At 69.9% G+C, this 56,687-nt stretch carries 52 protein-coding genes, 1 tRNA gene and 3 pseudogenes (2 of these 56 running past the window's edge); 26 read left to right on the top strand and 30 right to left on the bottom strand.

Features of this window, described 5'->3' with window-relative positions:
• Both FKD65_RS27385 and dacB read right to left on the bottom strand, forming a co-directional pair.
• A protein-coding gene (locus FKD65_RS27385; RefSeq protein WP_141587110.1) for a zinc-dependent metalloprotease crosses the window boundary here: on the bottom strand, positions 1–789 show its 5' portion. Its footprint begins 321 nt before the window's first position; only the first 789 of its 1,110 coding nucleotides appear in the window; it begins with the start codon at positions 787–789; its stop codon lies off the left edge, out of view.
• A gap of 142 nt (positions 790–931) precedes the next feature.
• On the bottom strand, positions 932–2,203 hold the full coding sequence (gene dacB, locus FKD65_RS27380) for a D-alanyl-D-alanine carboxypeptidase/D-alanyl-D-alanine-endopeptidase (protein WP_240809627.1): 1,272 nt from the start codon (positions 2,201–2,203) through the stop codon (positions 932–934).
• A 263-nt stretch (positions 2,204–2,466) separates the two neighbouring features.
• On the opposite strand from dacB, the gene FKD65_RS27375 reads away from it, so the two are divergent.
• Positions 2,467–2,958: an inorganic diphosphatase gene (locus FKD65_RS27375; protein ID WP_141580190.1), complete on the top strand. Its 492-nt coding sequence runs from the start codon at positions 2,467–2,469 to the stop codon at positions 2,956–2,958.
• A gap of 146 nt (positions 2,959–3,104) precedes the next feature.
• On the opposite strand, the gene FKD65_RS27370 is transcribed toward FKD65_RS27375, so the two are convergent.
• Both FKD65_RS27370 and FKD65_RS27365 read right to left on the bottom strand, forming a co-directional pair.
• Positions 3,105–4,376 (bottom strand): NlpC/P60 family protein, encoded by a 1,272-nt coding sequence (locus tag FKD65_RS27370; RefSeq protein ID WP_141580189.1) that lies wholly within the window; start codon positions 4,374–4,376, stop codon positions 3,105–3,107.
• Positions 4,377–4,666: 290 nt separating this feature from the next.
• Positions 4,667–5,944 (bottom strand): RNA polymerase sigma factor, encoded by a 1,278-nt coding sequence (locus FKD65_RS27365; RefSeq protein ID WP_141580188.1) that lies wholly within the window; start codon positions 5,942–5,944, stop codon positions 4,667–4,669.
• Between the two features lie 544 nt (positions 5,945–6,488).
• Between FKD65_RS27365 and FKD65_RS45755 the strand changes: the two genes are divergently transcribed.
• Both FKD65_RS45755 and FKD65_RS27355 read left to right on the top strand, forming a co-directional pair.
• A complete protein-coding gene (locus tag FKD65_RS45755; protein ID WP_141580187.1) occupies positions 6,489–7,292 on the top strand; it encodes a MerR family transcriptional regulator in 804 nt (267 codons plus the stop codon).
• Entirely contained in the window at positions 7,289–9,754 is a 2,466-nt protein-coding gene (locus tag FKD65_RS27355; RefSeq protein WP_141580186.1) for a VIT domain-containing protein, read from the top strand. The genes FKD65_RS45755 and FKD65_RS27355 overlap by 4 nt, the downstream gene beginning before the upstream one ends.
• 1,374 nt (positions 9,755–11,128) lie before the next feature.
• Here the strand turns inward: FKD65_RS27355 and FKD65_RS27350 are convergent.
• Positions 11,129–12,580, bottom strand: coding sequence for an MFS transporter (locus FKD65_RS27350; protein WP_141580185.1), 1,452 nt, complete (start codon positions 12,578–12,580; stop codon positions 11,129–11,131).
• A 102-nt stretch (positions 12,581–12,682) separates the two neighbouring features.
• Between FKD65_RS27350 and FKD65_RS27345 the strand changes: the two genes are divergently transcribed.
• On the top strand, positions 12,683–13,057 hold the full coding sequence (locus tag FKD65_RS27345; RefSeq protein WP_141580184.1) for a MarR family winged helix-turn-helix transcriptional regulator: 375 nt from the start codon (positions 12,683–12,685) through the stop codon (positions 13,055–13,057).
• Between the two features lie 341 nt (positions 13,058–13,398).
• Here the strand turns inward: FKD65_RS27345 and FKD65_RS27340 are convergent, their stop codons facing one another.
• Both FKD65_RS27340 and FKD65_RS27335 read right to left on the bottom strand, forming a co-directional pair.
• A complete protein-coding gene (locus FKD65_RS27340; protein WP_141580183.1) occupies positions 13,399–13,932 on the bottom strand; it encodes a DinB family protein in 534 nt (177 codons plus the stop codon).
• 188 nt (positions 13,933–14,120) lie between these two features.
• Positions 14,121–14,525 (bottom strand): VOC family protein, encoded by a 405-nt coding sequence (locus FKD65_RS27335; RefSeq protein WP_141580182.1) that lies wholly within the window; start codon positions 14,523–14,525, stop codon positions 14,121–14,123.
• Positions 14,526–14,820: 295 nt separating this feature from the next.
• On the opposite strand from FKD65_RS27335, the gene FKD65_RS27330 reads away from it, so the two are divergent.
• Entirely contained in the window at positions 14,821–17,919 is a 3,099-nt protein-coding gene (locus FKD65_RS27330) for a BTAD domain-containing putative transcriptional regulator (protein WP_168221213.1), read from the top strand.
• Here FKD65_RS27330 and FKD65_RS27325 read toward each other — a convergent pair.
• The 8 genes from FKD65_RS27325 to FKD65_RS27295 all read right to left on the bottom strand — a co-directional run bounded on the left by FKD65_RS27325 (position 17,906) and on the right by FKD65_RS27295 (position 22,954).
• The gene (locus FKD65_RS27325; protein ID WP_168221212.1) at positions 17,906–18,427 is read right to left on the bottom strand and encodes a CocE/NonD family hydrolase C-terminal non-catalytic domain-containing protein; all 522 of its coding nucleotides are present in this window, start codon (positions 18,425–18,427) and stop codon (positions 17,906–17,908) included. The genes FKD65_RS27330 and FKD65_RS27325 overlap by 14 nt on opposite strands.
• Positions 18,424–19,146, bottom strand: coding sequence for an ABC transporter permease (locus FKD65_RS27320; protein WP_141580179.1), 723 nt, complete (start codon positions 19,144–19,146; stop codon positions 18,424–18,426). Before FKD65_RS27320 ends, FKD65_RS27325 begins: the two co-directional genes overlap by 4 nt.
• Positions 19,147–19,165: 19 nt before the next feature.
• A complete protein-coding gene (locus tag FKD65_RS27315) occupies positions 19,166–20,041 on the bottom strand; it encodes an ABC transporter ATP-binding protein (RefSeq protein WP_205718272.1) in 876 nt (291 codons plus the stop codon).
• Positions 20,042–20,298: 257 nt separating this feature from the next.
• Complete coding sequence (locus FKD65_RS45060) at positions 20,299–20,442, bottom strand: hypothetical protein (protein ID WP_205718271.1); 144 nt, start codon at positions 20,440–20,442, stop codon at positions 20,299–20,301.
• Positions 20,443–20,569: 127 nt separating this feature from the next.
• Positions 20,570–20,941 carry a bifunctional 2-polyprenyl-6-hydroxyphenol methylase/3-demethylubiquinol 3-O-methyltransferase UbiG gene (locus FKD65_RS45055; RefSeq protein ID WP_205718270.1) on the bottom strand — a complete coding sequence of 124 codons (372 nt, stop codon included), beginning with the start codon at positions 20,939–20,941 and terminating at the stop codon, positions 20,570–20,572.
• Between the two features lie 99 nt (positions 20,942–21,040).
• A complete protein-coding gene (locus FKD65_RS27305) occupies positions 21,041–21,427 on the bottom strand; it encodes a VOC family protein (protein WP_141580178.1) in 387 nt (128 codons plus the stop codon).
• A 254-nt stretch (positions 21,428–21,681) separates the two neighbouring features.
• Positions 21,682–22,494, bottom strand: a complete 813-nt coding sequence (locus FKD65_RS27300) for a hypothetical protein (protein ID WP_141580177.1) — start codon at positions 22,492–22,494, stop codon at positions 21,682–21,684.
• Positions 22,495–22,771: 277 nt separating this feature from the next.
• The gene (locus FKD65_RS27295; protein ID WP_141580176.1) at positions 22,772–22,954 is read right to left on the bottom strand and encodes a hypothetical protein; all 183 of its coding nucleotides are present in this window, start codon (positions 22,952–22,954) and stop codon (positions 22,772–22,774) included.
• A 472-nt stretch (positions 22,955–23,426) separates the two neighbouring features.
• Here FKD65_RS27295 and FKD65_RS27290 point away from each other — a divergent pair, with 472 nt between their 5' ends.
• Entirely contained in the window at positions 23,427–23,963 is a 537-nt protein-coding gene (locus FKD65_RS27290) for a hypothetical protein (protein WP_141580175.1), read from the top strand.
• A 60-nt stretch (positions 23,964–24,023) separates the two neighbouring features.
• Here the strand turns inward: FKD65_RS27290 and FKD65_RS27285 are convergent, their stop codons facing one another.
• Complete coding sequence (locus FKD65_RS27285) at positions 24,024–25,604, bottom strand: IS1182 family transposase (RefSeq protein ID WP_141579963.1); 1,581 nt, start codon at positions 25,602–25,604, stop codon at positions 24,024–24,026.
• Positions 25,605–25,786: 182 nt separating this feature from the next.
• On the opposite strand from FKD65_RS27285, the gene FKD65_RS27280 reads away from it, so the two are divergent.
• Positions 25,787–26,689: an IS5 family transposase gene (locus FKD65_RS27280; protein ID WP_141580174.1), complete on the top strand. Its 903-nt coding sequence runs from the start codon at positions 25,787–25,789 to the stop codon at positions 26,687–26,689.
• A gap of 72 nt (positions 26,690–26,761) precedes the next feature.
• On the opposite strand, the gene FKD65_RS27275 is transcribed toward FKD65_RS27280, so the two are convergent.
• From FKD65_RS27275 to FKD65_RS27260, 4 genes and pseudogenes are all read right to left on the bottom strand, one after another.
• A complete protein-coding gene (locus FKD65_RS27275) occupies positions 26,762–28,342 on the bottom strand; it encodes an IS1182 family transposase (protein WP_141576383.1) in 1,581 nt (526 codons plus the stop codon).
• A 130-nt stretch (positions 28,343–28,472) separates the two neighbouring features.
• The gene (locus FKD65_RS27270) at positions 28,473–29,162 is read right to left on the bottom strand and encodes a hypothetical protein (RefSeq protein WP_141580173.1); all 690 of its coding nucleotides are present in this window, start codon (positions 29,160–29,162) and stop codon (positions 28,473–28,475) included.
• Positions 29,159–29,485 carry a PadR family transcriptional regulator gene (locus tag FKD65_RS27265; protein WP_205718269.1) on the bottom strand — a complete coding sequence of 109 codons (327 nt, stop codon included), beginning with the start codon at positions 29,483–29,485 and terminating at the stop codon, positions 29,159–29,161. The genes FKD65_RS27270 and FKD65_RS27265 overlap by 4 nt, the downstream gene beginning before the upstream one ends.
• A gap of 586 nt (positions 29,486–30,071) precedes the next feature.
• A pseudogene (locus FKD65_RS27260) lies at positions 30,072–31,148 on the bottom strand (IS701 family transposase); the annotation flags it as partial.
• 882 nt (positions 31,149–32,030) lie between these two features.
• Here FKD65_RS27260 and FKD65_RS27255 point away from each other — a divergent pair.
• Positions 32,031–33,137, top strand: a complete 1,107-nt coding sequence (locus FKD65_RS27255) for a hypothetical protein (RefSeq protein ID WP_141580172.1) — start codon at positions 32,031–32,033, stop codon at positions 33,135–33,137.
• A 10-nt stretch (positions 33,138–33,147) separates the two neighbouring features.
• On the top strand, positions 33,148–34,176 hold the full coding sequence (locus FKD65_RS27250; RefSeq protein ID WP_141580171.1) for a hypothetical protein: 1,029 nt from the start codon (positions 33,148–33,150) through the stop codon (positions 34,174–34,176).
• Here the strand turns inward: FKD65_RS27250 and FKD65_RS27245 are convergent.
• A complete protein-coding gene (locus FKD65_RS27245) occupies positions 34,151–34,774 on the bottom strand; it encodes a PP2C family serine/threonine-protein phosphatase (RefSeq protein WP_141580170.1) in 624 nt (207 codons plus the stop codon). The two genes, FKD65_RS27250 and FKD65_RS27245, sit on opposite strands and share 26 nt — an antisense overlap.
• A gap of 94 nt (positions 34,775–34,868) precedes the next feature.
• Between FKD65_RS27245 and FKD65_RS27240 the strand changes: the two genes are divergently transcribed.
• Positions 34,869–36,470 (top strand): hypothetical protein, encoded by a 1,602-nt coding sequence (locus FKD65_RS27240; RefSeq protein ID WP_141580169.1) that lies wholly within the window; start codon positions 34,869–34,871, stop codon positions 36,468–36,470.
• Positions 36,471–36,795: 325 nt separating this feature from the next.
• Here the strand turns inward: FKD65_RS27240 and FKD65_RS27235 are convergent, their stop codons facing one another.
• The gene (locus FKD65_RS27235; protein ID WP_141580168.1) at positions 36,796–37,224 is read right to left on the bottom strand and encodes an NUDIX hydrolase; all 429 of its coding nucleotides are present in this window, start codon (positions 37,222–37,224) and stop codon (positions 36,796–36,798) included.
• Between the two features lie 79 nt (positions 37,225–37,303).
• On the opposite strand from FKD65_RS27235, the gene FKD65_RS27230 reads away from it, so the two are divergent.
• From FKD65_RS27230 to FKD65_RS27175, 15 genes and pseudogenes are all read left to right on the top strand, one after another.
• A complete protein-coding gene (locus FKD65_RS27230) occupies positions 37,304–38,089 on the top strand; it encodes a GntR family transcriptional regulator (protein WP_141580167.1) in 786 nt (261 codons plus the stop codon).
• 142 nt (positions 38,090–38,231) lie between these two features.
• Complete coding sequence (locus FKD65_RS27225; protein ID WP_141580166.1) at positions 38,232–38,447, top strand: helix-turn-helix domain-containing protein; 216 nt, start codon at positions 38,232–38,234, stop codon at positions 38,445–38,447.
• Positions 38,447–38,689, top strand: coding sequence for a hypothetical protein (locus tag FKD65_RS27220; protein WP_141580165.1), 243 nt, complete (start codon positions 38,447–38,449; stop codon positions 38,687–38,689). The genes FKD65_RS27225 and FKD65_RS27220 overlap by 1 nt, the downstream gene beginning before the upstream one ends.
• A gap of 68 nt (positions 38,690–38,757) precedes the next feature.
• Positions 38,758–39,390, top strand: coding sequence for a hypothetical protein (locus FKD65_RS27215; RefSeq protein ID WP_141580164.1), 633 nt, complete (start codon positions 38,758–38,760; stop codon positions 39,388–39,390).
• The gene (locus tag FKD65_RS27210; RefSeq protein WP_141580163.1) at positions 39,387–40,745 is read left to right on the top strand and encodes a hypothetical protein; all 1,359 of its coding nucleotides are present in this window, start codon (positions 39,387–39,389) and stop codon (positions 40,743–40,745) included. Before FKD65_RS27215 ends, FKD65_RS27210 begins: the two co-directional genes overlap by 4 nt.
• Complete coding sequence (locus tag FKD65_RS27205) at positions 40,742–41,065, top strand: hypothetical protein (protein ID WP_141580162.1); 324 nt, start codon at positions 40,742–40,744, stop codon at positions 41,063–41,065. The genes FKD65_RS27210 and FKD65_RS27205 overlap by 4 nt, the downstream gene beginning before the upstream one ends.
• Before the next feature lie 218 nt (positions 41,066–41,283).
• A complete protein-coding gene (locus FKD65_RS44445) occupies positions 41,284–41,421 on the top strand; it encodes a hypothetical protein (RefSeq protein WP_168221211.1) in 138 nt (45 codons plus the stop codon).
• 80 nt (positions 41,422–41,501) lie between these two features.
• Positions 41,502–41,885, top strand: a complete 384-nt coding sequence (locus FKD65_RS27200; protein WP_141580161.1) for a hypothetical protein — start codon at positions 41,502–41,504, stop codon at positions 41,883–41,885.
• Between the two features lie 7 nt (positions 41,886–41,892).
• Positions 41,893–42,054, top strand: coding sequence for a hypothetical protein (locus tag FKD65_RS44440; protein ID WP_168221210.1), 162 nt, complete (start codon positions 41,893–41,895; stop codon positions 42,052–42,054).
• A gap of 217 nt (positions 42,055–42,271) precedes the next feature.
• Positions 42,272–42,547, top strand: coding sequence for a hypothetical protein (locus tag FKD65_RS27195; RefSeq protein WP_141580160.1), 276 nt, complete (start codon positions 42,272–42,274; stop codon positions 42,545–42,547).
• Between the two features lie 890 nt (positions 42,548–43,437).
• A pseudogene (locus tag FKD65_RS45750) lies at positions 43,438–44,519 on the top strand (DNA translocase FtsK); the annotation flags it as partial.
• Positions 44,520–44,978: 459 nt separating this feature from the next.
• Positions 44,979–45,200, top strand: a pseudogene (locus FKD65_RS45745) (DNA translocase FtsK); the annotation flags it as partial.
• 72 nt (positions 45,201–45,272) lie between these two features.
• Positions 45,273–45,665 (top strand): hypothetical protein, encoded by a 393-nt coding sequence (locus FKD65_RS27185; protein ID WP_141580159.1) that lies wholly within the window; start codon positions 45,273–45,275, stop codon positions 45,663–45,665.
• Complete coding sequence (locus FKD65_RS27180; RefSeq protein ID WP_141580158.1) at positions 45,554–47,827, top strand: DUF3987 domain-containing protein; 2,274 nt, start codon at positions 45,554–45,556, stop codon at positions 47,825–47,827. The genes FKD65_RS27185 and FKD65_RS27180 overlap by 112 nt, the downstream gene beginning before the upstream one ends.
• A gap of 189 nt (positions 47,828–48,016) precedes the next feature.
• Positions 48,017–49,237: a tyrosine recombinase XerC gene (locus FKD65_RS27175; RefSeq protein WP_141580157.1), complete on the top strand. Its 1,221-nt coding sequence runs from the start codon at positions 48,017–48,019 to the stop codon at positions 49,235–49,237.
• A 69-nt stretch (positions 49,238–49,306) separates the two neighbouring features.
• Here FKD65_RS27175 and FKD65_RS27170 read toward each other — a convergent pair.
• The 3 genes from FKD65_RS27170 to FKD65_RS27160 form a co-directional block, all read right to left on the bottom strand.
• Positions 49,307–49,379: transfer RNA gene (locus FKD65_RS27170), tRNA-Thr, on the bottom strand.
• 64 nt (positions 49,380–49,443) lie between these two features.
• Positions 49,444–50,928 (bottom strand): alpha/beta hydrolase, encoded by a 1,485-nt coding sequence (locus FKD65_RS27165; protein WP_240809626.1) that lies wholly within the window; start codon positions 50,926–50,928, stop codon positions 49,444–49,446.
• Positions 50,929–50,996: 68 nt separating this feature from the next.
• Positions 50,997–51,713: a TetR/AcrR family transcriptional regulator gene (locus tag FKD65_RS27160; RefSeq protein ID WP_168221208.1), complete on the bottom strand. Its 717-nt coding sequence runs from the start codon at positions 51,711–51,713 to the stop codon at positions 50,997–50,999.
• A gap of 104 nt (positions 51,714–51,817) precedes the next feature.
• Here FKD65_RS27160 and FKD65_RS27155 point away from each other — a divergent pair, with 104 nt between their 5' ends.
• Positions 51,818–53,308 (top strand): MDR family MFS transporter, encoded by a 1,491-nt coding sequence (locus tag FKD65_RS27155; RefSeq protein WP_141580154.1) that lies wholly within the window; start codon positions 51,818–51,820, stop codon positions 53,306–53,308.
• A 42-nt stretch (positions 53,309–53,350) separates the two neighbouring features.
• Here the strand turns inward: FKD65_RS27155 and FKD65_RS27150 are convergent, their stop codons facing one another.
• From FKD65_RS27150 to FKD65_RS27130, 5 genes are all read right to left on the bottom strand, one after another.
• Positions 53,351–53,770 (bottom strand): hypothetical protein, encoded by a 420-nt coding sequence (locus tag FKD65_RS27150; protein ID WP_141580153.1) that lies wholly within the window; start codon positions 53,768–53,770, stop codon positions 53,351–53,353.
• Positions 53,771–53,834: 64 nt separating this feature from the next.
• On the bottom strand, positions 53,835–54,437 hold the full coding sequence (locus tag FKD65_RS27145) for a hypothetical protein (RefSeq protein WP_141580152.1): 603 nt from the start codon (positions 54,435–54,437) through the stop codon (positions 53,835–53,837).
• A gap of 12 nt (positions 54,438–54,449) precedes the next feature.
• A complete protein-coding gene (locus FKD65_RS27140) occupies positions 54,450–55,703 on the bottom strand; it encodes an ABC transporter permease (protein ID WP_141580151.1) in 1,254 nt (417 codons plus the stop codon).
• The gene (locus tag FKD65_RS27135; protein ID WP_141580150.1) at positions 55,700–56,485 is read right to left on the bottom strand and encodes an ABC transporter ATP-binding protein; all 786 of its coding nucleotides are present in this window, start codon (positions 56,483–56,485) and stop codon (positions 55,700–55,702) included. The genes FKD65_RS27140 and FKD65_RS27135 overlap by 4 nt, the downstream gene beginning before the upstream one ends.
• A protein-coding gene (locus FKD65_RS27130; protein WP_141580149.1) for an efflux RND transporter periplasmic adaptor subunit crosses the window boundary here: on the bottom strand, positions 56,482–56,687 show its 3' portion. The gene runs 964 nt beyond the window's last position; only the last 206 of its 1,170 coding nucleotides appear in the window; its start codon lies off the right edge, out of view; it ends in the stop codon at positions 56,482–56,484. Before FKD65_RS27130 ends, FKD65_RS27135 begins: the two co-directional genes overlap by 4 nt.

Genomic DNA, 56,687 nt, shown 5'->3' with positions numbered 1-56,687 from the left:
CACGTAGTCGCCGTGCCCTTCGACAAGCGTCATCACGGCGGTGAGGCGGTCGAGGATCTCCCGCTGCTCCGGGGTCTGGATCGCGTCGATGAGGTTCGAGTCACCGCCGCGCACGGCGTCGGCGACGGCCTCGGCCGCGTCCCGGATGCGGTCCAGCATCATACCGGGGTCGAGGTCGGACGCGAGGAGGAACTTGGTCATCTGGTCCTGCACGTACTCGCGCAGCCAGGGAACGCCGGTGAACTGGGCGCGGTGCGTCTCCTCGTGCAGGCAGACCCACAGGCGGAAGTCACGCGACTCCACGCCGAGCTCCTGCTCCACATGGACGATGTTGGGGGCCACCAGGGTCAGCCGCCCTGTCGGCGCACGCCCGGAGGGGTCCGGCGGGAGGAACAGCTCGTATTGCCCGAGAACCCGGCTGGCCATGTACGCGAGGATCGCGCCCACCTGCATACCGGTGACGCGGGACCCGACGGCCTGGACCACGACGTTCCCCGCGCCGCCCAGCGGGCCGGGGTTGCCCCGCTCGGACATCTGCTCCATGAGCGGTTCGAGCACCACCCGGAAACCGTCCACGTTGGCGCGGATCCAGCCGGGCCTGTCCACGACCGTCGCGGGGTCCGGGTCGAGCTCGGAGGCCATGCCGGTGAAGTCCCGCACATGCCCGTGGGCGATCTTCGAGAGGTCGCGCAGCTCCTTCACGACCTCGCGGGCCTCGGCGTGGGTGACCTGCGGTCCCGGCCTGACGAGCCGGGTGCCGGCCTGGACCGCGAGGTTCCAGTCGATCATTGAGGCGCTCATGTGACTCCACCGTACGTTGGCGACGTGGCGCCGGAGCGCCCTGCTGGTCGTTCAACGAACGACCGTTCTGGTTATCTCCCGTACGGCCGCCCCCACACCCGAGCCGCGGCCCGGCCGGGGAGAAGCGTGATCAGCCGCACCCGCAGCCGGCCACGGCGGCGGCGAGCTGGTCGAGCTTGCCGGGGTCGACCGGCCCCTTCCCGTCCCCGGCCATGAACGCGAACGCCAGCAGCCGCCCGTCCGCGTCGTGGGCGAGCCCGGCCAGCGTGCTGACCCCCGAGAGGGTGCCGGTCTTGGCGCGCACCATCCCGGCGCCCGCCTGGCTGGCCGCGACGGTGTAGCGGGGCGGGCTCAGCGTCCCGGAGAACCCCGCGATCGGAAGACCGGTGATGACCGGGCGCAGGTCCGGGTGGTCCCCGCCCGCGGCGAGTGAGACGATCCGGGCCAGCGCGATGGGCGAGATGCGGTTGAGGGGCGACAGCCCGCTCCCGTCGTTGACCGAGACGCCCTCGGCCACCCCCAGTCCGGCGAGGACCTGCCGGACGGCCTGCGCGGCCTCGGCGAAGGTCGCGGGGCGTCCCGTCTTGATGGCGACCTGGCGCGCCACCGCCTCGGCCACGTCGTTGTCGCTGTCGGTCAGCAGATGCTCGACGAGAGCGGACAGCGGCGGCGACTGGACGACGCCCAGTGGCTCGGCCTCCTTCTGCGCGACCGTCTGCCGCCCGGCCTTTGCGCTGACACCGTTCTGGGACAGCAGGCGTGCGAACTCTCTCGCCGCGGTGGCGGGCGGGTCCGCAACGCGCGTCTTCTTGGACGGGTCTGACGGGGAGACGCGTCCTTCGTCGACGGTGAGGGCGCTGACAGGAGCCACCTCACCGTCCGGCAGGTAATTGGGTTTCCAGCCCGCAGCCGTACGGGGCCCCTGGTAGGCGGAGGCGTCATAGTCGACCCGCACCTGGCTCGTGCCAGACGCCTTCAGTGCCGTGGCCGTCTGGCGGGCCAGGTCCGTGAGCGAGGCGTAAGGCGGGTGCCCGGCCCCAGGGCGCGGGGGAAGCGCCGTCAAGGTAGGATCCCCGCCTCCGACCAGAACGATCCGCCCGCCGGCGCCGCGCACGACCCGGGTCGCGATCCGGTGCGCGGGGCCGACCGAGGCCAGCGCCGCAACCGATGTCGCCAGCTTCGTCGTCGAGGCCGGGGTCGCGGGCTGGCCTGCCCGCAGCTCGTACAGCTGCCGCCGGGTCTCCGCGTCGATGACGACCGCGTTGATCTTGGCCTGCGGGCCGCCGATCAGCGTCGACAGCCGTCCCGCCAGGGCGGACGGGTCGGGCGGGCGCCCCGACCCCGGTTCGGCGGCGAGGACGGCGGCGGACCTCGGGACCTGTACCAGGTCACGGGCCGCCACGCTCGGCGGTTGCGGCGACAGATGGCGCGCGGGTGTGAGTTTCACCACTGCCAGGCCGGCGGCGACGGCGAAAACGTTAAGGAGGGACAGCGACAGGACTGCGAGGGCTCGGCCCCGTCCAGGCACGTGACCGCCCCTCTCCCACTCAGCACTCACCAACGTGCGACATCCTTATACAGGGGAACACTCACCTGTGGTGCCGGCCTCGCCCACAGGCTCCCGAAAGACTATTCACTGCGAGCGCGCAGGGAGCGGAGGACATCTTGGATTTCGACGTCACGATTGAGATCCCGAAGGGCCAGCGGAACAAGTACGAGGTGGACCACGAGAGCGGCCGCATCCGGCTCGACCGCATGCTCTTCACCTCCACGCAGTACCCGGCCGACTACGGGTTCGTCGAGGACACCCTCGGCGAGGACGGCGACCCCCTGGACGCCCTGGTCCTGCTCCAGGAGCCGACGTTCCCCGGCTGCCTCATCAAGTGCCGCGCCGTGGGCATGTTCCGCATGACCGACGAGGCCGGCGGCGACGACAAGGTCCTGTGCGTCCCCGCCACCGACCCCCGCATGGAGCACCTGCGCGACATCCACCACGTCGCCGAGTTCGACCGGCTGGAGATCCAGCACTTCTTCGAGGTCTACAAGGACCTGGAGCCCGGCAAGTCCGTCGAGGGCGCCAGCTGGGTGGGACGTGTGGAGGCCGAGCAGGAGATCGTGCGTTCCTTCAAGCGCGCCTCCGACCAGGGCGGCCACTGAGCCGCCACCGACCGGTGCGGCCGGCCGGGCCGCTCGAAGTCCCGGACGGCGCTGATCCGCTCCCCGCTGCCACACGACGCGCCTTGTGAGGAACCCTTCCGTCGACGGTACGGAAGGGTTCCGGCTTTCCAGGGGTGATGTCCGCCTCAGCCCGCCGGACGCGTCGCACCGATCAGGTCGCGCCGGTGGATGCTCGCAATGCGCACCCGTGCACCCGTGTAGGGCGCTTCGACCATGCGGCCACCGCTGAGGTACAGGCCCACGTGGTGGATGGTGGCGGGATCGCTCTGGCTGGTCGCGAAGAAGACGAGGTCACCGGGACGCAGCTCGCTGATGGGAACGTGCGGGCCGGACGTCCATTGCGTGCCCGTCCAATGGTCGAGCCTCACACCCGCCTGGCCCCAGGCGTACATGGTCAGCCCCGAGCAGTCGAAGCCGACGGTCCCGGCACCCTGCGCAATGCCGTACGTGGGGCCGCTCACGTCGCCTCCTCCCCAGGAGTAGGGCGTGCCGAGCCACTTGAGCGCCGCCTGTACCGCGATGGCCCCCTGCGCCTCGGACAGAAGCCCATGAGGCGACTTCCGCGTGGGGAACTCCGCACGTGCTTTGCGGGCCTTAGCCCTCTCCAGGGCACGTTCCCGCGCGCGCTTGACGCTCGCAGCCTTCGCTTGGGCCTTACCCAGTCTGTGTTCTAGGCGGCGCTTCTCGGCCTCGATGCGTTGGACCGCTGCCTGCTGCGTGGCCACCGCGTCCTGCGCGAGCCGTTTGGCTTCGTCAGCGCGCCTTGTCGCCGCCTCCTGCTCGTCCAGCGCCGTCTTCACCTGGCGGCGGAACAGGTCGGCGACCGTCTTGGACGCTTCGACCCGGTGGAACACGGCGGTACGCCGTTCGGCGAGCATCTGGACCATGCCGGCGCGGTCCATGAACCCCTGGGGCCCGCCCTCGCCCGCGACGGCCGAGGACATCGGGTCGTAGCCGGTGTTGTCCCGGTAGACCTGCGCGGCGAACGAGGCCAGTTCGGCTCTGGCCTCCTCCGTCCTACGGTTCGCCTCGGCAAGCCGCCCTTGGGCGTCCCTGTACGCCGTCTGCGCGGCCTTCAGTCTCACCAGTTCGCCGTTGTAGCGCTCCACGGCTGTCTCCGCGGCGACGGCGAGCCTGTCGAGCTCGCCGTCCGCCTGGGCGAGCATGGCCTTCGTCCGCCCGACCTCGGCCGCCCGCTCCCTGACATCGCGTTCGCTTCGCTCGACGTCCTTCGCGCTGGGGCCGGGGGGATCGGACGGCCGGGCGGACACGGCCGGCACCAGCAGGCCCATGCCGATCGCGACGCCGGAGGAGAGGGCGACCAACCGCAGCGCCGCGCTGCGGGCGGGAGACGGGGTCACGCGACGGCGACGGACCTCGGGTGCGCCAGGTGCCATGATCACCTTCTCCCCGGCCGCGATGCCGCTTAGCGCAAATGATCAGCTACGAAGCGTAGTTGTCTCCGCCAACGGCGAGTACGCACACCGGATCGAGGTGGCCGCAGGTCCGGCACCGAGCGCCAGGCCGGACGCCCCGGTCCCTCCGCCGAAAGGACCCGGAGGTCAGACACCGAGCGACGGGGCGCGGCGGGCCCCCGGACCCCTAGGCACGAGGACCCGAAGGTCAAGCACCGAGCGCCGGAGCGGGCCGGGACGCCCCGCTTCGCTTGGGCACGGGGACCCGAAGGTCAGGCACCGAGCGACGGGGCAGGGTGGGAGGCCCTGCTTCGCTTGGGCACGGGGGCCGGGGCTCCCAGGGGCGGCGGGCCTGAGGGAGCGGTGGACGGCGAGAGGTCGGGCGCCGAACCGGGCGGCGAACCGGCCGACGGCGGGGTCAGACGAGGTTGGCGGCGCGGCATGTCGGACCCACCGGGAGGCGCTTCCGGCCGCCGCCCGGACCCGGGCCTCTGGGAGACGCCGGGGATGGCCGTCGGACGCGGGCCCGCGTTCCCGTACACGTCCCCCCGCCCGGCACCGACGCCGTACATGGAAGCCACCCCACCCGCGGCCAGGATCGTCACGGCCACAAGGACGGCGGCTACACGGACGGCCTGCGCGAGAACCGGGACCGCGGACTCCTCCTCCTTGGAGGCTTTGCGGGTGCGTCCGAAACGCCTGCGGCGCCCTCGGCGCGACGCCCGCCTGGAACGTCCGAAGGTGGTCTGGACGGGAAACCCGTCGGACCCGAACTCCGTGACACGGGTGGCCACGAAGAGCCTGTAGCCGACGAGTTCTGGATCCAGGAAGCAGCTCATCACCCTGAGCCGCGTCTCCGGTGCCGGTGCCACCTCCGGCAGCAGCCCGTAGACCTTGGCGGCGGACACGTACCGGGGACGAAGGGTTCTACAGACGGGGCAGCCTTGCGCGTGCTCCGTCAACCGCACGCTGACGTCGTGGGTGAGGTCGCCCTGTCGTTCGCGCAGAAGCAGCGCACGCTCGACGCAGCCGTACGGCCCCTCGTGCGCGAGTATCTCAGCGGTCAACGCCGCCGTGAGTTCGTCCTGCGCGGTGTCCAGCGCGGTTTGGGCGTCCCTTAATGACATGCCGAACACGGCCGCAAGGTCGGGGATCGTCAACTGGTGCCTGACGTGCAGTTCCAGGATCTCTCGGGAAAGGGGCGGCAGGGCCAGCACCGCCTGCCACGCCATGATTCGCTGGTCGACGTCCTCTTGGTCGTGGCTGGCGACCGGTACGTCCGGCGCCTGATGCCTGGACGGCATACGCCGGGCGCACTCCAGCCGGGCGATGGCGTAGAGCCATGGCCCGAACCGATCGGCCTCGCGCAACTTGCCGATGTAGGCCTCGGCCACGATGAACGTGTCCCGTAAGGCGACCTGTGCCGCGTCCCGGTCCCGCAACTGGAACCAGCAATACGCGTAAAGCCCGCCTGCACGGGCCTCGTACGCCGAGGCCGTGGCACCGGGGTCGCGGTTCCGCAGCGCCTCGACCAGGAGATGGTCGCTCATGCCAGAAAAGGTAAATGCTCCGAGCGTCCCCTACCAGGAAATCTAAGAGATCGCAGGCCGATACCGGACATCATCATTACCTTTTAACTCGGACTTTTGCAAAGTGTCGCAATAGCGAGGGTTATAGAACTTCGTCCGAGATACTGCAAGGTTCCGGTGATTCACATGACCAGGGCGTCATTCCAGCAAGCGATCACTTGAACACCAAGAGTGACGAAGGCAATTCGACCGTTCCGCCCGAGATGAGGCTTTGCTTGATCGAATATATTCCCCTCCCCCAGGGTCGCGGCGGACGATTATCCGTGCGCCAGGGAGACGAGTTCAGATGTCACGAAACTGGAGGAGGCAATTCAGCGACCAATCCGTCACCGCCATCGTGCGCCGACCTCGATAGGGCGTTCCGCCCGGCTCGGCCACCGCCCCAAGGGCGCGAACCGAGCCCCGAAGCCGCATCCCCGGCGCGGTCGCCGCCGGCCCGGCTCACCACACGATCGCCCCCTGATCCAAGTTGACACTGTCATAGTGACAGTGTCATCATCGAGCCATGGACGACACCTGGACGATCGCCGAACTGGCGGACCGTGCCGCCGCGGCCCTCGCGGCGGACGGGTCCGCGCAGGCCAGCGGCCGGGTGCGCGACCTGCCGAACGAGCGGCTGATCCGCTGGTACACCACGATCGGCCTGGTCGACCCGCCCCTCGGCCGGCGCGGCCGCACCGCCCTGTACGGGCCCCGCCATCTCCTCCAGCTCGTCGCCGTGAAGCGCCGCCAGGCCGCCGGCCGGTCCATAGCCGAGATCCAGGTCGAGCTCGCCGCCGCGACCGACACGGCCCTCGCCCGCATCGCCGCCCTCCCCGCCCCGCCGGCCGATTCGCCGGCTTCCCGCACTTCCCGCGGCCGGGCGGCGGAACACTCCGACCCGAACGGCCAGACCGCCGGGGACGGTGGTCCCCCGACCCCCGACGGCCTACCTCACGGCGACCTCGCGGAAAGCCCCGAGCGCCAAAGCACCCCTCCGCCGGCGCCGAAGGAGACGGAGGAGGTCGCCGGAGGCGGCGGCAGGGAGAGCTTCTGGAGCAAGCGACCCGACGTGTCGTTCCGCCGGAACATCGTCACCGACGGCTATGGCGAACCGCGTCCCGCGGTCGTGCAAGGCGTCCGCCTCGCGCCGGGCCTCACCGTGCTCCTCGACGTCCCCGCTCTCAACGGCGACGACCTCGCCGCCATCGAGGCCGCCGCTCGTCCACTGCTCGACGAACTGCACCGCCGCGGGCTGCTCGTCCCCGCGGAGAACACCGCCGAAAGCCCCGACCTCCAGATCGCCGACCCACCCGGGAGGACCCAGTGACCGTGCGCATCCTGCCGCTACCCGAGACCGCGCCACCGGTACCCGACCACGGGCTCGGCGCGCTCAGCACCGACAAGGGCAACCTGCCGCTCGACTCCGTGGACGTGCACGCGTCCATCACCGGCCTCGCCGCCGGCATCGAGGTCGTCCAGGGCTTCCGCAACCCGTTCGACATGCCGCTGGAGGCCACCTACATCTTCCCCCTGCCCGACCGCGCCGCCGTCACCGCGCTGCGCTTGGAGGCCGCCGACCGGGTCATCGAAGGCGAGCTGAAGGAGCGCGGGCAGGCGCGGCTGGACTACGACACCGCGATCGCCGCGGGCCAACGCGCGGCCATCGCGGAGGAAGACCGCCCGGACGTGTTCACCATGCGGGTGGGCAACATCCTTCCGGGCGAGAGGGTCACGATCAGACTCTCCCTCGACCAGCCGCTGCCGCACGAGTCGGCGTCCAGCGCGACGTTCCGTTTCCCGCTCGTCGTCGCCCCCCGTTACATCCCCGGCGCTCCGCTCGACGGCGCACACGCCGGGTCCGGGGTGGCCGAAGACACCGACGCGGTACCGGACGCGTCCCGGATCAGCCCGCCCGTCCTGCTGCCCGGCTTCCCCAATCCGGTCCGCCTGGCCGTCACCGTCGACATCGATCCGGCGGGGCTTCCGCTCACCGAGGTCCGGTCGGCGCTGCATGTGGTGGCCGAGGAGGGCGACGGCGAGCGGACGACCGTGCGCCTGCGACCGGGTGAGCGGCTCGACCGCGACTTCGTCCTCCGCCTCGACTTCGCCCCGCACGAGAGCGCCGCGCTCTCTCTGATCCCGGACGACTCCGGCGAGGAGGGGACGTTCAGCCTCACCGTCCTCCCTTCCGGGGAGGCGAGGCCCCGGCCGCGCGACGTCGTGCTCGTCCTCGACCGCTCCGGCAGCATGCACGGCTGGAAGATGGTCGCCGCGCGCCGCGCCGCCGCCCGCATCGTCGACACCTTCCGCTCCGAGGACAGGTTCGCCGTCCTGTCTTTCGACACCGTCATCGAGCGACCGCGCGACCTCGGTTCCGGGCTGGCCGACGGCACCGACCGCAACCGGTTCCGCGCCGTCGAGCACCTCGCGGCGCTGGACGCGCGGGGCGGCACCGAGATGCTCACCCCGCTCGACGAGGCCTGCCGCCTGCTCGCCGACTCCGCCCGCGACCGGGTGCTCGTCCTCATCACCGACGGCCAGGTCGGCAACGAGGACCAACTCCTCGCCCACCTCGAACCCCGGCTGCGCGGCGTCCGCGCGCACACGGTCGGCATCGACCAGGCCGTCAACGCCGGCTTCCTGAACCGCCTCGCCGCGATCGGCCAGGGCCGCTGCGAACTGGTGGAGTCCGAAGACCGGCTCGACGAGGCGATGGAGCACATCCACCACCGGATCGCCGCCCCACTGGCGACCGGTCTCACCCTGCACGCCGACGGGCTGGAGATCGTCCCCGGCACGGTGGCGCCCGCCCGGCCGAGCGCCCTGTTCCCCGGCGTCCCCCTTCAGATCGCGGGCCGGTTCCGGGGCTCGTCCACCGGTTCCGTCTCCGTCAGGGGTACGGCATCCGACGGCACGGCCTGGGAGCAGCGCGCCACCGGCACCGTCGCCGAGGACCCGGCCGCACGAGCCATCTGGGCCCGAGCGCACCTGCGCGACCTGGAGGACCGCTACACGGTCGGCGGCCCCGACGACCTGGAACAGCGCATCATCGCGACCTCCCTCCGCTTCGGCGTCCTGTGCCGCTTCACCGCGTTCGTCGCCGTGGACAGCCGCGTCGCGACCGAGGGGCAGGTACCGCATCAGGTCGTCCAGCCGGTGGAGACCCCCCGTGGCTGGGGAGGCGCAGCGCCAATGGCCGCCCCCCGCATCGCCCCCGCCGCCTTCTCGATGGACATGGAGGTAGAGCCCATGGAGCGTGCCCTGCCACCTGACGCTCTCCCGGCCGACGCCCCACCCATGCCGACCGCCCCCACCGGCCCGCCCCCGATGGCGCCGGCGCCCACCGGACCGCCCCCCATGCAGCAAGGGGCCCCTCCCGGTTACGGCTCGCCGCCTCCCGCCTCGGGCCGCCCCGGCGGTCGCCCCCCGGGCCGATCCGCCGAACGGGCTCGCCGACAGGGAAGTTCCGCATCCTCGGCCCTGACCGGTTTCCAGCAGGAGCTGGCCAACGTGCTGGGCCGCCTGCGCCAGGTTCCCGAAACGCGGGAGGAGCGAATCAACCGCCTGCTGAGCGAACTCCTCCCCATCCTGGAGTCGATCGTCCAGCGGATGCAGGCCCTATCCCTGGACGCCACCCCCCTCGCCGACCTTCGCGACGACCTGCACCGCCTCTCCCCCACCGCAGACGAGGCGACCGTCAACGACCAGTGGACCAGCGCCCTGCAGGTCCTCGCCGACTTCACCGGCGAGTCCCCACCCCGCCGCCCCTTCTGGAAGCGCCACAGGTAACCCCCGGCGGGGGCGCTCAACGAAGACCGCCCCCGCCACCCCCAATAACCACCACGCGCAGGCCGAGGCTCGACCGGGTTGCGCGAAAGCCGCGAGCGCGCCGATCCACGACACCACACGGCCCGGGCACCACGCGCACGGTTCGAGGGCCGAGCAGAGTTATGCGAGAGCCACGAGTGCGCCAGTCCGCGGCCCCACACGCGCCAGCCCGTGGCACCACACGCACGGATCCAGTGCCCAGCGGGCTGGTCAAGGGACGCGTTTGGGCCGGTCCACACGCACGGTTCGAGCATCACGCGCGGCTCTCGGGCGGGCGGGTAATGCGGGGGACGCGAGTGCGCCGGTCCACGGCACTACACGCGCGGTTCGGGCAGCACACGCGCGGTTCGAGGACCGAGCAGGCTAGACGAGGTACACGGGTGCGCCAATCCCCGGCACCACACGCGCGGATCCCGGGCCGAGCAGGTTATGCGAGAGACGCGTGTGCGGCGGTCCAAGCCACCACAGGCGCGGTTCGGGCACCACGCGCGCGGTTCGAGGGCCGGGTGGGGTGCGCAGCGGCTTGTCGATGGAGGCGCCCGGGTGCGAGGGGCCCGACCACAGGATCGGGCGGCGGATCACAGACCTGGAGCCTCTCAACAATCCGCGTCTCGCCAAAATGCTCGGCATCCCGATGAGTGAAAGACGCGTATGGGACGGTCCGCGGGACCACGCGCGCTGGCTCGGGCACCACGCGCACGGTTCGAGGGCCGAGCAGGTCATAAGGGACGCGTTTGGGCTGGTTCACGGGACCACGCGCGGTTCGGGCAGGACGCGCGCGGTTCGAGGGCCGGGTGGGGTGCGCAGCGGCTTGTTGATGGAGGCGCCCGGGTGCGAGGGGCCCGACCACAGGGTCGGGCGGCGGATCACAGACCGAGCCCCTCAACAATCCGCGCCTCGCCAAAATGCTCGGCATCCCGATGAGTGAAAGACGCGTATGGGACGGTCCGCGGGACCACGCGCGCTGGGTTGGGCACCGGGCGCGCCGGTTCACGGGACCACGCGCTCGGTTGGGCACCGGGCGGGCGGGGCGAGGGGCGGGCCGGGGGTGTGGGAGACGCGGTTGGGGCGGTCCGCGGGACCATGCGCGCTCGGTTGGGCACCGGGCGTGCGGGGCGAGGGGCGGGTCGGGTGGGTGGGAGGCGCGGTTGGGGCGGTCTACGGACCGCGTGTGCGGTTTGGGGACCGCTTGTGCGGTTTGAGGGGCGAGTGGGGGTGTGGGGGACGCGTGTGTGGCGGGCCACGGGACCACGTGCAGGCCGGGGGTGTGTGAGGGGGGGGTGGGGGCCGGTCCGCGGGGGTGGGCGCGGACCGGCCTGCGTTGGTGGAGGGTGGTCAGACGTGCTTCGGGTGGTAGCGGCGGACGAGGGGGATCAGGTTGAGGGCCAGGCCGATGACGGCGACCCCGCTGACCAGGTTGACCCCGGGGTGGAACTCCGCGAAGCCGTCGCCGCCCGCGGCCGTCCCGCCGGCGACGAGGGCGGTGACCACGGCCAGGACCAGGGCGGCGCCGACCTGGCCCGAGGTCTGGACGAGGCCGGAGGCCAGCCCCTGCTCGGAGTCGTCGATCCCGTCCGTGGCCTGCGCCATGATCGAGCTGAAGCCGAACGCGAACCCGCCGCCCAGCAGCAGCATCGTCGGCAGGATCGTGAACGCGTAGTGCGGGGCGTTCCCGGCCGTGCCGAGGAACCAGGCGTAACCGAGGCTCAGGGAGGTCATCGAGCTGATGATCAGGCGGGGCGTCCCGTAACGGTCGATCAGGCGGCCGACGAACGGTGAGCCGAAGGCCACGAGGAGTCCGGCAGGGAGGAGCGCCATGGCCATCCGCAGGGGCGACCAGTGCAGGACGTCCTGCAGGTAGAGCGTCATCATGAACTGGAAGCTCAGGTAGGAGCCGAACAGCGCGACGATGCTCAGGTTGGCGCGGACGATCGAGCCGATGCGAAGGATGCCGAGCCGGATCAGCGGGTGCCGCACCTTGTTCTCGGTGACGAAGAACGCGATCAGCAGGGCCGCCGCGACTCCGATGGAGCCCAGGGTGACCGGGTCCAGCCAGCCGCGGTCGGGGGCCGAGACCACGGTGTAGACCGCGAGCAGCATGCCGCCGGTGAGGGTCACGGCGCCGAGAACGTCGTGCCCTCCGCCGGCCGCGGGCCGGTCCCGCGGGATCAGCGCGATGCCCGCGACGAGGGCGAGGAGAGCGAGCGGCACGGGTGTCAGGAACGTCCAGCGCCACCCGAAGCTGGTCAGCAACCCGCCGAGGATCAGCCCGGACGAGTAGCCGCTGGCCCCGAAGACGGAGAACACCGACAGCGCCCGGTTGCGAGCCGGACCCTCGTGGAAGGTGGTCGTCAGGATGGACAGGGCGGTCGGCGCGGTGAAGGCGGCGGCCAGGCCCTTCACGAAGCGGGTGGCGATCAGCAGCGCACCGTCGTCGACGAGGCCGCCCACCAGCGACGCCAAGGCGAACACCGCGAGGGCGGCGAGGAAGACCCGGCGGCGGCCGAGGAGGTCGGCGGTCCGTCCGCCGAGCAGGAGCAGCCCGCCGTAGCCGAGGACGTAACCGTTGACGATCCACTGCAGTGACGTGGTCGAAAGGCCGAGCTCCGCGCCGATCGACGGCAGCGCGACGCCCACCATCGAGACGTCGAGTCCGTCCAGGAACAACACGGCGCACAGGACGGCGAGGACCCCCCACAACCGGGGAGTCCAGGTCTGTTCGGCCGGCGCGCCCACGGCGCCCGGCGCGCGGACAGCGGAGTCGGGTGAGGTCTCGGTGATAGTCACGTCGGAGGACAGTACATGCACATGCATCAAATGTCCACGCACAAAATTCTGCGGAATTTAATTCCTGTGCATCTGATGCGCATGCATGGTAAGGTGCGCGGCATGAAGGCGGAGTCTGCTCTGGTCGGCCGCTGGCGCGAGCTGGCGACCTGCTACAACACGGTCGCGTGCGCCCTGGACCGCGCCCTGCAGGAGGTCCACGGCCTGAGCATGAGCGAGTACGAGACGCTCGACCGCCTCGTGGACCAGGACTGCGAAAAGCGTCGCATGCAGGACATCGCCGCGGCCATGTACCTCAGCCAGAGCGCCCTGTCACGGACGGTCGCCCGCCTGGAGAAGCACGGCTACGTCCAGCGCGGGCTCTGCGACACCGACCGCCGCGGCGTCTTCGTGGAGATCACCGACGCCGGCCGGCGCTGCCACGCCGACGCGCGCGACACCCACGTGAAGATCCTCGCCGAGCACCTGTCCGACTGACCGCGGCGGTTGTTCGCGACGACGCGCCCGGACCTCCCCGGCCGACTGGCTGACTTTGAAACGACGCTGTACAGGAGCATTCCGGTGCCGCCCCGCCCGCCGAGGGCGCGCTTCACATGAGTGCAGCCGCAGACCTGAGCGGAGCGGGATCTGCCGAACAGGCCGGGGGCGACGGGCCGGGCCCCGACGCGTCACGCCGGGCCGGGGGCCTTCGAGGCGGCGACGGCCGGTGGCGTAGAGGATCGTGGAGCGGCCGCCGATGGGCGCTTCGCGCCGGGGCCGCATCGTCCCCGGCTGACCGGTGTGAGAAGTGCCGGATGACAGGCGCACTTCGACGGCTTTTACTCGCCGGTCGTCCCGTCCAGGAGCTCACGGGCGACGTCGAGGTGACCGACGTGGCGCGCGTACTCCTGAAGCAGGTGGAAGAGGATCCTGCCGAGAGACGGAGCCTGATCGGACGACTGGAAACGTCCGCCGAGGCGGGCCTTGTCGTCCAGCGAGGCGCCCTCCACCAGGGTGCGCGTCCTGGCGACCTCCTTCTGGTAGGCGTCCAGGACGTCTGCGGTCGACCGGTCGGCGGGGACGCCCCATTCGGCCTCGTCGCCTCCAGGCGGGTAGGCGAGGACGTCCTCGGCGGCGAATCCCCACCGCATCCACCGGCGCTCGACCCAACCGAGGTGCTGGACCAGGCCGAGCGGTGACCAGCCCAAAGGCTCGACCGGCTCGTGTAGCCGCTCGTCCGACAGCCCGGCGAGCTTCCGTGCCAGCGCTTCGCGATACCACTCCAGGTACCCGAGGAGAAGTTCACGAGCGTCCGTCACCTCGGCCCCCGGGCCGTCGAGGAGCGCGGGAACCTGATCCGAGGGGTTCTGCATCCGCCGACGGTAACGCGGTCCCGGCTCCTTCGCGGGCGGCGCCGGCGGGGAGGCCGAACCTCACCGCCCCACGCGCCAATGATCGTCGATGCGGCGGCGCGCCACGCTCACCGGCCTCTACGCTGAGCACTGCCCACCCGAGTAACGGCCTCGGGCCCGTTGTCGCAGGACGCCCGTGACGGTCGGCATCAGGCGAAATCGGCCGCCGTCATGCCGGGCGGATGTCCAGGCGGCCACTGCACGAGCTCGATCCTGTAGCCGGTGGGGTCGGTCAGCCAGGACGTCTTGAACCCCGGCCCCGACTCGGCCGCCGGCTCGGTCGGGACGCCCTTGGCGGCGAGTTCGGCGAGCGTGACGTCGAGATCGTCCACCTGCACGACGAGATGGTTGACGGCGCTGACATCCTCGACCGGTCTCGCCGGATCGTGCACGAGCTCGAGGCTGACGAACGGATCGCCGGGCAGCTGGAGCATGGTGAGGCTCCCGAAGTCCGTCCCGGGAACGTGGCCGACCTTGACGTAGCCGAGTGCGGCGTAGAAGGCGAGCGAGCGTTCCAGGTCGGTGACCCGCAGCCCGAGGTGCAGCATGCGCATTCGCGGCAGGCTAGTGCGCCTCTGACCACCGCGTCCCGGGGGAGCGCCTTCCGAAGCCCACCTGGCCCTCAGACCGGTGGAGACCTCAGCACCGCCCGCTCGCGTCCGCCGGCGGCTCGCGTCCGTGGTCGGCCCGGACCGTCATCTGTCACGACGACCGTTGCGCTCCGTACCCCCAGGCCCGTGAAGACCTGGGGCCGGTCGCCTCGCGTTCGCTGCCGGTTCGTGGTCAGGCCGGATCGTGATGTGTCCCGGACGATCGGTGGGTGAAGGGCTTTAGGGCAATATGTCGGGGGTGGAGATCGGGCTGCTCGGGCCGTTGCTCGTCCGGGACGATGGCGGGGACGGCGTCGCGGTCGGCGGGGCGCGGGTGCGGGCGCTGCTCGCCATGCTGGCTCTCGACGCCGGGCGGACGGTCCCCGCCACGAGGCTCATGGACGGGTTGTGGGGCGAGCGGCCACCCGCCAACACGGGCAACGCCCTCGCCACCCTCGTCAAGCGTCTGCGAGGCGTCCTCCGCCCGGACTCGGTCCTGGTCAGCCCGCCCGGCTACCTGCTCGCCGTCGACCCCGGCCAGGTGGACGCCGTACGGTTCGCGCAGCTCGCGGCCGAGGGCAGGGCCGCCCTGCGCGGCGGTGACCCCCGCTCGGCGGTGCAGGTATTGGACGAGGCACTCGGGCTGTGGCGCGGCGCGGCCCTCGCCGACGTGCTCGACGCCCCGTTCGCGGCGCCCGTCGCGGCGGGGCTGGAGGAACGCCGTCTCACCGCCGTCGAGGACCGGGCCGAAGCGGCGCTGGCCCTCGGCCGGCATGCGGACGTGGCCGCCCATCTCGGCGCGGAGGCGAGGGAGCATCCGCTGCGGGAACGGCTCGCGGCCCTGACGATGCGGGCCCTCGCCGGAGACGGGCGGCAGAGCGAGGCGCTGGAGGTCTTCGAGCGGACCCGGAGCCTGCTCGCGGAGGAGCTGGGCGTCGATCCGTCCCCCGTCCTCGCGGAGGCGCACCTGACCGTGCTGCGCGGCGACGACCGCACCGCCGGGCGGGCTCCGGCGCGGGGTCTGCGCGCGCGGGTCACGAGCTTCGTCGGCCGGGACGCCGAGCTCTCCCAGGTCGCCGGGATGCTGCGGGACGCGAAGCTCGTCACGATCGTGGGACCGGGCGGGGCGGGCAAGACCAGGCTCGCGGTGGAGGCGGGTGCCCGCGCCGAGGCGTGGCCCGACGGCGTGACGCTGGTGGAGTTCGCCTCGCTCGCCGCCGAGGCCGACGTCGCCTCCACCGTGATGGCCGCGCTGGGCGTCCGCGAAGGAGTGCGGAAGGCGGGCGAGGCCGCAGATCCGGAGGGACGCCTCACCGAGGCGCTCGCCGGACGGCGCCTGCTGCTCGTCCTCGACAACTGCGAGCACGTGGTCGACGCGGTGGCCCGGGTGGCCGATCTCGTCCTCGGCGCGTGCCCGGACGTCCGGCTGCTCGCGACGAGCCGGGAACCGCTGGCGGTGCCCGGCGAGGTCCTCTTCCCGATCCCGCCGCTCCGGCTGCCTCCGGAGGGGGCGGCGTCGCTGGAGTTCCCCGCGGTCCGGCTGTTCGTGGACCGCGCCGAGGCCGTCCGCGCGGGACGGTCGCAGGACCTGGAGGCCATCGGCGCCATCTGCCGCGAGTTGGACGGCCTGCCGCTGGCGATCGAACTGGCCGCCGCGCGGGCGCGCGCGCTGTCTCCCGCGCAGATCCTCGCCCGGCTGGACGACCGCTTCCGGCTCCTGACCGGCGGCCACCGGACCGCGCTGCCCCGCCACCAGACGTTGCGCGCCGTGGTCGAGTGGAGCTGGGAGTCGCTCGCGGAGCGGGAGGCCGGGGCGGCCCGGGCCCTGTCGGTCTTCGCGGGCAGGTTCGGCCTGGAGGACGCCGAGGCCGTGTGCGGCGAGGACGTCCTCGACCCGCTCACCGCGCTGGTGGACAAGTCGCTGGTCGAGCCGGACGGCGACCGCTACCGCATGCTGGAGACGATCCGCGCGTACGCCGCGGGGCGTCTCAACGAGGCCGGAGAAGAGGCCGCCGTGCGGGCGGCGCACGCGCGCCGCTTCCTGGACACGGTCGAGGCCGCCGAACCGGCGCTGCGGACGGCCGCCCAGCAGGAGGCCCTCGACCGCATCGCCGAGTCGCACGACAACGCCCTCGCCGCGCTGCGCTGGGCGGTCGACGGCGGGGACGCCGCACTCGCGCTGCGGCTGTGCGCCGCGCTGACCTGGTACTGGTGGTTCCGCGGGCAGCGGTGGGAGGCGTCGCGGCAGGCCCGGCAGGTGCTGGCGCTCACCCCGGACGGCCCGCCGGACGGCCTGGTGCTCGAGCACGCGACCTGCCTGCTCGCCGCCCATCTCGCCGACTTCGCCCATCCGCTGGACTTCTCCTCGGCGACCGGGGCGGCGGACCTCGCCGGGCTCGCGGAGGCGTTCACGGCCGTCCGCGCCGAGGACGGTCCGGTCAACCCGCTCCTGCTGGTGTCGGGCGCGTCGCTGCTCGCGATGACGGGCAGGTCGGAGGAGGCGCTGGAACTCCTCGACCAATACGCGGCGGCGGACGATCCGTGGCTGGCGAGCGCGGCGGTCATGATGCGGGGCAGCCTGCTGGTCCGGGTGGAGGACCTGGAGAGCGCCGTCACGGGGTTCCGCGCGCTCGGCGACCGGTGGGGCCTCATCCAAGCGCTCATGCTCGTGATCCAGCACCGTGCCCTGCGCGGCGGGCTCGCCGAGGTCGCGCCCCTCATGGACGAGGCCGAGGCCCTGCTGGACGGGCTGCTCGCCGACGAGGAGGTCAGCGCCACCCTGATCCGGCACGCCTACCTGCGGCTGCGGGGCGGTGATCTGGACGGCGCGTCCCGCGCCACCGGGCGCGCCCTCCGGCACGCGCGCAGCGGCCGGCAGCGTGCGCTGGTCCAGGCGGCGGACGCCGCGATCGCCGGCCGCCGGGGCGACTTCGCGACGGCGCTGCCCGCCTTCCGCTCCGTCCTCGCCGAACTCGCCGCCCTCCGGACGGTGCCGTTCGACGTCGCGTTCATCCGGGCCAACTACGCGCGGGCGCTGTCGGCGTCCGGCGACTTCGCCGGCGCCTACGCCCAGTTCGACGAGGCGCTGCGCTCCCTCGGCCCCGTCGACGACCGGTCCCTGCAGATCATGGTGGTGATCGGCGCCGCCGCCACCGCCGGTTCCGCGGGCGACCACGAGAAGGCGGTGCTTCTCCTGGCCGGATGCGAGGCCGTCTTCCAGGCGGGCTACGCCAACGCCGACGCGGTGCGCGCGAACGAGCAGGCGCGCGTCGCGCTCGGCGGGCAGCGCTACGCCGAACTGCGCGAGCAGGGCGCCGCCCTGACCCGCGACGCCCTGCTCGCCCTCATCCGATCCTGATCCTGGACGGGTGGCTCCGGTCGTGGTGCACCCGGTCGGTCGCCGGTATCGGCGTCCCGCCGCACCCGGCGCAGCGATGCAGTTCCAGCCGGATCCGGTGACCCGCGCCAAGGCAGACCTCTGGCAGCGCGAGCCCGACCTCCGCCTGCACGACGTGCCCGCGCCGCAGCCGCGTGACGTGCGCGCAGGTCGCGGCGAGCAGCGTGGTCGACGCGTCCGGCGGGACGTCCGCGAGCCCGACGTTCAGCGGCGCGACGGCCGCGGTGGACGAGACGTACAGCGTGACGGCGGCGCCGCCGAGCCGGAGCGGCTCGCCCAGCGGAGGGCCGGTGAAGCGCAGGACGTCGTCGCGGATCTCGGCGGCGCGCCGGTCGCCGGGCGGGACGGGGCTGTAGGGGTCGTGATGGCAGACGGCCGGCGGCAGGTGCGGGGGCGGCGGGACGACCGCCAGGCCGGCACCGGTCCCGGCGCCGGCCCGATCGGTGCCGTGCAGGTAGTACTCGATCACCGGGTCTCCGCGCCCTTGCGGTAGGCGAGCAGGGCGAAGACCGCGGCGATCGCCGTCCAGCCCGCAAGGATCGCGGCGCCCTGGGCATGGGGCGCGTGACCGGTCGCCAGGTCGTCGGCGAACTGGGCGTACCGGTAGGTCGGGGTGGCGCGGGAGACCGGCTGGAGCCAGCCCGGGAGCTTGTCGACGGGCTGCCACAGGCCGCCGACCAGCGACATCGCGATGTAGGACACGACCGCGACGCCCTGGGCGATCTGCGGCCGCAGCAGGTAGCCGAGGCCGATCGCGAGCAGGGCGATCGGCGCGACCCCCGTCCACAGCGCGGCGACGCTCCCCGCCCACTCGGCGGGGGTGTGCCGGACGTGGTCGACGAGCGCCCCCACGAGCTGGATCGCCAGGATCGGAGGCAGCGCCACCACCAGGCCGACGAGCCCGCGCCCGACGACGACGCGCGCCGGGCTCAGCGGAGTCAGCCGGAGCTGGCGCAGCCACCCGAGGCTCTTGTCCTCGGCGATGCCGCTGCCGCTGTTGAGGACGGCGCCCATCGCGCCGAACGCGGCCATGGTGACGGTGAGGAGCAGCAGCGTCTCCTCGCGGTCCGGGCCCTTGGCGCTGTTGCCGAGCACGAAGTACATGAGCAGCGGCGTGATGAGGCTGACGGCGAGGAAGCTGACGTCGCGGTAGAGGCGGGTGCCTTCGAGTCGCAGGTAGGCGAGCATGGCCGTACTCCTTCGGGGGTTAGCGGGGACCAGTGAGGGCGACGAAGGCGTCTTCCAGGCCGACGCCCGTCACCTCGAGCCGGGGGACGGGCCCGAGCGCGGCGAGGGTGGCGTCGGAGTCGAGCGTGCGCAGGATCGCGCGGCCACCGCGGACCTCGACCGTCGTGACGCCCGGCAGCCGCTCCAGCGCGGCGGTGGACGTCCCCTCCCGCAGCTCGAAGCTGACGATCCTTCCGGAGACGGCCTCCTTCAGCTGCGCGCCGGTGCCGTCGGCGGTGATCCGTCCGGAGTCGACGATGACGATCCGTCCGGCGTTCTGGTCCGCCTCTTCCAGGTAGTGGGTGCAGAACACGACCGTCTTGCCGCGGGACGCGTCGGCGCGCATGGCCGTCCACAGCTCGCGGCGGGCCTCCACGTCCAGTGCGGCCGTCGGCTCGTCCAGGACGATGAGATCCGGATCCCCTGCCAGCGCGAGCGCGAACCGGACGCGCTGCGACTGGCCGCCCGAGAGCTTGTCGACGCGCTTGTCCGCCAGCGCGACGAGCCCCGCCGTCTCGAGGATCTCCGTGTACGGCATCGGGTCGGGGAAGGTGCCCCGCACGAACGAGACCAGCTCCCGCACCTTGATCCGCGGGACCAGCCCGCCCTCCTGGAGCATCGCGCCCACCAGCCCGTCGCGCAGGGCCCGCGCGGGGGCCCGGCCGAACAGCTCGACCGTCCCCGCCTCCGGCGGCACCAGCCCCAGCATGATCGAGATCGCGGTGGACTTGCCCGCCCCGTTCCGCCCGAGCAGCGCCACCGTCTCCCCTCGCTCGATCGTCAGATCGAGCCCGTCGACCGCCCGTACGTCGCCATAACTCTTGCGCACCCCCGCCATCCGCACCGCTGGGCTCATCGCCCTCTCCCTCCATCGGCTTCGCGATGCCTCCCACGCTCGCCGCTCCCGATGGCACCGCGATGGCAGCCCGATGGCACCCCGCTGCCATCGACGGCGGCGCCGCCCGGAAAACCGGGGCATGGTGAGTGATCAAAGGTCCTGGCAACGGCGGCGCCTGACGGACGTCCGCGCGGGACACGACGGCGACGCTAAGGAGACCCCGCCAGAGGCCGAAGGCCACTCGTCGCTGGTCGGGGTGGTGGCCCTGCGGTTTGTCAGGCGTCCGGCGCGAGGGGCTTCTGCCAGACCAGGAGGTAGCGCCAGTAGAGGAGGCGCCGCACTCGCACGCCCGGCAGCAACGCGGCGGCCTGCCGGGCGACTTCTCGGGTGGTCAGCGGCGGGTCCATGAGGACGGGCATGATCGCGTGGGTGGCGTCCTTCGCGAACCCGCCGCCCCCTCCCAGCGACCTTCTCGCCAGGAACGCCGCACCGAGCAGGCGATGCCCGGCGGCCGCCGTGACCTCGACGGGCAGTTCGCGGGGCAGGTCACGCCGGGGCAGAGCGATGGCGGCGAAGACCCCTCCGGGCCGCAGGGCGTCCCGCGAACACCGGAAGTGCCTCATGCAAGGGCAAGTGGTGCAGTGCGCAGATCGAGAAGATCGCGTCGTAGTCCTTGCCGGGCAGCGAGTCGGCGAGGACGTCGGCGAGGACGCAGTTCACGTTCTCGGGGACGCGACGCCTCGCCGCCTCGATCATCTCCGCAGACCGGTCGAGTGCGTCCACCTGCTCGCTCCGCCGGGCGAGCCGGGCCGCGAACGCTCCGGCGCCACAGCCGACGTCCAGCACCCGCCGGCAGGGCTGGGGCAGGTGGCGGAGAAGCAGCCGGTGGTAATAGGCGTTGTGATCCCAGTCGAGCACAGCCCGACGTTACGCCCCGAGGCAGCTGTCACGAGCCTGCCGAACGAGATCCACACCCGTCCCGGCTCGTCCTGCGGCCTGCTCGGCTCCAGAGCGTGGTCAGGACGAACCGGACGGGGCCCGGCTCAGATCCACGACGCAGAAGACGTTGCCGTCCGGGTCTGCGAGCACGACGAAGTCCGGGGCCGGCGGATACAGGTCCCAGTCGACCTTGACCGCTCCCAGCCCCACCAGACGCTCGACCTCGGCCTCCTGCTCTTGCGTGGTGTCCGTCAACAGGTCGAGGTGGATACGCGGATGCGCTTCGGCCGGCGACTCGCTGCGCATCAGGGCGAGCGCCCGGCCCGAACCGTCCGCGTGCTCCAGCGTGCGCCAGCCTGGGCTCTCCCACTCGGAAACGGGCACCAAGTTCAGCGCGGACGTCCAGAAGGACGTGGCGCGGGGAATGTCCGTCACACCGATCACGGGGAAGCCGAGTCTGAGCATGAACCCGAGTCTAGGCAGGGGCTCAGCAGTCCTGGGGCGCACCCGTCCAACCGACCGGGCGGGCCGGGTGGCGGGCGCCCCTAGGGAGCGGCACCACCCTCCAACCTGCCAAGGCCCCACCCCCGGCGCCATCGTGTCCGCGCTTCGCCTGGTCGGTCTCACCGGCCGCACTGACTGTCAATCACCTCCGCGGCGAGGGCGGGAGTGCGAGGGATCGTCTCCTCACACTCCCGCCCTCGACGAAGCGCCGCTGCTCACTGCTCGCGTCCCTTGTGGGTCTTCGTGGCCTTGCCGGACGGAGTCGTGCAGGGCTCATCCCCGGTCGCGCCGCAACGCGGGCACGCGGCCGACTTCGCGCTCGACTCAGCCTCCTGCGCCTTCTGCACCTTCTGCGCCTTGGTCGACTCCGCAGCAGGCTCCTTGTCCGACTTACCAGCGGGCTTCTTGGCCGGCTCAGCGGCAGCCTTAGAAGCCGACTTCGCAGCGGTTTTCTCAGCCGGCTCAGCGGCCGACTTCTTGGCCGACGCGGCGGGCTTCGAAGCCGGCTCATCGTCCCGCTCCTTGGCCGGCTCAGCAGCGGACTCCTTGACCGACTCCGCAGCGGGCTTCTCGGCAGACTCAGCGGCGGGCTTCTTGGCCGACTTACCGGCGGGTTCGGCGGCGGGCTTCGTGGCCTTCTCAGGGTCCTGCTTCTTAACCGACTTCGCAGCGGACTCCTTGGCCGGCTCAGCAACCGGCTTCTCGGCCGACTCCTTGGCAGGCTTCTTGGCCGACTCAGCGGCCGACTCCTCGGCCGACTCACCGTCCTGCTCAGCGGCCGACTCTGCGGCGGGCTCCTTGGCCGACTCGTCAGCCGGCTCGGCGCCCCGCTCCTTCGTCGACTCCGGGGCCGACTCGGCAGCCGGCTCCGACTCCGGCGTCTCGGGGGTCGTGGATTCCGCGGGCTTCTTGTCGTCGCGGTCCTGCTCGCGCTCTGCGCGGTCGCGCTCGGCCGGGGCGGGGTCGGAGTCGGAGTCGCGTCGCGTTATCTGTCGTACGTACGTCTTGACGCGGTCGATGATCTTCACAGGTGGGGGCTCCTTAGCGTCGGGCACCAGGCCGCGCAGGCAGTTCGGACATGGCCTCTCGGATCGCGTCGGTGTGCTCGGCTCGACCTGGTCGCGTTCCTCGAAGGCCATCAGTTCATGGGGTGATCCCAGTCGAGTACGGCCAGATGTTACGCCGTATGCGGAGTGCGGATCGTCCCCGTCGCCGCCGAGGACGCCCGGCCAAGCGATGTGCCAGGCAGTCAAGCAGAAGGCCACCGCGGTGACCGCGACGGATCCGGGAGTTGGGAGCCGTCGGCTACCCGTCGAATCCTCGGAAGGTGCCGACCTGATCCGCACTGTCTGCGAAGTCGTCGAAATCCAGGTTCGCGATGCTGAGGTTGGCCGAGACCTCCCTGTACCAGCGAGGCGGTACCCGGAAAGTCCGCCCGGGTTCGGTGTACAGGTCGACGGCGAGCAGCGGCCGTTCGTCATCGCTCATGGTGAGCTTGTCGTCGTCACTCGCCGCGGCGTCCAGTTCGACCGATGCTGACGCCGGAGTATTCCGGGTCACTGACGTAGGTCGCGTTCGCGTCCCCATCCTCTATCGCCGCCTTCAGCGCGGCCCACGCCGAGTCATCACCGAAGTCGGTCCGCAGAACCAGCGACGCCAGGTCGTCGGGTGGAGGGCAGGGCCGGTCGTGGCTCAATTGTGATCATTCGCAGCCGGCTCCCAGGACAACCGGCCTGACTCCTTGATCGTCACCATTACCTCATTGATCCCGCAGGAGGTTTCCTTGCGTCGACCGCTTACGGCTCTGTCCGCATCCGCCGCTCTCGCCCTGGCCGCATTCACACCCCTCGCGACAGCCGACGCGGCCACGCCTCTCAAGGTTGCCGTGACCGGCTTCAACGCCAGTCCAGAGCCCGTCGCGTATACCGGAACCGTCACCGGGCGCGGTCAGATCATGATCGTGCGAGCGGACGGAAGCCGTACACCCGCTCCGCACGCCTCGTACCGGCTCCAGTTCTCCACGGACAAGAGGACCTGGGGCAACAAGAGCGCGCTCACGTCCACAGACGAACAGGGCCGCTTCAACGTGACCGGCAAGGCCTATCACGACGGATATTGGCGTGTGGCCGTTCAGGGCGGCGGCGACTACACGGCAACGGCTGGGCCGTCCGACTTCGTGGACGTCCGGTATCTGACACGGATCCTCGACTACTTCGCGGCGCCCGATCCCGTCCGCAAGGGGGCCACGGTCACCCTCCAGGGGATGCTCTACCGCTACACCGACAAGTGGCACCACTTCACCCAGCAGAAGATGTACTTCTACTTCCGCCCCAAGGGCTCGACCAAGTGGAGCTACCTCGGCAGCACCCGCGGCGACCGCAACGAGCTCTTCCGCAAGGGCTTCAAGGCGACCAAGGATGGAACCTGGCGGGCCTACTACCCCGGCTCAACGGCCTACGCGAAGGTCTACCGGGACGAGTACGTGGACGTGCGCTAGAAGACTGCTGAAGATCTTGTGAGGGGCTGTCCGGCCGTGGGCCGGACAGCCCCTGTGTGGTCATGCTTCGGCCGTGGACAGGTGCCAGGTGCCGTTGGTTCGGGTGAGTCCGAGGTTGATGAGTCGGCGGAGGTTGAGGACGGCGGCTCGGGTGTGGAGCCAGGCGTCGGCTTTGATGGTGCCGCGGTGGCGGAGGCGGCGGTTGCCGTGGTGGACGAGCCAGGCGACGGCGCGTTCGACCGGTGGTCTCCAGCGGCGGTAGTCGGCTTGCCAGGCCGGGTCGTGGGCCGATTGGCGGCGGGCGGCGGCTTGGAGGTCGTGGTGGGGGCGGATGGTCAGGATCCGGCCTGCCTTGGCGTTGGTGCACCGCTCGCGCAGGGGGCATCCGGTGCACCGGTTCCCGAACACGGCTTTGCGCTGGTGGTGGCGTCCGCCGGGGTCCGATAAGGGGGCGGTGTGCCCGGCGGGGCAGGTCACGGTGCCGTTGGTGGTGTCGATGGCGAAGTCGTCGAGGGTGAAGCCGCCGGGGACGGCGGGCCGCAGCGGGGCGGGCTTGATGAACAGCCGGTGCCCGGCGGCGGTGAGGGCGTGGCGGGCCTGGCCGGTGGAGTAGGCGGTGTCGCCGAACACCTGCACCGGGGTGTCCTCGCCGGCGAGCAGGTCCAGGCCGACGACGGCCTCGTGGTGGGCGGCCCCGGCGCCGGGCCGCAGGGCCACCGCGGTGAACAGGCCGGTTTCGGGCTCGACGGCCAGGTGGGCTTTGAAGCCGTCCTGGCGGTGGCTGCGGGTCTTGTGGACGTGCCGGGCTTGGGGGTCGACGGTCGAGATCACCCGGTCCGGGGCGGTGCCGTCGGTGATGCGCCAGCGCCCGTCGCGGCCGTCGGACCCTTCGGCCGGTTCGACGTCCTGCCCGGCGACCAGGGCCAGCAGGCCCACCGCGTTCGCGGCCCGCTCGCCCAGTTCCTGCTCGGGCAGGTGCCCCAGCAACCTGAGCGCGTCGGTGACCAGGGCGTCCACCAGCTCGGCGCGGGCCTGCTCGTCGTTCCAGGCGATGCGCGGTTTGCCCGGGTCGGTGTAGTCGTGGGCGGTGCACGCCGCCGCGGCCACCTCGGCCGCCCCGGGGACATGGCGGATCACTGAGCGGACGGCGGCGATCAACTGGGTGACGGTGTCCTGGGTGGCGACCGCATCGTCCAGCACCGTGGAGTCCAGCGCACGGCGATGCCTGCCGGTGAGCACCCCGGTCGCCCGCACCACCTCCCGCACGGCCTCGAAGATCCGGTCGGGCCGGGCCGAGCGTGCCAGCCGACGGCGGAAGTAGGCCAGCAGCGACGCATCGAACGCGGTGTCGTGCAGGCCCAGCCCGCACGCGGCCTTCCAGCGCAGGTCACACCGCAACTCCTGCACCGTCTCAGAATCCGACAGCCCGTGCAGGGCCTGCAAAGTGATCGCCGCGGCCAGGATCTGCGGCGGCATCGACGGCCGCCCGTTCGCCGACGGATACATGTCCGCGAACATCACCGCCGGGAACAACGCGCCACGGTGCTCGGCCAGGAACGCGAACACGCTCCCCGCTGGGATCAGCTCCCGGCACGTCTCCCACACATCCGGACCGACCGTCTCCCCGGCCCACTCACCCATCACCACACCACAACACACTGGCCCCGCCGCATCCGCGGCGGGACCAAAACCCCAAGATCTTCAGCAGTCTTCTAGGGGCTGTCTCGAAGTCTGGTGTGTGACGGTGTGTCGTGATCCTTAAACAGCGAGGTCTCCGGTAGAGGGTTCATCGACCAAGAAGAACCAGAAACACCGGAGACCTCGTGGCCACCCTAGCGGTGACGCGGCGGTTCGACCTGACCGATGGGCAGTGGGCGGCGCTGGAGCCGCTGCTGCCGGCGCCCAAGGGGCCGGGTCGGCTGTCAAAGTGGACGAAACGGCAGCTCATCGACGGGATCCGGTGGCGGGTGCGGGTTGGTGCGCCCTGGCGGGATGTCCCGTGGTGTTACGGCTCCTGGCAGGCGGTGTACTCGCTGTTTCGCCGCTGGCAGCGGGCGGGGGTGTGGGCGCGGGTCGTGGCCGGGCTGCAAGGCCGGGCGGACGCGGTCGGACTGATCACCTGGGAGGTGGGCGTGGATTCCACGATCGCTCGGGCCCATCAGCACGCCGCTGGTGCCCGCACCCGGCCTGATGAGCAGGCCGAGCCCCCGGATGAGGCCGGCGGCGAGCCCGCCGATCACGCGCTGGGACGATCGCGTGGCGGGCTGACCACCAAGATCCACCTGTCGTGCGAGCAGGGACAGAAGGTGTTGTCGCTGCTGGTCACCGCCGGTCAGCGGGGAGACTCGCCGCAGTTCCGGGCCGTCCTGGAGCGGCTCGCGGTGCCGCGGGTGGGGCCGGGCCGGCCGCGGAAACGACCGGAGCGCGTCCGGGCCGACAAGGCCTACAGTTCCCACGCCAACCGCGCTTACCTGCGCAGACGCGGGATCGGCTGCACGATCCCGGTCAAGGCCGACCAGGCCCGCAACCGCGCAAAGCGGGGCAGCCGGGGTGGGCGCCCGCCGGTGTTCTGCGCGCTGGACTACCGGCAGCGGCACGCCATCGAATGCGCCATCAACCGCCTCAAACGTCATCGAGCCGTGGCCACCCGGTATGACAAGCTCGCCGTCCGCTACGAAGCCACCCTCCACATCGCCGTCATCAACGACTGGCTGATCTGCCTTTGAGACACGCCCTAGAAGACTGCTGAAGATCTTGTGAGGGGCTGTCCGGCCGTGGGCCGGACAGCCCCTGTGTGGTCATGCTTCGGCCGTGGACAGGTGCCAGGTGCCGTTGGTTCGGGTGAGTCCGAGGTTGATGAGTCGGCGGAGGTTGAGGACGGCGGCTCGGGTGTGGAGCCAGGCGTCGGCTTTGATGGTGCCGCGGTGGCGGAGGCGGCGGTTGCCGTGGTGGACGAGCCAGGCGACGGCGCGTTCGACCGGTGGTCTCCAGCGGCGGTAGTCGGCTTGCCAGGCCGGGTCGTGGGCCGATTGGCGGCGGGCGGCGGCTTGGAGGTCGTGGTGGGGGCGGATGGTCAGGATCCGGCCTGCCTTGGCGTTGGTGCACCGCTCGCGCAGGGGGCATCCGGTGCACCGGTTCCCGAACACGGCTTTGCGCTGGTGGTGGCGTCCGCCGGGGTCCGATAAGGGGGCGGTGTGCCCGGCGGGGCAGGTCACGGTGCCGTTGGTGGTGTCGATGGCGAAGTCGTCGAGGGTGAAGCCGCCGGGGACGGCGGGCCGCAGCGGGGCGGGCTTGATGAACAGCCGGTGCCCGGCGGCGGTGAGGGCGTGGCGGGCCTGGCCGGTGGAGTAGGCGGTGTCGCCGAACACCTGCACCGGGGTGTCCTCGCCGGCGAGCAGGTCCAGGCCGACGAGGGCCTCGTGGTGGGCGGCCCCGGCGCCGGGCCGCAGGGCCACCGCGGTGAACAGGCCGGTTTCGGGCTCGACGGCCAGGTGGGCTTTGAAGCCGTCCTGGCGGTGGCTGCGGGTCTTGTGGACGTGCCGGGCTTGGGGGTCGACGGTCGAGATCACCCGGTCCGGGGCGGTGCCGTCGGTGATGCGCCAGCGCCCGTCGCGGCCGTCGGACCCTTCGGCCGGTTCGACGTCCTGCCCGGCGACCAGGGCCAGCAGGCCCACCGCGTTCGCGGCCCGCTCGCCCAGTTCCTGCTCGGGCAGGTGCCCCAGCAACCTGAGCGCGTCGGTGACCAGGGCGTCCACCAGCTCGGCGCGGGCCTGCTCGTCGTTCCAGGCGATGCGCGGTTTGCCCGGGTCGGTGTAGTCGTGGGCGGTGCACGCCGCCGCGGCCACCTCGGCCGCCCCGGGGACATGGCGGATCACTGAGCGGACGGCGGCGATCAACTGGGTGACGGTGTCCTGGGTGGCGACCGCATCGTCCAGCACCGTGGAGTCCAGCGCACGGCGATGCCTGCCGGTGAGCACCCCGGTCGCCCGCACCACCTCCCGCACGGCCTCGAAGATCCGGTCGGGCCGGGCCGAGCGTGCCAGCCGACGGCGGAAGTAGGCCAGCAGCGACGCATCGAACGCGGTGTCGTGCAGGCCCAGCCCGCACGCGGCCTTCCAGCGCAGGTCACACCGCAACTCCTGCACCGTCTCAGAATCCGACAGCCCGTGCAGGGCCTGCAAAGTGATCGCCGCGGCCAGGATCTGCGGCGGCATCGACGGCCGCCCGTTCGCCGACGGATACATGTCCGCGAACATCACCGCCGGGAACAACGCGCCACGGTGCTCGGCCAGGAACGCGAACACGCTCCCCGCTGGGATCAGCTCCCGGCACGTCTCCCACACATCCGGACCGACCGTCTCCCCGGCCCACTCACCCATCACCACACCACAACACACTGGCCCCGCCGCATCCGCGGCGGGACCAAAACCCCAAGATCTTCAGCAGTCTTCTAGGGGGAAAGCGACCTAGTCGAGCGGGGAGGGGCGCCACGACAGGGCGTCGTCGCCGTCAGATGTCGCGTTCCGGCTCCGCCTGTTCATGGTTGTGAGAACGGCGGACCGGTGAAATATTGCGCCGTTTCCGCAACCAGAGGGCGGGACCGTAAATCGCGGCGACCGTGGCGACGTTTTGTAGTTGCTCCATGAGACCGTCGAAATGCTTCGTGCGCCAGAAGTAGGCAGTGGCGGCTAGGGTCAGCCAGGTAACGATCCACTCGGTGCGCGGCTGTGCCAGCGTCCAGTCGAGGACCCGGAGGAGATACCGGCGCAATGGCTGAGTCAGGTCGCGGGCGCGCATCCGCAGTGTGGCGTACACGAGACCGATGGCGTAGCGCAGTTGCCCGCGACTCGTAGGGGCCGAATCAGTCTCGCTGCGGGTCAGGTCTGCCCGGAACTCCTCTGCGCGCCATGTGCGCGTGCGACCACCGAGGCTGGCTGCCAGAACAGTTAGGTGCAGCGCCATCTTCCGCGCGAGCCTGCGACGGAGCGGCGCTTCTGATCGTCTGGACGAGTCGGATTTGATGATGTCGTAATAAGTTTCAATAGCTAGTGACACCAGCCCGAACGTCCCCAGGGCGATTAACCACCAGATAGCGATGGATGACTCTGTGAATAGCAGAATAATAAGCGCCGAAAGTATTGAGATTGCAACAATGGAGACGGACCATTCGGCTCCATTTTTTGAAACCCCGATCCTCATTGAGCCTCCGGTCGGATACGCCCCAGCCAGGCCCTGGTGGGTTTCGCGCGGCGGCTCGCGGCAGCGGCGTAACCGGCACGTCCGACGTTCGTCAAGCGATAGAAGCGACGGCGGGGGCGATCTTCAGGCTGACCCCTCTCCCATTCGCCCTCGATCCAGCCGGCTTGTTCGAGGCGTTCCAAGATCGGGTAGACGGTGCCGGATCCGATCCCGGCTTCTTCGCAGATGCGGTAGCCCCATGGCGGGTCTTCCGCTGAGGCGATGAGAACATCCAGGACGAGCCGGGTGGGGGTCGTCATGCGGATCTTGGGGGGGTCGTTCACTCTGTCAGAGAACCACGAGCACCCCCCTATGTCGAGAACGAGCTATGACAAGTCAGGTGTTCGTATCCCCGGGGATAGATGCCGCAGGCTGCTGATCTCGTGCGGGAGGCGGGACGACTTGCCGCCTCCGGCGCCGCGCCGGGGAGGGCCCCGCATGACCGGCGCAAGCTCGCTCGAAACGGCGAAGGCCGGCGAGGGGAGACGCCCGCATCGCGGGCGGTGAGAGCCCTCGCCGGCCTCATCGCATCTTGACGTCCTCCACAGGGAGGAGCTCCCAGTTTAATACTCCAGCCGCATTTAGTGATCGATGAGGCGTCGTTGTCGTTGGTAGTGGCACTGGCGGGCGCGTGCCTGGTGGCGGCGTCGCCAGCGTGACCAGTGGATTCGGTGTTGTGGTGGGTGCCGGGGCTGGTGGAGGTGGGTGTGCAGGCGGCGGATCTCGTTGACGGTGAGCGGGACCAGCTCGCCAGGTTCGTCCCGGTCCGCGTGGATGGGACGTGATTGTCCCTGCTGGTCGGTCCCCCTGTGTGGCGAGGCTGTCGGCCTCGCCATCGTCGGTGTCGCCGGGGTCTGGGGGCGGGTCGGCGGCCAGGAAGGCCAGGTGGGCGTGGGTCACCATGGCCAGGGTGATGTGCCGGTACCAGGCGGTGTGCTTGCGGACCTGGTAGTGGTCCAGGCCGACCTCGTTCTTGGTCGCTTGGAAGCATTCCTCGACGCTCCAGCGGGAGCCGGCCACCCGCACCAGCTCCGGCAGGCCCACCGGACGGCCTGCTGCGCACCGGTAGAACGCCAGGTTAGTGGGGTCGTTGATCGACCGGCGGGCCAGCATCCACTGGTGTTCGCCCAGGCCGATCCACGCCCAGTCGTACCAGCGGCGGCCCTTGGCCCCGTCCCCGCACGAGACCCGCTGCCACGCCGTCTGGTCCAGGTCGGCGAACGCGGTGTCGGCCCTGGTGCGGGCGCCGCCGAGTACGAGCGGGTGGTCGCAGGAGACCGCGAACACGTAGTTCACGCCGCGGCCGGTGCAGCGGCGGCGCAGTGCCGTGTTGTCGCCGTAGGCCTCGTCGCCGGTCACCCAGCCGAACACCAGCAGCGGGTCGTCGCAGGCGCGTTCGATCATCCGCCAGGCCTGCTCCGGCTTGGTCGCGAACACTGCACCCTCAGGGACGCCGGCGTCGGCGAGCCGGCCGGGATCGGCGAACCAGGATTCGGGCAGATACAGCTCCCGGTCGATGAGGACCCGCTGCTGGTCGGGGTCCACATACGAGCAGAGCACCCCGATCTGGCAGTTGGTGATCTTGCCTGCGGTGCCGGTGTACTGGCGCTGCACCCCGGATGAGCGGCGGCCCTTCTTCTCGAACCCGGTGTCGTCGACCACCAGTACCCCGCCGGCGTTGCCGAGCCGTTCGGCCATCTGCGCACGCAGCGAGTCCCGCACCTGGTCGGCGTCCCAGCGGGCGTGGTTGAGCAGCCGCTGCATCCCGTCCGGCCGGGTGTCGCCGGCGAACTCCGCCAGCGACCAGCCGTTCTTGCGTTCCAGTCCGCTCAGCAGCCCCAGCAGATACCACCGGGCCCGCACCCGGGGCTCTCGCCGTCCGAAGAGCGGCGCCACCACCTGCGCGAACAGCTCATCGAACTCATCAGCCCACCCGGCCGGGTCGATCTCTTCTACAGTGGGCGGCACCGCCACCGCCGATCGTCTGGTTCCAACACACCCACACGATCACAGCGGTGGCCGTCTCACGTCCCGGCCTCGATCAGACCGAGATCTCCAAGTGCGGCTGGAGTATTAGTCACTCAGTTGGTCGCTCACTCGTTAGCAAGGGCCCGTTCCGATGATCGGAACGGGCCCTTGACCTGGAGCCGCCTATCGGAATCGAACCGATGACCTATTCATTACGAGCGAGCTCCAACGAGCTGGGGCCGGAATGACGTCCGCCTGAGCCTGCCGTCCATGTACATCGGCGTCCGCCACCGAACGCCCCTGTCGTCAGGCAGCCAGTCAGTCAAGGCCCGCTGGCCTCCGCAAGCCGACATTGTCGGCCTCAACCCCAGCCTCCTCACGCAAGCAAGTTCATTCCCCAAAACCTTACTCCCCGCTGCATTACGGTCCCACGGACTGCCGACCTCCACCCGCGTCCACCCCGACTGTCACTCAACTGAACACCCCCTCACACGACCCTGCATGCTGGGTTACAGTCCCTCATCACGTCCGCAACCATGAGCGGTGGCCCTCCATCAAGCAGCGACGTCCTCCGATGAACCACCAGTACCCGGACCTCAAACGCCACGCGCCCCGGTCGGGACTATCGCTGTGTGGTCGAGCGGTCAGCTACACGGCCTCCCCACGCTGACCCACCCAGCCGCCTGGCCATCGTCGATCGCTGAGTCTGATAACAGTGAGGCAGTGGGGCCCTACCGCACCTGCCCTGCAGCGGTCAATGTTGCCATCTATGCTGTCCAAGATCGGAAGGCGCATGGCGCCTGGCGCAGGCAAACCGTAAGCTAGATGCAGCAGTGTCAGCCCGTTCCAGGGAGGTGGGCGATGGAACGGCGCGGTACGGGAGAGATGTCGGACTTCGACGAGGCGATCTGGCAGCGTGCCCAACTAGGCGATGTAGATTCCTTCGAGGGGATGTTTGGGTCCCGCTCTTCAATGCCGGACACACAGGTGACTGTTTCGACGGTAATCACCGACAACAGTGCGATAGATCCGGTTGAAGCACTTAGAATCAGCACACCTTATCGAGTGCGAGAATTTGGCCCCGCGCAGTTAATCAAAGTCGAAGCAGAGCCTGACAATTATGTTGTTGGGATATGGCCGAGCGAGCATCCTGGGATCTACTTCATTGTCGCAACCGTGCCTTTCACGAGCCGACAATGGAAGACTGTTGAGCGTTGGGTTGATCGCTCTCGACCGCAGATGTCACCCTTCTTTCTTAATGAAGACGACATCCTAGGAATTGGCCGATCTCTCGAGCATTTTGGTTTGGTGGAAGTCACCAAATTTACGGCACGCGATTCACTAGACTATTCTTCACATGCTCGAGGTTGGCCGGCCAGGGACGGCGAAAATAGGCCTTCCTTCTCCGAAACAATGAACTACCTCGAGAGAATCGGCGCCTCAGTAAGATCTCTCACTTTGCTCTTGGCGAAGGAAATGCGGATACATCTGAGACGCCGAGCAGGAGCCACCTTCTATGGTGGAGACTTTCAAATTTTCTTCCGGGCTATACTGAAGCCGCTCGCCGATGCTGCGATTTCGCGAAGAAGATTGCTTTCAGGCCGAGCGAGAACGGCTCCAGCCCCTCTCCGCCCTTTGAATATTAGTCTTGCGTCCGGAAGACACAAGGAAGTTGTGACGTCGGGCGACCTGGTTTCAGAACTGTCCAGAAATAGCGCTCTCGGCGTAGCAGTCCTGCATGGTAATCCTTATGCGCACGTAGTGGTCACGGACTACCGCGATGGATCGAATTTCGACGTCTTCGTGACTCAACTCGATAGAATCGAAATACATCCGGGGTGGCGAGCAACCCTGGCTGCCCTAACCCGTCTTACGGATCAACTTTCCGAAAGCTTCATGGGCGTCAAGATCAGCGAGGCCCCCGAAGTAGGACAGGTCAGCATAGACGATCTAGTCGGCACACTTTAACGGGCCCTGAATGGCGATACCTAAAGCTACCGAGAGAGAATATGCTGATGCTCTCAGGCGGTTCAATCTGTACGATCGCCACGTAGACGTCGTTTCGGCCTTCGAGTGGTTGTTTACGAGTCCTAACGTTCGTGATGTGCCGGACACTGTCTTGCACTTTGAGCGCTATCCTCGCATAAAAGTCTCAAGCCAAAGGACTCTAACTCCGGATTTCACGGTCCTATTTCGTGATGGAAGTGGCTTGGCTGGAGAGATAGCAGAGATCGCACTGCACGACAACAGCGTCAACAAGCTTTGCAAGCAGCTAGCGAGCTACGATGCTCTCGACCGAATCCCGACGCGGGGTGGGAAGCTCGCGGAGACTACACACCTTGACGTTATGCTTTTCGTGTCGTTGAGGATAGGCGTATCGGCAGTCGAGCGAGTTATCACTGAGCGGTACCTTGAAGAAAGTCACGAATACAAGCCTAGTTACCCTCCAATCATTGTCCAATACGCGCGCGATGATCAGGTATACAGCTTTCAGAGGCTTCATCATAAGGATAATGGCCACCTGAGAGAGGGCGATAGAACGCCGAAAATTCAGCCACGCTTGGAGAAAAGTCTCAACATCTCAGCCACTCACTTTATTGGTGTAAAAGCAGCTCGCTCTTTCATCAATGACACTGTGGATCCTCTCTATTTGGCCACCCATCTCTGGACTAAGGTGTGGCCAAGCAAGTACGGACATGCCGATAACAGGGTTATCGAAATAAATGTCCAAGAGACCGTTGATGATCTGAGGCGGCACCACGGCCCAGTGAAGTCGGCGGACGTTAAGGCCGCACTTGAGATCCTCAACCGTGCAGCTTTAGCCCAATGCGATTCGGAGTCACGTATCTGGCGAGTCGCTTGGGGCAGGATTATGCGCACAGGCGAGCCGGATGTACATAAGGTAATTGCTCGCCGAGCATTTACGGATCATAAACCGCGTATACCGCGACAGCTTAGAGGGAACTTTTCAGAGCAGCGGCCTACAGCTCAGGAATCTCTTTTTTAGGATTGCTGTCGTCAGCGCAGTAAATACTAGGCCAGCGCGCCGTAGGTCGCGTGTCCGTCCAAGCGAATGCTGCTTGGACGAGGCGAGCGGTTATCTCACTTGGATCGTTGGCAGACACCAATATGTTGTGGATGGCCTGAAGGTCGACAACGCCAGAGAGACCGTCAGAGCAGAGCAGGAGGCGGTCACCGGCTTTGAGTTCGCGGACCGTTAGGTCGGGCGATCGACCGTCGGCGCGTCCGTCAAGGAAACGGGCGATCCTCGGCGGGAGGCCTGGGACGGTCGCGGCGTCGGAGAGGAGCCGGCCATAGACATGGTCCTCGCTGAAGGGGACGAGCTGGCCGTCACGCAGTCGATAGATGCGGGAGTCGCCGACGTTGGCGAAGACGGCGAGGTTTCCAGACCACAGCATGGCTACCAGGGTTGTCCCCATCCCTGTCACTCTCGGATCGCCTGCAGCTCGGGCACGTAGGGCATCGCTGGCCTCGTAGATCGCTTCACCGAGTGTCGTGGCCAGTTCCTCGGGGACGACCTCGCGGTCGTACGGCTTGAGGGCGTCGATCAAGGTGAAGCTTGCTACGTCGCCCTTCTCTCTCACCTCTTCTGGGAGGCTTTCGAAGAGTTAGCTGCGAAGTGAGCTCCAATCGGCTTAGTCTTGACGTGGCTTAGAAGGCAAGCGATTGCGAGTTGGCATGACCACGCAGGACCCGCACGAGATGCTGCGAAAGATAGCAACTACAGCTCCAGCGGAACTCAAAATCTGGCAGAGCGGAAACTCCAGCCTCATTGCTGTCTTGCTTGAAGTTTCAAGGAGGCGCCTGGCCGACCAGATCGCAAGACTACAGAGAGGCGAGCCAGGCAAAGACGACAGCGATGTTGCGACTAAATGGGGATCTGCGACTGCATTTCTCACAGAATGGGCTTTTCTCTATGCCGATCAGACTTTGAAAGAGAAGGAGCCCGATCCGCGCGATGCGGCAGCGGCTGTCGACATGGCGATCGCTTGGAGAGTAGTTGATATCGCAGTAACCGCGAGCAGAGCGGAGCGCGCGAAAGTAACCTACACTAAACGTGGTTTCCGCATTGATCCGTTTAACAATCCTCGAGTCGAAGTGCTGGATCTTTTCCTAGAAGGAAAAAGATACCAAGCTCTTCAGGAACCTGAGGCCGGGCCAGACCTCAGCTCCGCTTTCCGATACCTAAATATGATGCGCACAAGTACATCAGGCATGAAAAGTACGGTACCCAGGTGGGCAACGAGCCTCTTTGCGCGGAGAGCTCAGAACCGTCTAGAAGCTCAGCTTTGGGAGATACCAAGATCGACCGACGTTGGAGGACTGACCGTAGACGAGATAATCCCCATGCTCGGAGCCTTGATAGGTATCTCCGAGTTGGGCATGGAGGTTTTTGCCCGATATCCCTCGGTTCCCATGGCCAACCCCGCTTTCAGGCGCAGTGACCTGGAACAGATGATCGCTCGCTACTGTCCGAACACAGAGAAGGTCAATCTTTTTATCGATTTACTCATCTACAAGGGACAGAAAGGGCGATCTCCCTTGTCTGCCCCACTCATCAAATGGGGTACCACAGTGATTGTGACGCCGCACCTGTTGCACGATTCCTTGCTGGAGCGAATGATCCTCCGCGCCGCTTCGGCTGACCCGTCGAAATCTGGACGCTTGGGAGTCTCCCTCGGAAATCTCTGCAGTCAATGGACAACAAGGCTGCGAGAGATACCAGGAGCGCGACTCGCCGAGGGCGTGAAAGTTTTCGATGCCGCCAATAACAAGCTAGGGGACCTTGACATCGTCGCGCTCGATCCCGAGCGAATGCATGGCTTGATAGTAGAGGCCAAGTGGCCCGTGGACGCCAGAACTCTGTCCGATGTACAGAAGCAAGAAATCGCAATAGATAAAGGGAGATCGCAAGTCGAACGTCTACGCGGACAGATAAGAAGTGACACTAAATTTAGATTTCCACCCGGCTGGCCGAACTTCGATAGCGTTCACTGGACATGGATTGTAGGAACTGCCCGTTTCCTGGACTCACGAAAAACGCAATCAACCATCCCGTCAACCAGCCTGGAGTTCGTCGAGACCCTTCTTCCCGTGCCCTCACTGCAGAGCCTGCTGGACCTCCTGAACGACTCTCCACTGCCCACAGAAGGAACCGATTTTCGAATGGGCTGGGAGAAGGTGAAAGTTGGCAGGCATGCATTTTTCGTACGTCGACTCGAGATGCTGGAAACAACTCCAGATAGGTTCTTTTCTCGTCTGTCACAAATAGGCAAATAGTTAAAACTGGGTGTAGCTTTTGAGCTCGGCAACCTCGCCGCCTGTGGCCCAGCGAGGCGGACGCCCCCTTCGGACTCTCGATGAGAGCTGGCTTAGGCCCTGCATCAGAAGTCCCAGGCCCCGATGCCTCAGGCCTCTCCTCGCGGCAGAGCCCCTTGGGATGTCCTCTAGTTGCGAGACGCCTCCGGGTCCCTCACCAGTGGCCGTCATCGCGGCGCCAGGTATCGGCAGAGCGGGCCCTGCCTCGTCACCAACGACTTCGGCCACACTGACCAAGTAGCGGTTGTCGATCAGGTCACCTCACTCGGAAGAGGCATCGCGGGGATCAGCCGAGAACGTTAATGCCATCGTGTTGGCGGATTGGGACGGTTGAGGGGGTGGCCAGGGCGTCTTGGACTCGGATGGCGAAGGCTTCGTCGGCCAGTTCGGTTACCTCGTCGGCTGTGACCCAGCGGAAGGCGGAGGTTTCGTCGGACTCTCGTAGGGAGCCGGCGTCTGCCTTGCAGCGGAAGACCAGGGCGACGATGCCGCGGGGCATGTTCTTGTAGACGCCGGTCAGGGCGATCGGCGTTACCTCTAGGCCGGTCTCCTCCTGGATTTCGCGACGGAGGCCGGTGATGATGTCCTCGTCTTGCTCCAGGATGCCGCCCGGTGCTTCCCAGTGGCCGTTGTCTCGGCGCTGGATCAGGAGGGCGCGGCCCTGGTCGTCGACGACGACGCCCGCCACGCTGACGGAGTGGCGACTGTCGGGCATCACGCAAGCTCCTTTGAGGAGGGCCGGCTAATAGACTCACGCTAGTACACGTACGTACGAGTTGAGGAGTTGGTTGCGGGTGGGCGAGCTGGGGTTGCCGGATCTGGATGCGACGAGCGATCGACCGGTCTTCAAGCAGATCGCGGACCACCTGCGGGCGGCAATCGCCAGCAAGGAGCTCGGGGCGGGCGAGAAGCTTCCTTCTGAGAGCCAGCTCATTGGACATTACGACGTTGCCCGGATGACGGTGCGGCATGCTCTGCAGATCTTGCAGAGCGAGGGCCTGACGGTCGCCGAGCACGGCAAGGGTGTGTTCGTTCGGTCTCGGCCGCCTGTGCGTCGGCTAGCTTCTGACCGCTTTGCTCGTCACCATCGCGAACAGGGCAAGGCCGCCTTCATCGCCGAGGCCGAGGAGGCCGGCGTCAAGCCGTCGGTCGACTCCATCGAGATCAAGGAGAGCAAGCCGGCGCCCGAGGTGGCCGCGAAGCTGAACCTCGCCGGCGACGAGCTGGTGATCGTACGGGCTCGGCGGTATCTACTCAGCGGGCACCCGGTCGAGACGGCGACCTCCTATATCCCTGCTTCGATCGCCCGCGGCTCGCAGATCACGCAGCCCAACAGCGGGCCGGGCGGCATCTACGCCCGGCTCGAGGAGCTCGGCCATCGTCTCGACCACTTCACCGAGGAGATCCGGGCTCGCATGCCGCTGCGAGACGAGGCCCGGGCTCTGAAGCTCGCCCCCGGTGTTCCGGTGTTCCACCTGGTGCGGACGGCCTTTGACCAGGACGGACGTCCCGTCGAAGTCTGCGACACGGTCATGTCGAGTGACGCCTACGTCCTCTCATACGAGCTTCCTGCTCACTAGCGCTTGACTCGTCTAGATGAGTCATGGCACGGTTCTCCCCATACTCATCTAGACGTCTAGGTGTCTCGCCGGACGCTAGTGGACACGTGTGTCCCGGTTTGGTCGGTCCTGCGGCCGGGACGGTATGGGAGGTCCAAGCCCAATGACCATCACGACTACGGATGCCGCGGAGTCGGCGTCGTCGGCGCGGCTGTATCGGGTCGGTGAGGCGATGGAGTTGCTGTCGCTGTCGCGGTCGGTGATCTACGAGCTGATCCGGTCGGGTCGGCTGCGGTCGGTTCGGGAGGGTCGTTCGCGGCGGATCCCGGGTTCGGCGATCGCCGAGTACATCGCGCTGCTGGAGAGCGAGGCCGGCTGATGGCCGGCGCTCACGGCAAGCCCGTCGCCGACCTGGCTGTGGTGTCCGCGGCCGCTGGTTCGGCGTCCGGGTCGGGTCTGCGGATTCGGCTGGTCGGGTTGCCGGAGGAGGTTCTGGCTGGTGCGGAGGCGCTGGCCAGGGTGTTCGACCTGGTGGAGGTGTCGCCGGCGTATCGGTGCCGGGGTGCCTCGCTGAACGTGCGCGCCTATCTGCAGGTGCGGCTGAAGAGCCCCGAAGCATGAAGCGGCCCTCGTCATGGCGACGCAACCGCCTGACGAGGGCCTTGATCGGACCTTGGAGGTCCAACCCGATGAGCTCTCATTCTGACACCTCGGCGGCCCCGTTTCGGGTCGATGGGGAGTACGACCGGGAGTACGCCGGTGACGGCGTCTCCCGCTACGGCGCCTACGTCCGCGCCCGGCTGGACGGTTCGTTCGCCGAGTGCTGGGACGGGACGTGGGAGGAGCCGTCGAGCAGGCGCGTGGCGTTCGCGGCGGCGGCCTGGCGGACGGCGGTCGGGCCGGTGATGTCCCCCAGCTACGTCGGCTACCACTCGCGGGTGCTGAGCGCCCGGGTCGAGCGGAGCGGGTGGGACGGGTCGCTGATCGCGGTGGTGAACCTGGCGGCTCCCTGGCCGGCGGCGCTGGCCCGGTCGCTGGACTGGCAGCGCGGCCGCCGCTGGCGGGACTGGCCCACCGAGCTGCGCGGCGACGGCTACGACTTCGTCGACCCCACCGAGCGGGACGTGGCCGAGTACCCGTTCCTGCAGGCGAGCCTCGCGCTGACATTCCCGGTGCCGGTCGACCGGTTGCCGGCGGCACCCGAGGCGCCAGACGACGGTGTGGAGGAGCGGGCCAGGCGGGCGGTTCAGGGCCTGGCCGCCGAGCTGAATCACGCGGTCGGGCCGGTCCTGGACGTCCTGGAGGGAGGTAGATCGCGATGACGACGCTGACGAGGCGGGCGGCCGGCGGCGAGTCGGTGAGCCCGGAGGAACTAACCCGGGAGCTTGGGCGCGAGCGGGAGCTGGCGGCCGCGCGGCGGGCGGACGAGCTGGAGCGTGCGCGTGCCGAGGCCGGGCACGGGCGGGCGCGGGCGCAGGTGGCGACGGAGTCGCGACTGGCCGAGCTGGCGCGCGCCGAGCGTGAGGCCGACGTCCAGGCGGAGGCCGAGCTGGCGCGGATGTATCGGGAGTTCCGTGCGTCCGGTGAGCGGACGCGGGTCCGGTCGCTGATGGCGCGGTCGGGTGAGGCCCGGGCGCTGCGGTTGGAGCGGCTGCGTTCGCGGAACCTAGTGATCCTGGTTCCGCTGCTGGTCGGGTTCGGGTTGTGGAGCACGACCGGTGTGCAGCAGGGCGCGGCCCGGCTGATGTCGGTGACCTCGCACAGCCCGGTGTGGTGGGTGCTGTGGGGCTTGGAGGCCCTGCTGATCGGGGTGGTGTGCTGGATCATCGTGGTCCGCGCCCGCCTGGCCACCTCGGGCGGGAAGCTGGCGACCTCGGCCGAGAAGATCGCCGCGAGCTGCCTGACCACCTCGATCTTCCTCAACCTGGTGGCCGCGATTCCGGCCGGCGACGGCCCGCACGTGTCGGGATGGGCGGTCCCGGGCGCGATGTTCGCGCACGCTATCGGCCCGGTGGGCGCGGCTCTGGTGGCCCATCTGATCGGCATCATCGACGGGTCGATCAGCAACGCCGACCCCTGGCACGACAGCGACGGCCAGGAGGTCCCGCGGCTGGCCGCGATGGACCTGCGCCGGCCCGCGAATATCCCCGCCGAGAACGCGCCGGGCGACGCCGAGAACACCCGCGAGGACGCTCCGGAGGACCGGGACGAGGTCCCGCCGATCGCTTGGCCGATCCCGCGCGAGAAGCGGACCGCACTGCCCGTCATCGCGAACCCAACGGCCGGTGAGGCCCCCGGGAGCGGTCAGGACGCACCGAAGGCCGCCACGCGAACCGGTGGTGACCGGGACGGACAGCAGGGGTCGAAAACGCCTCGCAAGCGCCGTCCGAACAAGGGCGTGCCGGTTCCCGAGGCCGCCAAGCCCGCGCCCAAGACCAGCCGGGACCGCACCGACGAGGAGCTACAGGAACAGCTGGCCGAACTGCTCGCCCGGGGCGAGATCGAGCCCGGTGTGAGGGCCGTCAAGGACGCCCTCGGGATCGGCTACGACCGCGCCAAGCGGGTCATGGCCGCGCTGGCCGAAGACGTCAGCAAGGAGGCCGAAAGTGGCGCCTCCGCAGACGACGACTCCGAGGCCGCCCGCCCGCTGACCGTGCTGGCGGGAGGTGCGCGATGACGGCGACCAACAGCGTGTCGGCGCCGTCCCCGCTGATGCTGTCGCGCAACCCCGAGCAGTTGCGCAAGTCGCTGACCAGGGCGCGGATCGACGCCGAGGCCTGGCGGTTGCGGTACGCCGAGCTGCACGTGGCCTACGTCGAGTTGCTCGCGCGGGCCCGTGCCGAGGTCGCCGAGTCCCGGACCAGCGGGCCGTCGCGTGCCGGTCACCTGGCCGGCCACCTGGAGGAGATCGGCCTCATGCCGCCGGACGATGCCGAGCCTGACGCCCTGGTGGCCGAGGGCCTGGCCGTGGTCGCCCGGCTGAGCGGGGGCGCTTAACGCACAACCCGGCATGGGCAAGCCCGCCCGTGACCAGCAAAAGGCCCCGCCGATAGCCCTGAACAAGTCACCGGCGAGGCCACCTCAAGAGAGGCAGGTCCCAGTATGTCCGATCAGCGCAGCAGCAGCGGCGGAACCGCCAGTAGCGGCGGTGGATCCGCGTCCAGGGGCGAACCGCAGAGCGTGCGGGACGCCTACGACAACCAGCGGAGCGGCAAGTGAGCAGCACACCGTGCTGCCCGACCTGCGGTAGCGCCGAGAACGTCACCTACGGCGGCCGCGAGGGCGGCACCGGTGAGAGCCAGGACCTCTGGCGGTGCTCCGATCACGGCGAGTTCACCACGCCCGCCCGCTGAGCAGGTAAGACGCGGGGCCGGCCCCTAGCCGGACCGGCCCCGCTCCCACGGAGATCAACCCAGTTCCGAAGGAGCTTTCAATGATGGCATTCACCGTCATCGACGCCGGAGCGCTTGCCGCCGTCCAGGCGGCCGGTACGCCTGTATCCCCCGCCGACCAGTCGGCGGCGCTGGTGCTGGCCGAGCCGGCGCAGGCCCCGCAGGCGCCCACACAGTTCCCGGGCGAGGCCGAGGGCGGCACGATCATGATCCTGGTGATCGGCGGGTTCCTCTGGTACATCCTCAAGCACAAGAAGGCCCGCCCCACACACGTGGTGGCCTCGTTCATCGCCGGCGTCCTGCTGGCGGGCAGCCTGTTCGGGCTGATGGCCCGCCAGGTCTCAGCGAGCCTGGGCACCGGCCTGCAGACGATGTTCAGCACCGTCACCACCACCGGCGGCGGCACGGGCACCGGCGGCCGGTGAGGCGGCCATGGCCAAGCCATACCAGTGCGCCCAGTGCTCAGAACCCCACCGCAACGGTTCGCGTGCGTGCCCGAGCTGCGGGCCCGGCCAGCAGTACGAGCTGTGCCCGCAGCACATGACCGGCTACTCGCCCCACTGCCGGCGCTGCCGGGCCCTGGCCCGCCAGTGACAGACGGTGAGCGGCGGCGGCGCGGGGGCACTCCCCCGCGCCGCCGCCCCGGCCGAGCGGAAGGCCCTGTCTCACGGCAGCGTCTCACCGGCCCGTCTCACCAATGTCTCGGCCCCTCTTGACACGCCCCAAGGCGCGCGCGTACGCGCGCGCACGAGCCCCTTCTGAGACAGCCCCGCTGAGAGGTCCCGTTCGGACACCCCTGGAGGGAGCCCCGATGACTTCCGACCCTGACGCCGTCCCGGCCCGTCCCGCTACGGCGCGTGAGCTTCGCCAGGCGCGCCGGCGCGCCGACAACCGCCGGGAGCACTTCGCCGCCAAGCGCACCGCGGCCGCCACCGCGCAGGCCCGCGCGTCGGTGGCGTGGGACCAGTGGCGCGCCCTGCTGCGCGACCTGCCCGAGGCCGAGGCCGAGCGGCTCGCCGAGGAGATCGCCGCCGCCCTGGCCCGCCAGATCGACCACATGACGACCCTGCAAGGAGACCGGCCGTGATCGTGCAACCGCCCAACGAGGGCCCGGACGATGCCGAGCCCGTCGACCTGACCAAGCCGGCCCGGCCGACCGCCGCGCCTGGCGCGGTCCCACACCGCTACCGCCCCGGCGTCCTGGACGTGGTCCGCGACGCCGCGCAGCGCTGGCGTGAGCGGGACGAGCCCCCGCCCGTCTCGCCCTACGGCGACGACGCCGCGCCTTCAGAACAGGTGTCCGAACCGGCGGCGCCCGAGGCGCAGGGATGGGCGGCCCGGCAGGGCGCCCGGATCTCGCTCGGTGTGCGCGTCGCGCGCGGAGATTGGTGGGCGTGGGTCACCGCGGCGGACCTGAGCGAGGACGAGCTGGCCGAGCGGACCGCCGAACGGCTCCACGCCGAGGCCGAGGCCCGCCAGGAGGAGGAGCGCCTGCAGGCCCGCGAGGCGGCCCGTGAACGTCGCCGCGGCGACCGCACGCACCGTCACTCACGCGGCGGCGCCGAGGACGAGGGCGCCGCGCCGAGCGCGGCTCAGATCAACGCCACGCGGGCCCGGATCCGGTGGGCGCGCGGCGGCGGCTCGGCCGTGGTGGCGTTCCTGGCCTGGCAGGCCCTGATGCGGATGCCGCTCATGCTCGGCGCCCTGGTGCTCGCCGGTCTGGTGGGCGCCTGGTGGCTCGGCCGACGCGCCGAGGCCGAGCAGCACCTCGAGGAGGGGCAGGCCGACGACGGCCAGGGCGAGGACATCACCGCGGCCGCGCCGAGCCAGCCAACCGCCCCGGACGACACGCCACCCGGAGGCGTGCCGGTGCTGGCCGAGGCCGGCGGCCAGGACGCGGACGCGCCCCGGTACTGCCTGCCCGAGGACGGCATCCTCAAGTCCCAGCCGCCGGCGGCGGGTGGTGACCGCGAGGCCGAGCGGATCCGCCAGCAGCTCACCAAGGTCCTGGCCGATCACAAGGTGGACGCCAAGGTCACCGGGCACACCCGCGGGCCCACGGTCACCCAGTACGAGATCGCGCCGGCGCCGGGCGTGAAGGTCGAGAAGGTCACCGGCCTGCACAAGACCATGGCCCTGGCCACCCGTGCGCCGACCTTGCGGATCCTGGCGCCGGTCCCCGGCAAGTCCGTGATCGGCGTCGAGATCCCGAACGCCACCAAGGATCTGGTGCGGCTCGGGGACGTGCTGCGCTCGGCGGCCGCGGTCGCTGAGCGGCACCCGCTGATCGTCGGTCTGGGCAAGGACGTGGAAGGCCGCACGGTGCTGGCCAACCTGGCCAAGATGCCCCACATCCTGATCGGCGGCGCGACCGGCGCGGGCAAGTCCACCTGCATCAACGGCCTGATCGTGTCCATCCTGATGCGGGCTACCCCGGCCGAGGTCCGGATGATCCTCATCGACCCCAAGCGGGTCGAGCTGACCGCCTACGCCGGCGTGCCGCACCTGCTCACCCCGATCATCACCAACCCTCGCAAGGCCGCCGAGGCCCTGGCCTGGGTCACCGGCGAGATGGACCGCCGCTATGACGACCTGCAGGCCGCGAGCGTCCGCAACATCGACGAGTACAACACCGCGGCCGCCGCCGGAAGGATCAAGGACCGGGAAAACAGGCGCGCCGAGGCGCTGCCCTACCTGCTGGTGATCGTGGACGAGCTGGCCGACCTGATGATGGTCGCTCCCAAGGACGTCGAAGACTCCATCGTGCGCTCACTCAGCTTGCCCGAGCCGCCGGGATCCACCTGGTCCTCGCCACTCAGCGGCCCAGCGTCGACGTCGTCACCGGACTGATCAAGGCCAACGTTCCGTCCCGGCTGGCGTTCGCCACCTCATCCTTGGCCGACTCCCGCGTCATCATCGACCAGCCCGGCGCCGAGAAGCTCCTCGGCCAGGGAGACGCGCTGTTCCTGCCGATGGGCGCCGGCCTCCCGGTCCGGCTGCAGAACGCCTACGTCTCCGACAAGGAGATCAACCGCGTCGTCGCCACCTGCAAGCGCCAGGTCGGCGCCCTGGCCACCGAGCCTCTACCCGCCGAGGCGGCCGCGACCGACGATGCCCCGTACGAGACGGCCTATGCCGCCTTCCCAGAACCGCCCGTAGGGACGGAGAGCCAGGGCGAGCGGCCCGGGCCAGCGCTAGACGAGACCGGCTTGGACACCGCCCCTGTGGCGGCCGCCGAGCCAGAGCCCGCGGCGCCGATGCCGGAGCAGCTCGTCAACATCTTGGCGGCCGCTGGCGGTGGCCCGCTCGGATGGGAGGAGCTCGGCGAGGCCGCCGGGATCAGCAGGCCCACCGTGTATCGGCATATGGGCGCCCTGGTGAAGTCCGGCACTGCACGCCCCGCCGCCGGTGGCGGTTGGGAACTCCTCCCCGACGCCGATGACAGCGCGGCGGCCGCCGACGGCGGCGACGAGGACGAGGGCCAGGACGTCGCCGGCGTGGCGACCGACGGCGAGCCCGAGCTGCTCGCGCAGGCGATCGAGCTGGTGGTCTCCACCCAGTTCGGATCGACCTCCATGCTCCAGCGCAAGCTCCGCGTCGGCTTCGCCAAGGCCAGCCGACTGATGGAGCAGATGGAACGCCTGGCCGTCGTGGGACCGGCTGACGGCTCCAAGGCCCGCGACGTCCTGATCGGCCCGGACGGCCTGGCGGCCGCGCTGGCCAAGGCCCGCGGCCACTAACAGACCTCGAGGTCAACCCAACCCCGGGCGGGGGCTCTAGCCGGCCCCTGCCCACAACCCGAAGGAGCACCGATGACTGACCTGATGGACCGCGAGTCCGCGCTGGACGGCCTGGTGGAGCGCGGCGACGCGCTCCACACGGTGATCGAGAAGGTGGGCGAGTATGCGCCCGTCGTCGCCGAGATGATGGAACTGCTCACCACGGCCTCGGACCAGGTCACCGACGGGCAGCTGGACGAGTTCGCCGACCAGTCCCTGGACCTGCGCCGCACCAACATGGCCATCCTCGTCGCGCTGCTGCACGACGCCTTCCTCAGCCTGGGCGCCCTGCTGGCCACGATCGACATGGACGAATGGCTCGGCGAGGACGACGCCATCAGCGCCGCCCGCGACGCCCTGGACGGCCTGGCCGGGGCCCTGGCCACCATCACCGCACGCATCCGCCCCGCAGGCGGCCGCGAGTAGCCAGCCCGGGCCCGGACCGCGCCATGCGGTCCGGGCCCTTCTCGGCCCGCCGAATCACACCCGACCCGCTTCTCTCACCGCTCGCATCGGCCACGTCGTCGCCGTGGAGGAAACCCCATGAGATCTGCCCGCGCCTATCCGCGCCCACGACGCCACGCGTCCAGGACGGCCACCCGATGACCAAGCCTCCGCTGCGCGTGCTCGACGGCGGCCAGGACGACCAAGAACCCACCCGCTCACTCCCCCACGACCTCGCAGCCGAACGCCAGGTACTCGGGGCGATGATGCTCTCGGCCCGCGCCGTGGTCGACGCCCGCGAGGTCCTGGACGGCAACGAGTTCTACCGGCCCGCGCACCAGGAGATCTGGCAGGCCGTCTGCGACCTGGCCGACCGCGGCGACCCCTGCGAGCCGACCGCCGTCGCGGCAGAACTCGGCCCGCGCCGCCTCACCAAGGTCGGCGGCGGCCCCTACCTGCACACCCTCATCCAGGACACGGTGTCCTCCGCCCAGGCCGGCTACTACGCGCACCGGCTGGCCGATCTCGCCTACGCCCGCACCGTCGCGATGACCGGAATCCACCTCACCCAACTCGGCCATCAGGCCGCAGGCGGCGACGCCCTCGACCTCCGCGCCTCCGTCACCTCGGCCGTCCAGGAAATCACCGCACCGGACACCCGAGGCTGGCCGACACCCACACCCCTTGAAGCCACCCGCGAGCTACCAACGTTTCCGCTGCCGATGCTGCCGGACTGGCTCGCCGAATACACCGCCCGACTGGCCGAACAAACCCAGACCCCGCCCGATCTGGCCGGCTGTCTCGCCCTGGCCGTTCTCGCCGTCACCGCCGGCGGCAAGGTCTGGGTCCAGGCGCGCGGCTGGCGCGAACCGACCAACCTGTTCACCGTCATCGCGCTCGGCCCCGGCAACCGCAAGTCCGAGGTGTTCGCGGCCATGACCGCACCGATCCGCGCTGCTGAGGCAAGGCTCTGCGACCAGGCCCAGCCCTACATCACCGATATCGCCATCCAGCGGCGCGTCGCCGAGGCCGACATGGAGAAGGCCGAGAAGGCCGCGATCAACGCCGTCGATGCCATCGTCCGTGAGCAGCACCTGGCCGACGCGCGCATCGCCGCCGAACGCCTCCAAGAGCTGCAGATACCGGCCGAGCCGCGGTTGTTCTCCGACGACGCCACACCCGAAGTCCTGACCTCACTACTTGCGCAGCAAGGCGGGCGGATGGCCGTGCTGTCCCCAGAAGGGGAGATCTTCTCGATCGCCGCCGGCCGCTACAGTGGCGCACCCAACTTCGCCGTCCTCAAGCATGGCCACGCCGGCGAAGGCATGCGCATCGACCGCGTCGGACGGTCCGCGGAAACCATCGAATCCGCGCACGTCACCCTCGGCGTTTGCACGCAACCCGACGTCCTGGCCGGCCTGGCCGACACCCCCCAATTTCGCGGCCAGGGCCTCCTCGGACGCCTCCTGTACTCCATTCCGGCCTCACTGCTCGGCTACCGCGACGCCGACCCCGAACTGATCCCCGCGCACATCGCCCAGACCTACACCGACATCCTCACCAGCCTCGTCACCCGACTGCACGACATCCCCGAACCGATCACCCTCACCTTCAGCGAGACCGGCCTCAGCGCCGTCCAAAGCCTGCTGCGCGAAACCGAGCCACGCTTCCGACCCGGCAACGACATGGCCCACATGCCCGACTGGGGAGGCAAGTTCGCCGGCGCCGTCGTCCGCATAGCCGGCCTGCTCCACCTCGCCCACCACCATCACGGCACCTGGACGCGTCCCATCACCGCCGAGACCTTCGCCTGTGCCCGCCAGATCGGCGACTACTTTCTCACTCACGCCCAAGCCGCATACGACCTCATCGGCGCCGATCCCGACCTGGCCGACGCCCGCGCCCTGCGCGACTGGATCGCCCGCACCGGCACCCACCGCTTCACCGCCAGCGACGCCGTCCAAACCCTGCGTCCCCGCTTCCGCAAGGTCGCCGACACTGAGGCGGGTCTGCGCGTCCTGGACGCTCATGGCTGGATCCGACGTCTCCCCAGTGCGCCACGTGCTAGCGGCCCCGGCCGCGCCCGCGCTTCGGTCTACGAGGTCCACCCCCACGCCCTCGAAGACGCTCCCAGGGACCCTTAACCCCGCCCCGGTGCCTGCTACGGACGGTCACCGCCGCCAGGTGCCGGACCCCGGACGGACCCCTGCATGCCTGCAAGTAATGCAGAGAAATCAATTGTTCTGCATTTCCTGCATGCCTGCAGCCGCACGCCCCATCTCACACCCCTCATTTCGGTCACTCACCGTGACGGCCACTTGAAGGAGATCAAGATGCCCAGAACCCCCGCCGCCAGCCCGGACGAACCCGACGACGCGGACGTCCCCAAGAGGAAGCGCCGACCCCAGGGGGACGGTGGCCTGCGGTGGAGCGAGAGCCGGCAGCGCTGGATCGCAGAGATCACCGTTGGCTACACCCCCGCGGGCAAGCGGATCGTGCGGACGGCCACCGACAAGACCAAGCGCCAGGCGCTCAAGAAGCTCCATGAGAAGCTGCGCGACCGCGACGACGGCCTGCCGAGCGAGGACACCCGGTACACCGTCCGGCACGCCGTCGAGAACTGGCTCGAATACGGTCTCGTGAACCGCGACGTCGAAACGAGGACCAAGTGCCAGAGCCTGGCCGACAACCACATCATCCCGAGCCTCGGCGCGCGGAAGCTGCGCGAACTGTCCGCCGACGATGTGGACGCCTGGCTCGCCGAGAAGGCCAAGCACCTCAGCACCGACACTCTTCGCCAGCTCAGATCCATCCTCAAGCGGTCCGTGGCTCGCGCCCAGGCGCGCGACAAGGTGAAGCGAAACGTTGTCCTGCTGTGCGAGGTACCGCGCGGGAAAGCCGGGCGTCCGTCCAAGTCACTGACGCTCGACCAGGCGGCCGCCGTTCTTGCCGCGGCGACGAATACCTCGATGTACGCCTACATCGTTCTGTCCCTGCTGATCGGTGCTCGCACGGAGGAGCTGCGCGCGCTCACGTGGACGCACGTCGACCTGGAGGGCCGGCCAGATGCTGAGCCGCCCGTCCCGCCGTCCATCAGGGTGTGGCGGTCGGTGCGCGCCGGCGGCAAGACCAAGACGAAGAAGTCCAGGCGCACGCTGGCGCTGCCCATGCGATGCGTGGAGGCCCTGCGCTTTCAACGCCAACTGCAGGACGAGCAGCGCCAGGCGGCCAGCACCGCTTGGCAAGAGCACGGCCTGGTCTTCGCGTCCACCGTGGGCACTGAGCGGAACGCCAACAACGTCCTGCGTTCCTTCCGGGCTGTCCTGGCGAAGACGGACTTGAACCCGGACGAGTGGACGCCGCGGGAGCTACGGCACAGCTTCGTGTCGGTCCTGTCGGACGCCGGCGTCCCCATCGAGGAGATCTCACGGCTGGCAGGCCACAAGAGCACGGAGGTCACCGAGACGGTCTACTGGCACCAGATCCGGCCCGCGCTGCTGGCCGGCGCCGAGGCCATGGACGACGTGTTCCCCGTCGCTGCCGAGGACGCCTAGTCAGGCAATGTGTCAGGCAGTCATGCAGAAGGCCCATCGCGAGTGGTCGCGATGGGCCTCTGACCTGGGAGCCGCCTATCGGAATCGAACCGATGACCTATTCATTACGAGTGAATCGCTCTGCCGACTGAGCTAAGGCGGCGTGCCGTGCGGGGCACGGCGGGAAGAAGTCTACCGGGTGTTGGGGGTGGGTGTGCACCGGTTAATCAGCGGCAGGTGGTCCCGGACTTGGGCGGGTCGGTGGTGATCAGGTAGTTGTCGGTGGCCTTGGTGATGCAGGGGTTGCCTTGCAGGTAGGCGGTGTGGCCGTCGCCGTCATAGGTGAGGAGGACGCCGCTCGAGAGCTGGCCGGCGAGGCTCTGGGCCCACTTGTAAGGGGTGGCGGGGTCGCGGATGGTGCCGATGACGACGATGGGGGCCGCGCCCTTGGCGGTGATGGGTTTGGGGGCCTGCTTGGTCTGGGCGGGCCAGTAGACGCAGGGGAGGCCGCCCCAGACGACGAACGGGCCGAAGCGGGGGGCGACCTTCTTGGCCTGTTCGGCGGCCTTGCCGTAGGCGGCGAGGTCTGGGGGGTTGGGCTTGTCGACGCAGTTGACGGCCATGTTGGCGTCGGTCTGGTTGCTGTAGGTGCCGTCGGGCTTGCGTTCGACCATCTCGTCCGCGAGGGCCAGGAGGAGGGTGCCGTCGTTCTTCTGCATCGCCTGCGTCAGGGCTTGGCGCAGGACGGGCCAGTACTCCTTGACGTACAGGGCTCGGGCGATGCCCATCACGGCCAACGACTCGGTGACCTTGCGGGAGTCGCGCGTGTTGCTGAGGGGCTTCTTGTCCGTGGCGTTGAGGAAGGAGGAGACCTTGCTTACGACCTCGTCCGACGTGGCGCCGAAGGGGCAGCTGCCCGACTTGACGCAGTCGTCGGCGAAGGCGCGCAGGGCGGTCTCGAAGCCCTTGGCCTGCTCGATGAGGAGGTCGGTGGAGGAGAGCTTCGGGTCGACGGCGCCGTCCAGGACGAAGGCCCGGATGTTCTTGGGGAACTGCTCGGCGTAGAAGGCGCCCAGGTACGTGCCGTAGGAGGCGCCGTAGTAGGTGAGCTTCTGGTCGCCCAGGGCTGCGCGTAGGACGTCCATGTCGCGGGCGGCGTTGACCGTGCCGACGTAGGGGAGTTCCGAGTCGGCCTTGGCCTTGCAGCGCTGTGCGAAGGCCTTGCTCTCGGTGCCCAGGGTGTTGGTCTCGTTCGGGTCGTCCGGGGACGCGTCGGTGGCGAAGAACTCGTCCAGTTGGGGGCCGGTGTTGCAGCGGACGGGGTCGCTGGCCGCCACACCGCGCGGGTCGAAGCCGACGATGTCGAAACGGCGGCGCAGGTCGTTGCCGAAGGAGCGGGCGGCCTGGCGGACGAAGTCGACCCCGGAGCCGCCGGGCCCTCCGGGGTTGGTGAGCAGGGAGCCGATCCGGTCGTTCTTGTCTTCGGCCGGGAGCCTGATGACCGAGATGCCGACCTTCTCGCCGGACGGCTTGGTGTAGTCCAACGGGACCTGCACGGTCGCGCACTGGAATCCGTTGCCGCAGCCCTTCCAGGACGGCTTCTGCCCGTAGAACTGCCCGAGGCCCGCGGGTGCGCTCGCGGCCTGGGTGGTGTTCTTGTCGTCACCGCCGTCGCAGCCCGTGGCCGTGGCCAGGGCCAGCACGATGGCCACGCTGATGAACCTCGCTGCCCGCACCTGGACCCCGTCTCGTCGTAGCGGCACGTACGCCGCCGCCTACGCTACGTCGGGCCGGTGGTCGAGGGCCACTCTCCTCGGTATTCGTGTTCGATGCCGTCGAGCAGCCACTTGAGGCCCAACTCGAAGGCGTCGTCGTGGTGGAAGCTCGTCCCCAGGAAGGACTGGAGGTGGGGGAACTCCCCACGTTCCATCATCAGCCTCACGTAGGACTGGTCCAGGGGGCTCGACTGGACGGGCTCTCCGGCCGCCCCGTCGCGATGCTGCTCCATGATGGTGAAGCCCAGGACGTAATGGTCGATCGCCTTGACCACGGCCACCATGCCGTCCGGGTCGCCGGTGAGCCGGGCGGCCGCGGCCAGGGTCTGCTCGAGGTGGCGCAGGCCGTTGGGTCCGACGCGCCGGGAGCGGCCCGTGAGCTGGAGCATCCAGGGGTGCCGGAGGCCCGCCTCGAGCTCCTTCCGGGCGATCTCGGTGACCGCGTCGCGCCAGCCCTCCGGCTGCTCGCCCTGGACCAGCACCTCCGCGGTGACCTCGTCGCGCATCAGGTCGAGGAGGTCTTCCTTCGCGTCGATGTGCGTGTAGAGGCTCATCGCCCGGACGCCCAGGTCGCTCGCGACGCGGCGGATGGACACCGCGTCGAGGCCCTCGGCGTCCGCCACCTTGATCGCCGCCTCGACGATCGCCTCGCGTGTCAGCTTCGGTCGCCGCCCGCCGCGCGGGCGCGTCCACACATCGCCTGACCTCGGTGTTCCCGGCACACCAGGGATCGTACGCGATACGCCGTACCGATACGGTGTACGGAACGATCGATACGCTGTACGGTGAGATCGATACACCGTACGGAAACTCAAAGGGGAACGCGATGAGCACGACCGGTACCGCACCGCCCGCCCGCGCGGCGGCTCTCGACCCGCACCTGCGCAGGCTCGCCGTGGTCGTGGTGCTCGGCGCGATCATGACCGTGCTCGACAGCACGATCGTCAACGTGGCGATCACGGCGCTCGGCCGGGACTTCGGCACCTCGCTGTCGACCGTCCAGTGGGTCATGACCGGCTACACCCTCGCCCTGTCGATGGCGATCCCGCTGACGGCGTGGTCGGTGCGGCGGTTCGGGGCCCGCACCATGTGGCTGGTCTCGCTCTGCCTGTTCATCGGCGGGTCGCTGCTGTGCGGGCTCGCGTGGTCGGTGGCCGCGCTGATCGTGTTCCGCGTCCTGCAGGGGTTCGGCGGTGGGATGCTGATGCCCGTCGGGCAGACGATGCTCGCCCGGGAGGCGGGCCCCGAGCGGATGGGCCGCGTGATGAGCGTCATCTCGGTGCCCGCGATGCTGGCGCCGGTGCTCGGCCCGCTGCTCGGCGGCGTGATCGTCGACAACCTGAACTGGCGCTGGATGTTCTTCGTGAACGTCCCGTTCTGCGCGCTGGCGCTGGTCGCCGCCCTGCGGATGCTGCCGCGCGACGAGGAGCGCGGTGGGGACGCCCGGCTGGACGTCGTCGGCATGCTGCTCCTGTCCCCCGGCCTCGCGGCCCTGGTGTACGCGCTGTCGCAGGCAGGCGACGGGGGGAGCCTGACCGGCGGACGCTTCCTCGGCCCCGCGGCCGCCGGCGGCGCCCTCGTCGCCGCCTTCGCCGCGCACGCCCTCCGCAAGGGCGACGGCGCCCTCATCGACCTGCGCCGCCTCGGCACGCGGGCCTTCACAGCGGCGACCGGGGCGTTCTTCCTCTACAGCGCCGCGATGTTCGGCCTGATGATCCTCGTACCGCTGTTCGCGGGCATCGCCCGCGGGGATTCGGCCCTGGAGGCGGGACGGCTGCTGGCCCCGATGGGGCTCGGCGGCATGGCCACCATGGCGGTGTCGGGGCGGCTCGCCGACCGGATCGGCGCGCGGTGGCCCGCCTTCGGCGGCATCCTGTGCGTGCTCGCGGGCACCGTGACCCTCACCACCCTCTCGCCCCGCGGCGGAAACACCGTGATCATGGTCGCGATGCTGGTCATCGGGCTCGGCCACGGAATGATCGCCCCTTCGCTGATGGCGATGGCCTATCAGGGACTGCCCCGGGACGCGGTACCGGCGGCGACCACCGGGGCGAACATCCTGATCCGCATCGGCAGCTCGTTCGGGACGGCGGCGACGGCGGTCATCCTGCAGATCGCGATCCGCGGCCAGATCCCCGGCGCGTCCGGGGGCCTCGAGGAGGCCGCCGCGCACCGCACGGCGGAGACACCCGCGCTCCTGACGAACGCCTTCACCCAGACGTTCTGGTGGGTGGCGGCGTTCGCGCTGGTCGCGCTGGTCCCCGTCTTCGCCGTCCCGCGCAGGCCGGAACGAGCCGCGACCACCGCCGCGGCCTGACCAGGCCCTCCCCGACCCGCTCGCGAAGGCGGCGCCGGGCGGTCAGCCGCCGCCCGTCTGCTCTGGCGGCGCGGGTGGGGCTTCTCGGCCTCCGCCATTGCCGCGCTTGGGCGCCAGCGAGGCGCAGGCCCGCATGGCCTTCTGCTCTGCCGCGGACCTCGTGGGCCTGTCGGTCGGAGCGCCGGAGGGGCGGCTTCCGGTCGGGGCCCCGCTGGGACGGGTCCCCGGAGCGCCGCTCGGACGGTTCGACGGGCGCGCGGACGGCGGCACTCCGCCGGGGGCGTTGCCGCCGTCCGGGAGATCGACACCCTGCTTCTCAAGGCAGGCGCGGAACGACGCCATGGGGTCGGCGCCCTTGTCCGGGCCCGCGGCGGTGTCGCCGCTCCCGCAGGCCGCGCTCAGCAGGAGCGTCCCTCCGACTGCCAGGACGCCGAGCATCCGGATCGCGCGTTCGTTGCCCATCGAGATTCCTCCTTGTTCGCCCGAGCGAGACGCCCTCGCCGGGAACCTGGCGCGGTCGGGACGGTCAGCGGCCGGAGCCTTCGTTCACGGCGGTCGCGGTCAGGGAGCCGTCGCGGCCTGGGGAGCCCTGGACGACGACGGTCGTGCCCGCGCCGAGGTCGCGCAGCCGGCCGTCCTCGAAGATGCGGAACTTGGTCGTGCCGGTGGTCTCGACCTTGACGGTCTCGCCGGACGCTGTGCGCAGGTACAGGGTTCTGCCGACGACCTTGGTCACCGTCCCGGCCGTCCCCGAACCGCCGGCGGCTGTGCCGGGTGCGCCGGGAGGCCCGCCGTAGCCGCCTCGTGGCGCCGAGGCACCGGGCGGGGCGCCGTACCCGTTGGTCCTGGTGCGGCCGCCCTCCGGTCCTCCGGCGATCGCACCGGACGATCCGTCCGAGGACCACTTGTGCGCCTGGACGCCACCCAGGAAGCCGGCGACCAGGATGACCCCGGCCGCGAGGTAGAGCGTCGCCCCTGGCCGGGGGCTCTGCGGTGTCCGCGCCGCCGGTCCGGGGCCGGGGTCGTCTGCGAAGGGCGAGGTCGCCAGGAGTTCGGCGTCCCCCATCTGTCCGTCAGGGGCCGGCGAGTCGGGGTGCTTCGGGTGCGTGGAAGGAGGCTCGGGCGGCATCGGGGTCCTTGGTCAGTCGTGGCGTAGAGCGTCTATGGGGCGGAGCTTGGCGGCGCGGTTGGCCGGGTAGCTGCCGAAGAACAGGCCGATCGCCACGGAGACGGCCAGGGCCAGGACGATCGACGAGGGCACCAGGACGGGCTTGACGCCGGCGATGGTGAAGAGGCTGCCGATGACGCCCGCGAGGACGCCGAGCAGGCCGCCGGTGAGGCTGAGGACGGTGGCCTCCGCGATGAACTGGCCGAGGATCGCGCCGCGCGGGGCGCCGACGGCCTTGCGGATGCCGATCTCGCGGGTCCGTTCGGTGACGGTGACCAGCATGATGTTGGTGATGCCGATGCCGCCGACCAGGAGGCTGATCGCCGCGACGGCGCCGAGCAGGACGGTGAAGGTCCGGCTCGACTCGCTGACCGCCGACTGCACGCTCGCCTGGCTGGAGACCGTGAAGTCGGCGGTGCCGGACGAGGCCGCGTCGTGGCGCTGGCCGATGATCTGGGTGACCTCCGCCTCGGCGGCGCCGACCGTGTCGCTGCCGGTGGCCTGGACGATGATCTGGTCGAGCGCGCCGTAGCCGGTGAGGGTCTCCTGGACGGCCGGGAGCGGCGCGACGGCGATGCTGTCCGGGTCGGAGAAGGTGGACGAGGAGGAGCCCGTCGCCTTGAGGACGCCGGCGACGGTGAAGCGGATCCCGCCCACGTCGATCTTCCTGCCGATCGGGTTCACCCGTCCGAACAGGTCGGATGCGACCGTGCTGCCGAGCACGACCGTCTTGCGCGCGGCGGTGACGTCGTCGGCGGTGAACGCGGCGCCGGACGCGAGGGTCTTGTTCGCGGCGGCGAAGTAGGACGGGGTCGTCCCGACGAACTGGCCGATGGTCGTGCTCGTGCCTTCATATCCCGCGGTGACGGACTGGCTGGTCACGACGGGCGACGCGGTCCTGACCGACGGGGCCCGGCCGGGGGCGGTGAGGGCCTCGGCGTCCTGCGCGGTGAGTTCGCGGGCCTGGGTGCGCGGGCCCGAGGCCTGGCCGGCCGTCCCGAAGCCGCCCGGACCGCCGCGGCCCGTGGTGGACGGGGTGACGGTCAGGGAGTCGGCGCCGAGCCGCTGGATGCTCTTCTTGATCTGCTCGGACGAGCCGTTGCCGACCGCGACGAGCAGGATGACGGCGCCGACGCCGATCAGGATGCCCAGCGTGGTGAGGGCGCTGCGCAGCTTGTTGGCCGACAGCCCGCGGACGGCGAAGCGCAGGATCTCCAGGGCGCTCACCCGGCCTCCCCCGGTGCCGGGGGCGCGGCGTGCGGCCGGGTGGCGGCGGGCGCGGCGAGGGGGCACCATACGGCCTCCCGGCGGACGTCCTCCACGATCCGGCCGTCCACGAGGCGGACGATCCGCTTGGCGTGCGCGGCGACGTCGTCCTCGTGGGTGATCACGACGATGGTGCGGCCGGCGCGGCCGAGCCGGTCGAAGACGCCGAGGACGTCGGCGGTGGAGGCGCTGTCGAGCGCCCCGGTCGGCTCGTCCGCGAGGAGCAGCGTCGGCGCGGTGACCAGGGCGCGGGCGACGGCGACGCGCTGCTGCTGGCCGCCCGACAGCTCGCTCGGCTCGTGCCGGGTGCGGTCGGCGAGGCCGACCTCGCGCAGGGCGGCGAGGGCGCGGCGCCGCCGGTCGGCGCCCCTGAGCCCGCCGTAGGCGAGGGGCAGTTCGACGTTGGCCTGCGCGGTCATCCGCGGGATCAGGTTGAACGACTGGAAGACGAACCCGATGCGGCGGTTGCGCAGGGTCGCGAGGTCGCGCTCGCCGAGGCCGACGACGTCGACGCCGTCGAGGAGGTAGCGGCCGGCGCTCGGCACGTCCAGGCAGCCGATGATGTTCATCAGCGTCGACTTGCCCGAGCCCGACGCGCCCATGATCGCCACATGGTCGCCGCGCTCCACGGTCAGCGAGACGCCCCGCAGCGCGTGGACGGCCGTCTCGCCCGTCCCGTACACCTTGGTCACGTCCCGCAGGTCGAGGACGGGCGGGACGCGGGCGGGCTCCGGCGCGGTCATCGGCGACCACCGCCGCCCGGCGCTCCGCCGCCGGGGGCGCCCCCGCCCGGCGCTCCGCCGAATCCGGGTCCACCGCCGCCCGGGATGCCGCGCTGGTTCGTGCCGCCGCTGCCGGACGTCGAACTCACGGCGACCTCGTCGCCCTCCTTCAGGCCCGAGCTGATCTCGGTGCCCTGGTCGCCCTTGACGCCGGTCTCGACCG

The sequence above is a fragment of the Actinomadura sp. WMMA1423 genome, assembly GCF_006547145.1.
Lineage (GTDB): Bacteria > Actinomycetota > Actinomycetes > Streptosporangiales > Streptosporangiaceae > Spirillospora.
Note: the sequence above shows the minus strand (reverse complement) of the source record. Positions and strands in the feature narration are given on the sequence as shown.

What these genes read in the sequence shown, in the direction of transcription:
- FKD65_RS27345 (WP_141580184.1), top strand. Translation starts at nt 12,683, where the DNA reads ATGAAGGCGGAGTCTGCTCTGGTCGGCCGCTGGCGCGAGCTGGCGACC.
- FKD65_RS27255 (WP_141580172.1), top strand. Translation starts at nt 32,031, where the DNA reads ATGGAACGGCGCGGTACGGGAGAGATGTCGGACTTCGACGAGGCGATC.
- FKD65_RS45060 (WP_205718271.1), bottom strand. Translation starts at nt 20,442, where the DNA reads ATGCCCGTCCTCATGGACCCGCCGCTGACCACCCGAGAAGTCGCCCGG.
- FKD65_RS27145 (WP_141580152.1), bottom strand. Translation starts at nt 54,437, where the DNA reads ATGCCGCCCGAGCCTCCTTCCACGCACCCGAAGCACCCCGACTCGCCG.
- FKD65_RS27305 (WP_141580178.1), bottom strand. Translation starts at nt 21,427, where the DNA reads ATGCTCAGACTCGGCTTCCCCGTGATCGGTGTGACGGACATTCCCCGC.
- FKD65_RS27285 (WP_141579963.1), bottom strand. Translation starts at nt 25,604, where the DNA reads ATGGGTGAGTGGGCCGGGGAGACGGTCGGTCCGGATGTGTGGGAGACG.
- FKD65_RS27340 (WP_141580183.1), bottom strand. Translation starts at nt 13,932, where the DNA reads ATGCAGAACCCCTCGGATCAGGTTCCCGCGCTCCTCGACGGCCCGGGG.
- FKD65_RS27220 (WP_141580165.1), top strand. Translation starts at nt 38,447, where the DNA reads ATGGCCGGCGCTCACGGCAAGCCCGTCGCCGACCTGGCTGTGGTGTCC.
- FKD65_RS27315 (WP_205718272.1), bottom strand. Translation starts at nt 20,041, where the DNA reads ATGAGCCCAGCGGTGCGGATGGCGGGGGTGCGCAAGAGTTATGGCGAC.
- FKD65_RS27320 (WP_141580179.1), bottom strand. Translation starts at nt 19,146, where the DNA reads ATGCTCGCCTACCTGCGACTCGAAGGCACCCGCCTCTACCGCGACGTC.
- FKD65_RS27250 (WP_141580171.1), top strand. Translation starts at nt 33,148, where the DNA reads ATGGCGATACCTAAAGCTACCGAGAGAGAATATGCTGATGCTCTCAGG.
- FKD65_RS45755 (WP_141580187.1), top strand. Translation starts at nt 6,489, where the DNA reads ATGGACGACACCTGGACGATCGCCGAACTGGCGGACCGTGCCGCCGCG.
- FKD65_RS27175 (WP_141580157.1), top strand. Translation starts at nt 48,017, where the DNA reads ATGCCCAGAACCCCCGCCGCCAGCCCGGACGAACCCGACGACGCGGAC.
- FKD65_RS27370 (WP_141580189.1), bottom strand. Translation starts at nt 4,376, where the DNA reads ATGGCACCTGGCGCACCCGAGGTCCGTCGCCGTCGCGTGACCCCGTCT.
- FKD65_RS27270 (WP_141580173.1), bottom strand. Translation starts at nt 29,162, where the DNA reads ATGAGGATCGGGGTTTCAAAAAATGGAGCCGAATGGTCCGTCTCCATT.
- FKD65_RS27135 (WP_141580150.1), bottom strand. Translation starts at nt 56,485, where the DNA reads ATGACCGCGCCGGAGCCCGCCCGCGTCCCGCCCGTCCTCGACCTGCGG.
- FKD65_RS27155 (WP_141580154.1), top strand. Translation starts at nt 51,818, where the DNA reads ATGAGCACGACCGGTACCGCACCGCCCGCCCGCGCGGCGGCTCTCGAC.
- FKD65_RS27295 (WP_141580176.1), bottom strand. Translation starts at nt 22,954, where the DNA reads ATGAGCGATGACGAACGGCCGCTGCTCGCCGTCGACCTGTACACCGAA.
- FKD65_RS27240 (WP_141580169.1), top strand. Translation starts at nt 34,869, where the DNA reads ATGACCACGCAGGACCCGCACGAGATGCTGCGAAAGATAGCAACTACA.
- FKD65_RS27335 (WP_141580182.1), bottom strand. Translation starts at nt 14,525, where the DNA reads ATGCGCATGCTGCACCTCGGGCTGCGGGTCACCGACCTGGAACGCTCG.
- FKD65_RS27180 (WP_141580158.1), top strand. Translation starts at nt 45,554, where the DNA reads ATGGCTCGGCGAGGACGACGCCATCAGCGCCGCCCGCGACGCCCTGGA.
- FKD65_RS27150 (WP_141580153.1), bottom strand. Translation starts at nt 53,770, where the DNA reads ATGGGCAACGAACGCGCGATCCGGATGCTCGGCGTCCTGGCAGTCGGA.
- FKD65_RS27195 (WP_141580160.1), top strand. Translation starts at nt 42,272, where the DNA reads ATGACTTCCGACCCTGACGCCGTCCCGGCCCGTCCCGCTACGGCGCGT.
- FKD65_RS27275 (WP_141576383.1), bottom strand. Translation starts at nt 28,342, where the DNA reads ATGGGTGAGTGGGCCGGGGAGACGGTCGGTCCGGATGTGTGGGAGACG.
- FKD65_RS27225 (WP_141580166.1), top strand. Translation starts at nt 38,232, where the DNA reads ATGACCATCACGACTACGGATGCCGCGGAGTCGGCGTCGTCGGCGCGG.
- FKD65_RS27205 (WP_141580162.1), top strand. Translation starts at nt 40,742, where the DNA reads ATGACGGCGACCAACAGCGTGTCGGCGCCGTCCCCGCTGATGCTGTCG.
- FKD65_RS27215 (WP_141580164.1), top strand. Translation starts at nt 38,758, where the DNA reads ATGAGCTCTCATTCTGACACCTCGGCGGCCCCGTTTCGGGTCGATGGG.
- FKD65_RS27210 (WP_141580163.1), top strand. Translation starts at nt 39,387, where the DNA reads ATGACGACGCTGACGAGGCGGGCGGCCGGCGGCGAGTCGGTGAGCCCG.
- FKD65_RS27185 (WP_141580159.1), top strand. Translation starts at nt 45,273, where the DNA reads ATGACTGACCTGATGGACCGCGAGTCCGCGCTGGACGGCCTGGTGGAG.
- FKD65_RS27235 (WP_141580168.1), bottom strand. Translation starts at nt 37,224, where the DNA reads ATGCCCGACAGTCGCCACTCCGTCAGCGTGGCGGGCGTCGTCGTCGAC.
- FKD65_RS44440 (WP_168221210.1), top strand. Translation starts at nt 41,893, where the DNA reads ATGGCCAAGCCATACCAGTGCGCCCAGTGCTCAGAACCCCACCGCAAC.
- FKD65_RS27365 (WP_141580188.1), bottom strand. Translation starts at nt 5,944, where the DNA reads ATGAGCGACCATCTCCTGGTCGAGGCGCTGCGGAACCGCGACCCCGGT.
- FKD65_RS27200 (WP_141580161.1), top strand. Translation starts at nt 41,502, where the DNA reads ATGATGGCATTCACCGTCATCGACGCCGGAGCGCTTGCCGCCGTCCAG.